Annotated in this window: 65 protein-coding genes and 2 pseudogenes (1 of these 67 only partly in view); 14 read left to right on the top strand and 53 right to left on the bottom strand. The window is 46.1% G+C overall.

Translation table 11 applies throughout. From position 1 onward, the window contains the following. From cpdB to HLM86_RS14525, 4 genes are all read left to right on the top strand, one after another. Positions 1-1,544, top strand: partial view of a 2',3'-cyclic-nucleotide 2'-phosphodiesterase gene (gene cpdB / locus HLM86_RS14540; protein ID WP_170883545.1) — the 3' portion only. 418 nt of this gene lie to the left of the window's left edge; only the last 1,544 of its 1,962 coding nucleotides appear in the window; the start codon falls outside the window, past its left edge; its stop codon occupies positions 1,542-1,544. Between the two features lie 107 nt (positions 1,545-1,651). Next, positions 1,652-2,221, top strand: coding sequence for a Crp/Fnr family transcriptional regulator (locus HLM86_RS14535; protein WP_076589800.1), 570 nt, complete (start codon positions 1,652-1,654; stop codon positions 2,219-2,221). Positions 2,222-2,292: 71 nt separating this feature from the next. Continuing rightward, positions 2,293-2,745, top strand: a complete 453-nt coding sequence (locus tag HLM86_RS14530) for a GNAT family N-acetyltransferase (protein WP_170883546.1) — start codon at positions 2,293-2,295, stop codon at positions 2,743-2,745. A gap of 4 nt (positions 2,746-2,749) precedes the next feature. Then, positions 2,750-3,598: a DMT family transporter gene (locus HLM86_RS14525; RefSeq protein ID WP_170883547.1), complete on the top strand. Its 849-nt coding sequence runs from the start codon at positions 2,750-2,752 to the stop codon at positions 3,596-3,598. Positions 3,599-3,600: 2 nt separating this feature from the next. Here the strand turns inward: HLM86_RS14525 and HLM86_RS14520 are convergent, their stop codons facing one another. Continuing rightward, positions 3,601-4,170 (bottom strand): LysM-like peptidoglycan-binding domain-containing protein, encoded by a 570-nt coding sequence (locus HLM86_RS14520; protein WP_170883548.1) that lies wholly within the window; start codon positions 4,168-4,170, stop codon positions 3,601-3,603. Between the two features lie 234 nt (positions 4,171-4,404). Here HLM86_RS14520 and bamJ point away from each other — a divergent pair, with 234 nt between their 5' ends. Beyond that, positions 4,405-5,025 (top strand): BamJ family beta-barrel-assembly machinery protein, encoded by a 621-nt coding sequence (gene bamJ / locus HLM86_RS14515; protein ID WP_076589804.1) that lies wholly within the window; start codon positions 4,405-4,407, stop codon positions 5,023-5,025. A gap of 114 nt (positions 5,026-5,139) precedes the next feature. On the opposite strand, the gene rplQ is transcribed toward bamJ, so the two are convergent. The 37 genes from rplQ to kefG form a co-directional block, all read right to left on the bottom strand. Beyond that, positions 5,140-5,520: a 50S ribosomal protein L17 gene (gene rplQ, locus HLM86_RS14510; protein WP_076589805.1), complete on the bottom strand. Its 381-nt coding sequence runs from the start codon at positions 5,518-5,520 to the stop codon at positions 5,140-5,142. 26 nt (positions 5,521-5,546) lie between these two features. Then, positions 5,547-6,539, bottom strand: coding sequence for a DNA-directed RNA polymerase subunit alpha (locus HLM86_RS14505; protein ID WP_076589806.1), 993 nt, complete (start codon positions 6,537-6,539; stop codon positions 5,547-5,549). A gap of 24 nt (positions 6,540-6,563) precedes the next feature. Beyond that, the gene (gene rpsD / locus HLM86_RS14500) at positions 6,564-7,184 is read right to left on the bottom strand and encodes a 30S ribosomal protein S4 (RefSeq protein ID WP_076589807.1); all 621 of its coding nucleotides are present in this window, start codon (positions 7,182-7,184) and stop codon (positions 6,564-6,566) included. A 27-nt stretch (positions 7,185-7,211) separates the two neighbouring features. After that, a complete protein-coding gene (gene rpsK / locus HLM86_RS14495) occupies positions 7,212-7,601 on the bottom strand; it encodes a 30S ribosomal protein S11 (protein ID WP_001118870.1) in 390 nt (129 codons plus the stop codon). An 18-nt stretch (positions 7,602-7,619) separates the two neighbouring features. After that, the gene (gene rpsM / locus HLM86_RS14490) at positions 7,620-7,976 is read right to left on the bottom strand and encodes a 30S ribosomal protein S13 (protein ID WP_076589808.1); all 357 of its coding nucleotides are present in this window, start codon (positions 7,974-7,976) and stop codon (positions 7,620-7,622) included. A gap of 147 nt (positions 7,977-8,123) precedes the next feature. Continuing rightward, complete coding sequence (rpmJ, locus tag HLM86_RS14485) at positions 8,124-8,237, bottom strand: 50S ribosomal protein L36 (RefSeq protein WP_000868186.1); 114 nt, start codon at positions 8,235-8,237, stop codon at positions 8,124-8,126. A gap of 27 nt (positions 8,238-8,264) precedes the next feature. Next, the gene (secY, locus tag HLM86_RS14480) at positions 8,265-9,599 is read right to left on the bottom strand and encodes a preprotein translocase subunit SecY (protein ID WP_076589809.1); all 1,335 of its coding nucleotides are present in this window, start codon (positions 9,597-9,599) and stop codon (positions 8,265-8,267) included. A 20-nt stretch (positions 9,600-9,619) separates the two neighbouring features. Beyond that, positions 9,620-10,054, bottom strand: coding sequence for a 50S ribosomal protein L15 (gene rplO, locus HLM86_RS14475; RefSeq protein WP_076589810.1), 435 nt, complete (start codon positions 10,052-10,054; stop codon positions 9,620-9,622). 5 nt (positions 10,055-10,059) lie between these two features. Then, positions 10,060-10,236 carry a 50S ribosomal protein L30 gene (gene rpmD, locus HLM86_RS14470; protein WP_076589811.1) on the bottom strand — a complete coding sequence of 59 codons (177 nt, stop codon included), beginning with the start codon at positions 10,234-10,236 and terminating at the stop codon, positions 10,060-10,062. 7 nt (positions 10,237-10,243) lie between these two features. Next, on the bottom strand, positions 10,244-10,747 hold the full coding sequence (gene rpsE / locus HLM86_RS14465; RefSeq protein ID WP_076589812.1) for a 30S ribosomal protein S5: 504 nt from the start codon (positions 10,745-10,747) through the stop codon (positions 10,244-10,246). Positions 10,748-10,761: 14 nt separating this feature from the next. Then, positions 10,762-11,115, bottom strand: a complete 354-nt coding sequence (gene rplR / locus HLM86_RS14460; RefSeq protein ID WP_076589813.1) for a 50S ribosomal protein L18 — start codon at positions 11,113-11,115, stop codon at positions 10,762-10,764. Positions 11,116-11,124: 9 nt separating this feature from the next. Continuing rightward, a complete protein-coding gene (gene rplF / locus HLM86_RS14455) occupies positions 11,125-11,658 on the bottom strand; it encodes a 50S ribosomal protein L6 (protein WP_076589814.1) in 534 nt (177 codons plus the stop codon). A gap of 13 nt (positions 11,659-11,671) precedes the next feature. Beyond that, complete coding sequence (gene rpsH / locus HLM86_RS14450) at positions 11,672-12,064, bottom strand: 30S ribosomal protein S8 (RefSeq protein ID WP_076589815.1); 393 nt, start codon at positions 12,062-12,064, stop codon at positions 11,672-11,674. 29 nt (positions 12,065-12,093) lie between these two features. Next, positions 12,094-12,399: a 30S ribosomal protein S14 gene (gene rpsN, locus HLM86_RS14445; protein WP_076589816.1), complete on the bottom strand. Its 306-nt coding sequence runs from the start codon at positions 12,397-12,399 to the stop codon at positions 12,094-12,096. A 17-nt stretch (positions 12,400-12,416) separates the two neighbouring features. After that, positions 12,417-12,956: a 50S ribosomal protein L5 gene (gene rplE, locus HLM86_RS14440; protein ID WP_076589817.1), complete on the bottom strand. Its 540-nt coding sequence runs from the start codon at positions 12,954-12,956 to the stop codon at positions 12,417-12,419. Between the two features lie 24 nt (positions 12,957-12,980). Then, entirely contained in the window at positions 12,981-13,298 is a 318-nt protein-coding gene (gene rplX / locus HLM86_RS14435; protein WP_076589818.1) for a 50S ribosomal protein L24, read from the bottom strand. 13 nt (positions 13,299-13,311) lie between these two features. Beyond that, positions 13,312-13,683, bottom strand: coding sequence for a 50S ribosomal protein L14 (gene rplN / locus HLM86_RS14430; protein ID WP_076589819.1), 372 nt, complete (start codon positions 13,681-13,683; stop codon positions 13,312-13,314). Between the two features lie 162 nt (positions 13,684-13,845). Then, the gene (rpsQ, locus tag HLM86_RS14425; protein ID WP_076589820.1) at positions 13,846-14,100 is read right to left on the bottom strand and encodes a 30S ribosomal protein S17; all 255 of its coding nucleotides are present in this window, start codon (positions 14,098-14,100) and stop codon (positions 13,846-13,848) included. Then, positions 14,100-14,291, bottom strand: coding sequence for a 50S ribosomal protein L29 (rpmC, locus tag HLM86_RS14420; protein ID WP_076589821.1), 192 nt, complete (start codon positions 14,289-14,291; stop codon positions 14,100-14,102). Before rpmC ends, rpsQ begins: the two co-directional genes overlap by 1 nt. Next, positions 14,291-14,701: a 50S ribosomal protein L16 gene (gene rplP / locus HLM86_RS14415; protein ID WP_004410459.1), complete on the bottom strand. Its 411-nt coding sequence runs from the start codon at positions 14,699-14,701 to the stop codon at positions 14,291-14,293. The genes rpmC and rplP overlap by 1 nt, the downstream gene beginning before the upstream one ends. An 11-nt stretch (positions 14,702-14,712) precedes the next feature. Then, positions 14,713-15,411, bottom strand: a complete 699-nt coding sequence (gene rpsC, locus HLM86_RS14410) for a 30S ribosomal protein S3 (protein ID WP_004410461.1) — start codon at positions 15,409-15,411, stop codon at positions 14,713-14,715. Positions 15,412-15,428: 17 nt separating this feature from the next. Then, positions 15,429-15,761, bottom strand: a complete 333-nt coding sequence (rplV, locus tag HLM86_RS14405; RefSeq protein WP_076589822.1) for a 50S ribosomal protein L22 — start codon at positions 15,759-15,761, stop codon at positions 15,429-15,431. Positions 15,762-15,771: 10 nt separating this feature from the next. After that, positions 15,772-16,050, bottom strand: a complete 279-nt coding sequence (gene rpsS / locus HLM86_RS14400) for a 30S ribosomal protein S19 (protein ID WP_004745876.1) — start codon at positions 16,048-16,050, stop codon at positions 15,772-15,774. A gap of 21 nt (positions 16,051-16,071) precedes the next feature. After that, on the bottom strand, positions 16,072-16,896 hold the full coding sequence (gene rplB / locus HLM86_RS14395) for a 50S ribosomal protein L2 (RefSeq protein ID WP_076589823.1): 825 nt from the start codon (positions 16,894-16,896) through the stop codon (positions 16,072-16,074). 15 nt (positions 16,897-16,911) lie between these two features. After that, complete coding sequence (rplW, locus tag HLM86_RS14390; RefSeq protein ID WP_053397128.1) at positions 16,912-17,214, bottom strand: 50S ribosomal protein L23; 303 nt, start codon at positions 17,212-17,214, stop codon at positions 16,912-16,914. Next, positions 17,211-17,813: a 50S ribosomal protein L4 gene (gene rplD, locus HLM86_RS14385; protein WP_076589824.1), complete on the bottom strand. Its 603-nt coding sequence runs from the start codon at positions 17,811-17,813 to the stop codon at positions 17,211-17,213. The genes rplW and rplD overlap by 4 nt, the downstream gene beginning before the upstream one ends. 17 nt (positions 17,814-17,830) lie before the next feature. Beyond that, positions 17,831-18,460: a 50S ribosomal protein L3 gene (gene rplC / locus HLM86_RS14380; protein WP_076589825.1), complete on the bottom strand. Its 630-nt coding sequence runs from the start codon at positions 18,458-18,460 to the stop codon at positions 17,831-17,833. A gap of 13 nt (positions 18,461-18,473) precedes the next feature. Beyond that, positions 18,474-18,785: a 30S ribosomal protein S10 gene (gene rpsJ / locus HLM86_RS14375; protein ID WP_001181007.1), complete on the bottom strand. Its 312-nt coding sequence runs from the start codon at positions 18,783-18,785 to the stop codon at positions 18,474-18,476. 491 nt (positions 18,786-19,276) lie between these two features. After that, positions 19,277-20,020: a 23S rRNA (guanosine(2251)-2'-O)-methyltransferase RlmB gene (gene rlmB / locus HLM86_RS14370; RefSeq protein WP_170883549.1), complete on the bottom strand. Its 744-nt coding sequence runs from the start codon at positions 20,018-20,020 to the stop codon at positions 19,277-19,279. 15 nt (positions 20,021-20,035) lie between these two features. Beyond that, complete coding sequence (rnr, locus tag HLM86_RS14365) at positions 20,036-22,498, bottom strand: ribonuclease R (RefSeq protein WP_170883550.1); 2,463 nt, start codon at positions 22,496-22,498, stop codon at positions 20,036-20,038. A 229-nt stretch (positions 22,499-22,727) separates the two neighbouring features. Beyond that, positions 22,728-23,366 carry a flagellar protein MotX gene (gene motX, locus HLM86_RS14360; RefSeq protein WP_076589828.1) on the bottom strand — a complete coding sequence of 213 codons (639 nt, stop codon included), beginning with the start codon at positions 23,364-23,366 and terminating at the stop codon, positions 22,728-22,730. Positions 23,367-23,633: 267 nt separating this feature from the next. Next, entirely contained in the window at positions 23,634-24,950 is a 1,317-nt protein-coding gene (locus HLM86_RS14355; RefSeq protein WP_170883551.1) for an adenylosuccinate synthase, read from the bottom strand. A gap of 131 nt (positions 24,951-25,081) precedes the next feature. Further along, positions 25,082-26,023 carry an isoaspartyl peptidase/L-asparaginase family protein gene (locus tag HLM86_RS14350; protein WP_170883552.1) on the bottom strand — a complete coding sequence of 314 codons (942 nt, stop codon included), beginning with the start codon at positions 26,021-26,023 and terminating at the stop codon, positions 25,082-25,084. A 106-nt stretch (positions 26,024-26,129) separates the two neighbouring features. Beyond that, positions 26,130-26,672: a peptidylprolyl isomerase gene (gene slyD, locus HLM86_RS14345; RefSeq protein WP_076589830.1), complete on the bottom strand. Its 543-nt coding sequence runs from the start codon at positions 26,670-26,672 to the stop codon at positions 26,130-26,132. 97 nt (positions 26,673-26,769) lie between these two features. Continuing rightward, positions 26,770-26,964, bottom strand: a complete 195-nt coding sequence (locus HLM86_RS14340) for a YheV family putative zinc ribbon protein (protein WP_076589831.1) — start codon at positions 26,962-26,964, stop codon at positions 26,770-26,772. 81 nt (positions 26,965-27,045) lie between these two features. After that, on the bottom strand, positions 27,046-28,842 hold the full coding sequence (gene kefB / locus HLM86_RS14335) for a glutathione-regulated potassium-efflux system protein KefB (protein WP_076589832.1): 1,797 nt from the start codon (positions 28,840-28,842) through the stop codon (positions 27,046-27,048). Beyond that, positions 28,826-29,425: a glutathione-regulated potassium-efflux system ancillary protein KefG gene (gene kefG / locus HLM86_RS14330; RefSeq protein WP_076589924.1), complete on the bottom strand. Its 600-nt coding sequence runs from the start codon at positions 29,423-29,425 to the stop codon at positions 28,826-28,828. The genes kefB and kefG overlap by 17 nt, the downstream gene beginning before the upstream one ends. A gap of 167 nt (positions 29,426-29,592) precedes the next feature. On the opposite strand from kefG, the gene HLM86_RS14325 reads away from it, so the two are divergent. Beyond that, positions 29,593-31,509, top strand: a complete 1,917-nt coding sequence (locus HLM86_RS14325) for an ABC transporter ATP-binding protein (protein WP_170883553.1) — start codon at positions 29,593-29,595, stop codon at positions 31,507-31,509. Positions 31,510-31,543: 34 nt separating this feature from the next. Here HLM86_RS14325 and HLM86_RS14320 read toward each other — a convergent pair whose 3' ends face one another. Next, positions 31,544-32,500, bottom strand: a complete 957-nt coding sequence (locus tag HLM86_RS14320) for a hypothetical protein (RefSeq protein WP_254868813.1) — start codon at positions 32,498-32,500, stop codon at positions 31,544-31,546. A gap of 334 nt (positions 32,501-32,834) precedes the next feature. Here HLM86_RS14320 and HLM86_RS14315 point away from each other — a divergent pair, with 334 nt between their 5' ends. From HLM86_RS14315 to HLM86_RS14290, 6 genes are all read left to right on the top strand, one after another. Then, on the top strand, positions 32,835-33,314 hold the full coding sequence (locus HLM86_RS14315; RefSeq protein ID WP_170883555.1) for a TIGR02444 family protein: 480 nt from the start codon (positions 32,835-32,837) through the stop codon (positions 33,312-33,314). 10 nt (positions 33,315-33,324) lie between these two features. Then, complete coding sequence (locus HLM86_RS14310) at positions 33,325-34,302, top strand: hydrolase (protein WP_170883556.1); 978 nt, start codon at positions 33,325-33,327, stop codon at positions 34,300-34,302. Positions 34,303-34,342: 40 nt separating this feature from the next. Continuing rightward, on the top strand, positions 34,343-34,555 hold the full coding sequence (locus tag HLM86_RS14305; protein ID WP_076589837.1) for a YheU family protein: 213 nt from the start codon (positions 34,343-34,345) through the stop codon (positions 34,553-34,555). Between the two features lie 91 nt (positions 34,556-34,646). Continuing rightward, a complete protein-coding gene (locus HLM86_RS14300; RefSeq protein WP_076589838.1) occupies positions 34,647-35,516 on the top strand; it encodes a phosphoribulokinase in 870 nt (289 codons plus the stop codon). Between the two features lie 243 nt (positions 35,517-35,759). Next, on the top strand, positions 35,760-36,392 hold the full coding sequence (crp, locus tag HLM86_RS14295) for a cAMP-activated global transcriptional regulator CRP (protein WP_009602948.1): 633 nt from the start codon (positions 35,760-35,762) through the stop codon (positions 36,390-36,392). Positions 36,393-36,519: 127 nt separating this feature from the next. Further along, complete coding sequence (locus HLM86_RS14290) at positions 36,520-37,383, top strand: type 2 periplasmic-binding domain-containing protein (RefSeq protein ID WP_170883557.1); 864 nt, start codon at positions 36,520-36,522, stop codon at positions 37,381-37,383. Between the two features lie 46 nt (positions 37,384-37,429). Here the strand turns inward: HLM86_RS14290 and HLM86_RS14285 are convergent, their stop codons facing one another. The 5 genes from HLM86_RS14285 to HLM86_RS14265 form a co-directional block, all read right to left on the bottom strand. Next, the gene (locus HLM86_RS14285) at positions 37,430-38,221 is read right to left on the bottom strand and encodes a DUF1338 domain-containing protein (RefSeq protein ID WP_076589840.1); all 792 of its coding nucleotides are present in this window, start codon (positions 38,219-38,221) and stop codon (positions 37,430-37,432) included. A 109-nt stretch (positions 38,222-38,330) separates the two neighbouring features. Continuing rightward, positions 38,331-39,788: a succinylglutamate-semialdehyde dehydrogenase gene (gene astD, locus HLM86_RS14280; protein WP_170883558.1), complete on the bottom strand. Its 1,458-nt coding sequence runs from the start codon at positions 39,786-39,788 to the stop codon at positions 38,331-38,333. Positions 39,789-39,805: 17 nt separating this feature from the next. Further along, complete coding sequence (astA, locus tag HLM86_RS14275; RefSeq protein ID WP_076589842.1) at positions 39,806-40,825, bottom strand: arginine N-succinyltransferase; 1,020 nt, start codon at positions 40,823-40,825, stop codon at positions 39,806-39,808. 222 nt (positions 40,826-41,047) lie between these two features. After that, complete coding sequence (locus tag HLM86_RS14270; protein ID WP_076589843.1) at positions 41,048-42,262, bottom strand: aspartate aminotransferase family protein; 1,215 nt, start codon at positions 42,260-42,262, stop codon at positions 41,048-41,050. A 401-nt stretch (positions 42,263-42,663) separates the two neighbouring features. After that, on the bottom strand, positions 42,664-43,242 hold the full coding sequence (locus HLM86_RS14265) for an aminodeoxychorismate/anthranilate synthase component II (protein WP_076589844.1): 579 nt from the start codon (positions 43,240-43,242) through the stop codon (positions 42,664-42,666). Positions 43,243-43,535: 293 nt separating this feature from the next. Here HLM86_RS14265 and HLM86_RS14255 point away from each other — a divergent pair, with 293 nt between their 5' ends. After that, on the top strand, positions 43,536-43,712 hold the full coding sequence (locus tag HLM86_RS14255) for a hypothetical protein (protein ID WP_170883560.1): 177 nt from the start codon (positions 43,536-43,538) through the stop codon (positions 43,710-43,712). An 87-nt stretch (positions 43,713-43,799) separates the two neighbouring features. Here the strand turns inward: HLM86_RS14255 and HLM86_RS14250 are convergent, their stop codons facing one another. The 6 genes and pseudogenes from HLM86_RS14250 to HLM86_RS20510 form a co-directional block, all read right to left on the bottom strand. Further along, a complete protein-coding gene (locus tag HLM86_RS14250; RefSeq protein WP_170883561.1) occupies positions 43,800-44,432 on the bottom strand; it encodes a hypothetical protein in 633 nt (210 codons plus the stop codon). Positions 44,433-45,331: 899 nt separating this feature from the next. Further along, positions 45,332-45,730, bottom strand: coding sequence for a hypothetical protein (locus HLM86_RS14240; RefSeq protein ID WP_217702199.1), 399 nt, complete (start codon positions 45,728-45,730; stop codon positions 45,332-45,334). 992 nt (positions 45,731-46,722) lie between these two features. After that, positions 46,723-47,241, bottom strand: coding sequence for a hypothetical protein (locus HLM86_RS14235; protein ID WP_170883562.1), 519 nt, complete (start codon positions 47,239-47,241; stop codon positions 46,723-46,725). Continuing rightward, positions 47,234-47,401: a hypothetical protein gene (locus HLM86_RS14230; RefSeq protein ID WP_170883563.1), complete on the bottom strand. Its 168-nt coding sequence runs from the start codon at positions 47,399-47,401 to the stop codon at positions 47,234-47,236. Before HLM86_RS14230 ends, HLM86_RS14235 begins: the two co-directional genes overlap by 8 nt. A 242-nt stretch (positions 47,402-47,643) precedes the next feature. Beyond that, positions 47,644-47,970, bottom strand: coding sequence for a hypothetical protein (locus HLM86_RS14225; protein ID WP_170883564.1), 327 nt, complete (start codon positions 47,968-47,970; stop codon positions 47,644-47,646). Between the two features lie 317 nt (positions 47,971-48,287). Next, positions 48,288-48,626: pseudogene (locus HLM86_RS20510) on the bottom strand (RHS repeat-associated core domain-containing protein); the annotation flags it as partial. Between HLM86_RS20510 and HLM86_RS14215 the strand changes: the two are divergent. Continuing rightward, positions 48,620-48,811 (top strand): annotated as a pseudogene (locus HLM86_RS14215) (IS3 family transposase); the annotation flags it as partial. The pseudogenes HLM86_RS20510 and HLM86_RS14215 sit on opposite strands and share 7 nt — an antisense overlap. A gap of 188 nt (positions 48,812-48,999) precedes the next feature. On the opposite strand, the gene HLM86_RS14210 reads toward HLM86_RS14215, so the two are convergent. Genes HLM86_RS14210 through HLM86_RS14200 form a run of 3 tightly spaced genes read right to left on the bottom strand, consistent with a single transcriptional unit; the run spans position 49,000 to position 55,373 of the window. Further along, a complete protein-coding gene (locus tag HLM86_RS14210; protein WP_170883565.1) occupies positions 49,000-49,986 on the bottom strand; it encodes an Imm49 family immunity protein in 987 nt (328 codons plus the stop codon). A 9-nt stretch (positions 49,987-49,995) separates the two neighbouring features. Continuing rightward, positions 49,996-53,937: a DUF637 domain-containing protein gene (locus tag HLM86_RS14205; RefSeq protein WP_170883566.1), complete on the bottom strand. Its 3,942-nt coding sequence runs from the start codon at positions 53,935-53,937 to the stop codon at positions 49,996-49,998. A gap of 17 nt (positions 53,938-53,954) precedes the next feature. Then, positions 53,955-55,373 carry a hypothetical protein gene (locus HLM86_RS14200; protein ID WP_170883567.1) on the bottom strand — a complete coding sequence of 473 codons (1,419 nt, stop codon included), beginning with the start codon at positions 55,371-55,373 and terminating at the stop codon, positions 53,955-53,957. Between the last annotated feature and the right edge of the window lie 157 nt (positions 55,374-55,530).

Here is a 55,530-nt window from a genome sequence, read left to right as displayed (position 1 = left end):
ACTTCCCTTACGTTAGTGCGAACGTGTTTGCTAAAAAAACAGGTCAACACTACTTCAAGCCATACCTCATCAAAACGCACACCTTTAAAGATGTTGATGGTGCAGAGCATGAAATCAAAGTGGGCTATATCGGCTTTGTTCCACCACAAATCATGGTGTGGGACAAGAAAAACCTAGAAGGTAAAGTGTTTGCGAAGGATATCAAAGAGACCGCAGAAGAGCTTGTTCCTGAGATGAAAAAAGAAGGCGCTGATGTCATCGTTGCCATTCCACACTCTGGCATAGCATCAGCCCCTTACAAAGCAGGCGCAGAAAACTCAACTTACTACTTATCAGAAGTCGAAGGCATTGACGCGATTGCATTTGGTCACTCACACGCGGTCTTCCCTGGTAAAGGTTTTGACAACATCCAAGGAGTCGATAACCAAAACGGCACCATTAATGGCGTCGCTTCCGTTATGCCTGGACGTTGGGGTAGCCATGTCGGTGTTATCGACTTAGAGCTAAAAGAACAAGGTGGTCAATGGAAGGTGGTGAAGGGCCAGTCAGAAGCTCGTCCTATATTCGACAAAAACAAGCAAACGCCTTTAGCTAGCGCAGATCCAAAAATGGTCGCTGCGCTCAAAGCTGACCATAAGGGCACACGTGACTTCGTTAACCAGCCAATCGGTCGAGCAAACGATGTAATGTACAGTTTCCTCGCACTCATCCAAGATGACCCAACGGTGCAGATCGTTAACTTGGCGCAAAAAGACTACGTTGAACGATTTATTCAGGGTGATCCTGATTTAGCGAATCTCCCCGTTCTTTCTGCAGCGGCTCCGTTTAAAGCAGGCGGCCGTAAAAACGATCCTGCCAACTTTACCGAGGTAGAATCCGGTCAGCTGACGTTCCGCAATGCCGCCGATCTTTACTTATACCCAAATACGCTCGTCGCGATGAAGGCCAAAGGCACAGACGTCAAAGAATGGTTAGAGTGTACTGCCGGTCAGTTTAAACAGATTGACGTCAAGAACACCGCCCCTCAACAATTGATCGATTGGGACGGTTTCCGTACTTACAACTTCGATGTAATTGATGGTGTTAACTACCAGATCGATGTCACCCAACCAGCCAAATACGATGGCGAATGTCGTGTGGTGAACCCAGATTCTGAACGCATTTTAGAGCTAACGTATCAGGGTAAACCTCTCGATATGAATCAGGATTTTCTGATCGCCACCAACAACTACCGAGCATACAGTGGCAAGTTCCCAGGTACAGGAAGTGAGTTTATCGCTTTTGATTCGCCCGATGAAAACCGGTCAGTCGTAGCCGCGTACATTAGCCGCGTTAGTCAAGAAAAAGGGCAAGTGACCCCAAGTGCTGATAACAACTGGACATTCGCACCGATTCAATCTAACAACACGCTCGATATTCGCTTTGAAACGTCTCCAAGTGACAAAGCCGCTGAGTTTATTGATAAGAAAGGTCAATATCCGATGACGCGTGTCGCGACAGATGATGTCGGTTTTGCCGTCTACAACATTGATTTGAAGAAGTAATCACGTCCTCTCTAGGCCGCGACGTCGCTCGCGGCCTTTATCTGCCTTTAGCTCCCGACGACAATCGGTTAAACTTTATCGAATGTTTCCTTAATCCACATACACCTATGCAAACCTCTGACCGTTTCAAGGAACAGCTCGTTGAAAAAGGGTTCGATCACCAAGAAATAAAACAACTTATCGATTCTGCCCAACTAATAGAGCTGCCAACCCGACACATTTTGTTGCATCAAGGCCAAGTGGCCGAAGACATTTTCTTCGTGTTAGAGGGTATGTGTCACTCTGCGTATCTGACAGACAAGGGGAAAGAATTTAGCAAAGAGTTTTACTGGGAAAATGATTGGATCATTGGCTTCGAGGGGCTAATAACACAACAACCCTCTCCCTATTTAATCGAATCGTTAACGGCCTGCCTTATTTTTTCACTCCCCATGGACACACTCAAACAATGGCGAGACAACAAACATAGCGTTTATTTGAAACTACTCGAAACACAGCTAATGTATAAAGAGAGCAAAGAGCGCTTTATGCTGCTCTACTCCCCAGAAGAACGCTACCAACTGTTTTGCTTAAATTTTCCGTATTTACTCACGCGCCTTAATGACTACCAAATTGCCGCATACTTGGGGATCACCCCGATTAGCCTCAGCCGAATTAAAAAGCGAGCACCAGATTAACAATTGTTAATGCTAGAGGAAAAAAAGCCTGCTAATTTAGCCTCAATCAAACGACATGGAGCAAGGCCATCATGCTTTCTTGGCAGCTATTACCTTTTAAGGATCTCTCACCAACTCAGCTTTATCAATTGCTTAAGTTGCGTGTGGATGTCTTTGTCGTCGAGCAATCTTGCCCCTATCCTGAATTGGATGACAAAGATCCACTTCCAGAGGTTTATCACTTACTCGGCTATAAAGACAATGAACTGATCGCCTGCGCGCGTTTATTGCCACCGGGTGTGAGCTATCCCAGTGCCAGCATTGGTCGTGTGGCCACCAAGCAAGAGCATCGGGGCGATGGCTTAGGCCACCAATTACTCACTCAAGCTTTAACCAGGTGTGAACAACTTTGGCCAGATATCGACATTGAAATTGGTGCCCAGCAACATTTAGCAGCTTTCTATCAACACCATGGATTCCAACCAACCTCTGCTATGTATTTGGAAGACAACATCCCTCATATTGATATGATACTGAAGCGTTAGACGGATGAAACCTCCCTCACAGGCGATCGCACTATGGCTTCTGGTGGCTGGCAACCTTGCTGCCTCCTTATCTGATGTTATGGTCAAGTTGCTCGACGGCAGTGTTAGCCCTTTTCAATACATCTTTATCCGCCAACTTATTTCGTTAGTGATCATCTTCCCTTTCTGGTTGAGACAAGGCGCGTCGAGTCGTCAACTCTCCTCACCAATCATTAACCTAGGTCGGGCTCACCTGATTATTATTGGCAGTGGCTGCATGGTGGTTGCAATCACTCACATGACACTGGCCAGCGCCAATGCGGTGTTTTACGCAGCGCCACTATTAATGCTGCCTATCTCTGCTGTCTTGATGAAAGAGATCACTACTCGAACAAAAGTGCTCGCCACTCTGATTGGTTTCGTCGGCGTATTGATTGTACTGAGGCCGTCGCAATTTCACTGGGCGGCTTTCTTTGCACTAGGCACCGCTGCCACATTGGCCCTGTTTAATGTATCCGCTCGTAAGCTCCCAACATCACAATCAATGGTCAGCACTCTGTTCTGGACATCCTTGTTATCACTCCCGATCTCCACTCTACTTGCATCGTTATCCTGGTCACCAATCTCTCTCAGAGAAGTGACGCTGATCGCTGCAGGAGCACTATTGATATTGGTCTACAACGCACTCGCCGTATTGGCATACAGACGAGCTCCGGCTGGAGAAATTGCGCTTGGAGAATATTCTGGTCTGGTGTTTGTGACTTTATTTGGAATGTGGTGGTTTGATGAAATACCCGATTGGCTGACCGCAATCGGTATTGGCCTTATCATCGCCCCTTTGTTGCCGATAAGGCGCCCAACTCGCCTCGAATAAGTTTACTTACTTCGGCCAAATGCCCCGTCGGATAGGCGAAAGAACATCACTGACTGGGTCGATTTTTCCAGCTGAAGTATATCGAGGCTGCCATCCTCAGCTAACTTGAACCGAACAAGTTGACCCGCTTTAATGTAGCTCAGAGGCTTATCGCTCCCTTCAACGCGAACAAGGGCGTTAAGATCTGACATTGCTAAATCATTGTTACGGAACACTTGAGCTAAGGTATCGCCTTTTTTAACTCGATATTCCTCCCAAACATCGGAAGCGAGGCTTTCTTGCAGTTGTGATGGTTGCTCGCTCAAACCCTGAGTATCAATATCCACTTGGACACGTGGCAGAGTCTCTGACTGCGCTTCTGGCTGCGCTGGATCTGACGATGGCGTTGGCAAAAAAACCAAAAACAATACGACAGGGACCAACACCATCAACACCTGTTGATGACGCTTGGGTAGCTGTAACCAAACCTGTTTCACTCTGGCAGGGATTTGTCTCCAATTCACTTGCGACAATGTTTTCATCATCAGCTCAGAATAGTCGACCTGCTGTACTTTTTTCTTTCTGCGATTCATTACGCGGCATCTCCAAAAATCCACGATAGCTAGTATAAAAACGAAGCGAAGCCGAGTATAGGTGTTTTCAGGAAGTTAGGTAATGAACCGGTTAATTTTTACCTTTATAACCAGAAAGTAAGACATAAATCTCATATTGAAACTGTTGTCGTTGCTTGATAGTCCGAGCATTTCATCCGACGTCTAATACTGGTATCCTGTGCGCTCTGAAAACATTTAAAGTAGAGAGACATCATGTCTGAAGTAAAATTTGAAACAGTTGAGCAGAAAGCAAGCTACGGTATTGGTCTACAAATGGGTCAACAACTTGCAGGTTCTGGCCTAGAAGGCCTAAGTGTTGACGCTATCGCAGCCGGTATTGCAACGGCTTTAGTCGGTGACATGCCAGCAATCGAAATCGACGAGATCAACTCAGCACTTCAAGATCTTCACCAACGCGCAGAATCTGCACGTCAAGAGTCAGCTAAAGTTGCTGCCGCTGACGGCGAAGCCTTCCTAAAAGACAACGCATTGCGTCCAGAAGTGACCGTTCTTGAATCTGGTCTACAGTATGAAGTTATCACTGAAGGTACTGGCGAGATCCCAACTTCAGACGCTCAAGTCCGTGTTCATTATCACGGTGAGTTAACTGACGGCACTGTATTTGACAGCTCTGTTTCTCGTGGCGAACCTGCTGAGTTCCCTGTGACAGGCGTGATCAAAGGCTGGGTTGAAGCTCTTCAACTGATGCCTGTTGGCTCAAAATGGAAACTTTGCATCCCACAAGACCTGGCCTACGGTGAACGTGGCGCCGGTGCTGCGATCCCTCCATTTGCAGCGCTTGTTTTCGAAGTTGAGCTTCTTGCTATTCTGTAAGTTGCTACCATCAAGATAATAAAACGGCGACCTTATGGTCGCCGTTTTATTATCTTGTCTTCACAAACAAAAAAGGCCGAGCTTTCGCTCGGCCTTTTTATTCTTACGAACTGATTACTCAGCAGCTTCTTCAGCAGCTGGGCGATCAACAAGCTCAATGAAAGCCATTGGAGCTTTATCACCAGCACGGAAGCCAGCTTTTAGGATACGAGTGTAACCGCCCTGACGAGCAGAAAAACGTGGACCTAGTTCGTTGAATAGTTTTGCAACTACTTCTTTATCACGAGTACGTGCAAATGCAAGACGACGGTTAGCAACACTGTCAGTCTTAGCTAGTGTAATCAAAGGCTCAATTACGCGACGTAGTTCTTTTGCTTTTGGCACGGTAGTTTTAATAACTTCGTGACGAACAAGAGAGCTAGCCATGTTGCTGAACATCGCTTTACGATGCGAGCTATTGCGGTTGAGTTGACGACCACTCTTACGATGGCGCATGACCTAATCCTTCTAACTATTATCGATTAATCTTCAGCAATAGACGCTGGTGGCCAGTTTTCTAGACGCATGCCTAGAGACAAACCACGTGATGCAAGCACGTCTTTAATCTCTGTAAGAGATTTCTTACCAAGGTTTGGCGTTTTAAGTAGCTCAACCTCAGTACGCTGCACAAGATCACCGATGTAGTGAATCGCTTCTGCTTTCAAACAGTTAGCAGAGCGAACTGTTAGTTCAAGATCGTCTACAGGACGCAGTAGGATAGGATCGAATTCTGGCTTCTCTTCTTTCTCCTCAGGAACACGTACATCACGAAGATCTACGAATGCATCCAACTGTTCAGCTAAAATAGTCGCTGCACGGCGGATGGCTTCCTCAGGGTCAAGAGTACCGTTCGTTTCCATATCGATGACAAGCTTGTCTAAATCTGTACGCTGCTCTACACGAGCGGCTTCAACAGAATAAGCAATCTTATCTACTGGGCTGTACGTAGCGTCAACCAGTAGGCGACCAATAGGACGCTCATCTTCTTCAGTATGGATACGAGCGGAAGCTGGAACATAACCGCGACCACGTTCAACTTTGATGCGCATAGCGATCTCAGCGTTGCCATCCGTTAGGTGACAAATAACGTGTTCTGGGTTAGTGATCTCTACATCACCATCATGGGTGATGTCACCTGCAACCACAGGGCCCGAGCCTGATTTGTTAAGCGTAATAAACACTTCATCTTTGCCTTCAGCAACGCGCACAGCCAAACCTTTAAGGTTTAGAAGAATTTCAAGAATATCTTCCTGAACGCCTTCCTTTGTACTGTACTCGTGCAGAACGCCTTCAATCTCTACTTCTGTGACAGCACAACCTGGCATAGAAGATAGAAGAATGCGGCGAAGTGCATTACCTAGAGTGTGACCAAAGCCACGCTCTAATGGCTCAAGAGTTACTTTTGCGTGTGTCGTGCTGACTTGTTCGATGTCAACGAGACGTGGCTTAAGAAATTCTGTTACAGAACCCTGCATTGTGTCCTCTCTTTAGTTTAAACCTTACTTAGAGTAAAGTTCGACGATCAGTTGTTCGTTGATGTCAGCAGACAGATCTGAACGCTCAGGCATACGCTTGAACGTGGCTTCCATCTTACCAGCATCTACTTCAATCCAAGTTGGTTTTTCGCGTTGTTCAGCAACTTCTAGAGCCGCTTTAATACGAGATTGCTGTTTAGCTTTCTCGCGGATAGAAACAACATCGTTAGCCGCTACTTTGAAAGAAGGAACGTTTACAACTTTACCGTTAACTAGGATAGCTTTATGGCTAACTAGCTGACGTGCTTCTGCGCGAGTTGCGCCAAAGCCCATGCGGTAAACTACGTTATCAAGACGACCTTCAAGAAGTTGAAGTAGGTTTTCACCTGTGTTGCCTTTAAGACGTGCAGCATCTTTATAGTAGTTACGGAATTGTTTTTCTAGAACGCCGTACATACGACGTACTTTTTGCTTCTCACGAAGCTGAACGCCATATTCAGATAGACGACCGCGACGAGCGCCGTGTACACCTGGTGCGTTATCAATTTTACACTTGGTATCGATCGCACGAACACCAGACTTAAGGAATAAGTCAGTGCCTTCACGACGGCTAAGCTTCAGCTTAGGACCCAAATATCTTGCCATGATCTTTCTCCAATTATCCTAGAAACGTTATACGCGACGTTTCTTAGGTGGACGACAACCGTTATGAGGGATTGGTGTAGCATCGACAATATTTGTGATGCGGAAACCAGCAGCGTTCAGTGCACGAACAGTAGATTCGCGACCTGGACCTGGACCCTTAACCATAACTTCCAAGTTCTTTAGACCGTACTCTTTAGCCATTTCAGCACAACGTTCAGCAGCAACCTGTGCAGCGAACGGAGTAGACTTACGAGAACCACGGAAACCTGAACCACCTGCAGTAGCCCATGCAAGAGCATTACCTTGACGGTCAGTAATAGTTACGATTGTGTTGTTGAAAGACGCATGGATGTGCGCAACGCCATCTGCAACTTGCTTGCGTACGCGCTTACGAGCGCGTGTTGGTTGTTTAGCCATTGTACTCTACCTTCCCGATTATTTCTTGATCGGCTTACGCGGACCCTTACGGGTGCGAGCGTTGGTTTTAGTACGCTGTCCACGTAGTGGTAGACTGCGACGATGACGAAGACCGCGGTAACAGCCAAGGTCCATAAGACGCTTGATGTTCATTGAGACTTCACGACGTAGATCACCTTCCACAGTGTATTTAGCTACACCATCACGCAGTTGATCGATCTGATCTTCAGTTAGTTCACTGATCTTAACATCTTCAGCAATACCCACGTCAGCCAAGATTGACTGAGAACGAGTCTTGCCGATGCCGTAGATCGCAGTAAGTGCGATTACAGCATGTTTTTGATCAGGAATGTTAATGCCTGCAATACGGGCCATTATTCACTCCTAGTGTTTCATAAAAGAATTAGCCACAGCAAAGCCCGTTTAGGATACGCTGTGGATTACTACTTCTTTTGCACGCAAAAGGTAGGCCGAGGAGAATACTCGACGCTACCTTATATTTCAAGTAAAAATTTCTGCTATTTAGCCTTGGCGCTGTTTGTGCTTTGGCTCACTGCAAATCACGCGAACGACACCGTTACGCTTGATAACTTTACAGTTACGGCAGATTTTTTTAACGGAAGCACGAACTTTCATTGCTAAACTCCGTAAATGAAACCTAAATTAACGGCTACTAGCCTTCAGGTTTGCCTTTTTCAACACAGAATCATACTGTTGGGACATCATATGAGTCTGTACCTGTGCCATAAAGTCCATGATAACAACCACTACAATAAGCAGTGATGTGCCGCCGAAGTAGAACCTTACGTTCCAAGCGACCATCATGAACTCAGGAATCAGACAGATAAAGGTAATATACAACGCACCCGCTAGGGTTAATCGCGTCATTACTTTATCAATGTATTTCGCTGTCTGCTCACCTGGGCGGATGCCGGGTACGAATGCACCGGACTTCTTCAGGTTATCTGCTGTCTCTCTCGGGTTGAATACCAACGCCGTATAGAAGAAACAGAAGAAAATAATCGCTGCTGCATAAAGCATTACATACAATGGCTGACCTGGGCTAAGAGCCAAAGACACGTCAGTTAACCAACCGAACGCGCTGCTCTCACCATTTTGGCCAAACCACTGAGCCAATGTTCCTGGGAACAAGATAATGCTCGAAGCAAAGATTGCTGGTATTACACCTGCCATATTAATCTTAAGCGGCAAATGCGTACTTTGCGCAGCAAAAACTTTACGACCTTGTTGACGCTTTGCATAGTTAACGACGATTCGACGTTGACCACGCTCCATGAAAACTACGAAGTAAATAACTGCAAACGAAAGCACAGCAATCAACAACAGAAGAAGTACATGCAATTCACCTTGACGCGCTTGCTCGATTGTTTGACCGATTGCAGAAGGCAATCCCGCAACAATACCTGCAAAAATCAGTAACGAAATTCCGTTACCAATTCCACGCTCTGTAATTTGTTCACCTAACCACATTAGGAACATGGTACCGGTTACTAAACTTACGGTAGCAATTAGCGTAAACATGGTTTGGTCGATAACAACCAAATTATTGACCATGTTTGGTAAGCCAGTTGCAATACCTATAGCCTGAAATGTTGCAAGTACAAGCGTGCCATAGCGTGTATATTGGCTTATCTTACGACGGCCTGCTTCACCCTCTTTTTTGAGTTCAGCTAACGCTGGATGAACTACAGTTAGCAGTTGGACAACAATCGATGCCGAAATATACGGCATGATGCCCAACGCTAATATAGATGCACGCTCAAGAGCACCACCGGAGAACATGTTAAACATTTCTACGATGGTACCTTTTTGCTGGTCGAACAACTCGGCAAGTACAGCAGCGTCAATACCAGGAATCGGCACAAAAGAGCCGGCTCGGAATACTAAAAGTGCACCAATTACGAATAACAAGCGCGACTTCAGTTCACTTAAGCCGCTCTGAGCACTACGAAAATCTTGTCCTGGTTTCTTAGCCATCTGTACCTCGTTCCTCGAGATTATTCCTCGATTTTACCGCCTGCAGCTTCGATTGCAGCTTTAGCGCCTTTAGTCACGCGTAGACCTTTCACAGTCATCGCTTTGTTAACTTCACCAGAAAGAACAACTTTAACAAATTCGATGTTCTTAGTGATAACGTTAGCCGCTTTAAGACTGTTTAGATCAACGACGTCACCTGTAACTTTCGCTAGCTCAGCTAGACGAACTTCAGCAGACACTAGACTCTTACGAGATGTGAAGCCGAACTTAGGTAGACGCTGTTTCAAAGGCATTTGACCGCCTTCAAAACCTGGACGGACACTGCCGCCAGAACGTGATTTTTGACCTTTGTGGCCACGACCACCGGTTTTACCAAGGCCAGAACCGATACCACGACCTACGCGCTTCGCAGAAGGCTTAGAACCCGCAGCCGGTGATAGAGTATTCAAACGCATTCTGATTACTCCTCAACTTTAACCATGTAGAAAACTTTGTTGATCATGCCGCGAATACACGGTGTATCTTCAAGTTCTACAGTGTGGTTTATTTTACGAAGGCCCAAACCTTTCAAGCACGCTTTGTGCTTAGGTAGGCGACCGATTGAGCTTTTAGTTTGAGTAACTTTAATAGTTGCCATCGTGTTCTTACTCCGAAATAGATTCAACAGTTAGACCACGTTTAGCAGCAACCATTTCTGGCGACTTCATGCTACCTAGCGCATCGATCGTAGCACGAACGATGTTGATAGGGTTCGTAGAACCGTATGCTTTAGATAGTACGTTATGTACACCTGCTACTTCTAGTACTGCACGCATCGCACCACCTGCGATAACGCCCGTACCTTCTGCAGCCTGCTGCATGTAAACTTTAGAGCCCGAGTGGCGACCTTTTACCGGGTGGAAAAGAGTGCCTTCGTTTAAAGCGATCGTCGTCATATTGCGACGCGCTTTTTCCATTGCTTTTTGAATCGCTGCAGGTACTTCACGAGCTTTGCCGTAACCGAAACCTACGCGACCGTTACCGTCACCAACTACTGTTAGTGCAGTAAAGCTCATGATTCGACCACCTTTAACCGTTTTAGAAACACGGTTAACGGCGATTAGCTTTTCTTGCAAATCATTCGCTTGAACTTGTTGTTCTTTAGCCATCGATCAACCCTACCTTAGAATTTCAGACCAGCTTCGCGAGCAGATTCTGCTAGCGCCGCTACTCGACCGTGGTATTGGAAACCAGAACGATCAAATGCAACTGAAGCTACGCCTTTTTCAAGAGCGCGTTCTGCAATAGCTTTACCTATTGCTTTTGCTGCATCGATGTTACCAGTGTTCTTAATTTGCTCACGGATCGCTTTTTCTACAGTAGAAGCTGCTGCGATAACCTCAGAGCCATTTGATGCGATAACCTGAGCGTACACGTGACGAGGAGTACGGTGTACTACTAGGCGAGTTGCACCCAGTTCTGCAATCTTACGACGTGCGCGTGTAGCACGACGGATGCGAGATGCTTTCTTATCCATAGTGTTACCTTACTTCTTCTTAGCTTCTTTAGTACGCACATTTTCATCTGCGTAACGAACACCTTTGCCTTTATAAGGCTCAGGCTCACGATAAGAACGAATGTCAGCCGCAACCTGACCAACAAGTTGTTTATCACAACCGGTGATCACAATTTCAGTTTGGCTTGGACATTCGGCTTTAATACCCGCTGGCAACTCGTGCTCAACTGGGTGTGAGAAGCCTAGTGTTAGGCCTACAGCGTTGCCTTTCATAGCAGCACGGTAACCAACACCTTTAAGAGTCAGCTTCTTAGTAAAGCCTTCAGTAACACCAACAACCATGTTGTTAACTAGAGCGCGAGCAGTACCTGCTTGAGCCCAACCGTTAGCAACACCATCGCGTGGACCGAAAGTAAGATTATTTTCTTCCTGAGCTACAACTACCGCAGCGTTAAGAACGCGTGATAGTTCGCCTTTCGCACCTTTTACAGTAACTTCTTGGCCGTTTAGTTTCACCTCTACGCCAGCTGGAATAGCGACAGGTGCTTTAGCAACACGAGACATAGTCTACTCCTTATTAAGCTACGTAGCAGATGATTTCACCGCCAAGACCTGCTTTACGGGCAGCGCGGTCTGACATCAGACCCTTGGAAGTTGAAACGATAGCAATACCAAGACTACCCATTACAGAAGGAAGGTTGTCTTTCTTCTTGTAAACACGTAGACCTGGTCGAGAAACACGTTTAAGTTGCTCGATTACTGGTTTTGCTTGGAAGTACTTAAGAGTAACTTCTAGCTCAGGTTTGACGTCGCCTTCAACAGCGAAATCAACGATGTAACCTTCAGCTTTTAGTAGTGCAGCAATTGCAACTTTAAGCTTTGAAGAAGGCATTTTAACAGCAACTTTATTTGCTGCCTGACCGTTACGAATACGGGTCAGCATATCCGAAATCGGATCTTGCATGCTCATATGATTTACTCCAAATGATTAAGTGGCAATTACCAGCTAGCCTTACGAAGACCCGGAATCTCGCCTTTCATGCAAGCTTCACGAACCTTAATACGGCTTAGACCGAACTTACGTAGGTAACCGTGTGGGCGACCAGTTTGGTTGCAACGGTTGCGCTGACGTGATGCACTTGAATCACGTGGAAGAGATTGCAGTTTTAGAACCGCATTCCAACGATCTTCTTCTGATGCGTTTACATCGCTAATGATTGCTTTTAGCGCAGAACGCTTCTCAGCGAACTTAGCAACAAGCTTCGCACGTTTTACTTCACGTGCTTTCATTGAATTTTTAGCCATAACAGTAACCCTTCACCTTACTTGCGGAATGGGAAGTTAAAGGCAGCCAGCAGAGCACGGCCTTCCTCATCAGTACCAGCAGACGTCGTAATAGTGATGTCTAGACCGCGTACTCTATCAACTTTATCAAAGTCAATTTCCGGGAAGATGATTTGCTCGCGAACGCCCATGCTGTAGTTACCGCGTCCGTCAAAAGACTTAGCGCTAACACCACGGAAATCACGTACACGTGGAAGAGCGATATTAATAAGACGCTCAAGAAAATCCCACATACGTTCGCCACGCAAGGTTACTTTACAACCGATAGGGTAGCCTTCGCGGATTTTGAAACCTGCAACAGATTTGCGCGCTTTTGTGATAAGTGGCTTCTGACCAGAGATCGTTGCCATATCAGACGCTGCATTTTCTAGCAGTTTCTTATCGTTGATTGCTTCACCAACACCCATGTTAAGGGTGATTTTCTCGATTCTAGGGACTTGCATGACGCTTGTGTAGCTGAACTCTTTGGTAAGCTCAGCGACTACAGACGACTTGTAGTAATCATGCAGTTTCGCCATAGTAGAACTCCAAATTACTTCTAATTAGTTAGAAACGATTTCGTTATTAGACTTAAAGAAACGAACTTTCTTACCATCTTCAAAACGGAAACCGATACGGTCAGCTTTACCAGTAGCTGCGTTGAAAATCGCCAAGTTTGAAGCATCAATTGCCGCTTCCTGCTCTACGATACCACCTTGGGTGCCGAGGGCTGGAACAGGTTTTTGGTGTTTCTTAACAAGGTTGATACCTTCAACGATAACTTTACCAGTTGCTAGGACCTTAGTTACTTTACCTTTCTTGCCTTTATCTTTACCAGCAAGAACGATCACTTCGTCATTACGACGGATTTTAGCTGCCATCTTTACGTGCTCCTTACAGAACTTCTGGAGCCAGTGAAACGATCTTCATGAACTTATCGCCACGAAGTTCACGTGTCACAGGACCAAAGATACGTGTACCGATTGGTTGCTCAGAGTTGTCGTTTAACAATACACAAGCATTACGGTCGAAGCGAATGACAGAACCGTCTGGACGACGTACGCCTTTACGGGTGCGAACTACCACCGCCTTCAGTACATCACCTTTTTTAACTTTACCGCGTGGAATTGCTTCCTTAACAGTAACTTTAATGATGTCACCGATGTGTGCATAACGACGGTGAGAGCCACCCAGAACCTTAATACACATTACGCTGCGAGCGCCTGAGTTATCAGCTGCGTCCAGCATACTTTGCATTTGGATCATGTTAGTGCTCCGCTAAATATAAAAAAAACTAGACCCTCACGGGTCGGGCTGCCTCTTTAAAAGGGACGCGAATTGTACCACCCTTTTTGTTGCTTGGGTAGTCAAAAAATAAGCGGCCCCAAAATATTTTCTGGAGCCGCTTTCGCTGTAGACCTAACGAGATTAAATTTTCGCTTTTTCTACAACTTTCACCAATGCCCAAGACTTAGTCTTAGACAGAGGACGACACTCTGCGATTTCAACTTTGTCGCCTAGGCCACATTCGTTGTTTTCGTCATGTGCGTGTACTTTAGTCGTGCGCTTTACGAACTTGCCGTAAATAGGGTGTTTAACCATGCGCTCGATAGCAACAGTGATAGACTTGTCCATCTTGTCGCTAACTACACGACCTTGTTGAGTACGTTTTACTTCGCTCATTATGCGTCTGCCTTCTCAGTCAAAACAGTTTTCACGCGTGCGATATCACGGCGTACAGCTTTCAGAGTATGAGTTTGCTGTAGCTGACCAGTCGCCGCTTGCATACGCAAGTTGAACTGTTCGCGCAACAAATTCAATAGCTCAGTGTTAAGCTCTTCAACGCTTTTTTGGCGTAGATCTTGTGCGTTCATCACATCACCTGCTTAGTTACAAATGTAGTTTTGAAAGGCAGTTTACGAGCCGCTAGGCGGAACGCTTCACGTGCCAATTCTTCAGGTACACCACCCATTTCGTACATTACCTTTCCAGGTTGGATTTGGGCTACCCAGTACTCAACGTTACCTTTACCCTTACCCTGACGAACTTCAAGTGGTTTTTCTGTGATAGGCTTATCTGGGAACACACGGATCCAGATTTTACCTTGACGCTTAACGTGACGTGTCATTGCACGACGTGCCGCTTCGATTTGACGAGCAGTTAGACGACCACGGCCAGTAGCTTTAAGACCGAATTCGCCGAAGCTTACATCAGTACCTTTAGCTAGACCACGGTTACGACCTGTCTGAACCTTACGGAACTTAGTACGTTTAGGTTGTAGCATCTGTCAACTCCTTACTTACGGCCTTTACGCTGCTTCTTAGGCTTATCGCCTTTAGGCTCTACAGCGTTAGCTGCTGGCATACCGCCTAGAATTTCACCTTTGAAAATCCAAGTTTTGATGCCGATCACACCGTATTGGGTGTGAGCCGAAGAAGTTGCGTAATCAATGTCAGCACGTAGAGTGTGTAGAGGCACACGGCCTTCACGATACCACTCAGAACGTGCAATTTCAGCGCCGCCAAGACGACCGCTTACTTCTACTTTGATACCTTTAGCGCCTAGACGCATAGCATTCTGTACCGCGCGCTTCATAGCACGACGGAACATAACACGACGCTCTAGCTGAGATGCGATGCTATCACCAACAAGCTGTGCATCAAGTTCAGGCTTACGTACTTCAGCGATATTGATTTGCGCTGGTACACCTGCAATCTTTGCGACAGCTGTGCGTAGTTTCTCTACATCTTCACCTTTCTTACCGATAACAACACCTGGACGAGCAGTGTGAATAGTCACACGGATGCTCTTAGCAGGACGCTCGATAACGATGCGTGAAAGAGATGCTTTTTTCAGTTCGCTTGTAAGGAACTGACGTACCTTGAAGTCGCCGTCTAGGTTGTCAGCGAAATCTTTGGTGTTAGCAAACCATGTAGCATTCCAAGGCTTAACGATGCCTAGACGAATACCATTAGGATGTACTTTTTGACCCATTGCTTACTCTCCTAGTCTCAAGCGTCTGCTACAACAACAGTGATGTGGCTTGAACGCTTCAAGATACGATCCGCACGACCTTTAGCACGAGGCATAATACGCTTCATGATCGGGCCTTCATCTACGAAGATTTTTGCGACACTTAGATCGTCAATATCTGCGCCTTCATTGTGCTCCGCGTTAGCGATAGCTGACTCAAGAACTTTCTTCACTAATTCAGCCGCTTTTTTGTTGCTGAACGTTAGAATTTCTAGAGCCTGGTCTACAGATTTACCACGAATTTGATCCGCAACTAAGCGTGCTTTCTGAGGCGAAATGCGAGCAAAGTTATGTTTAGCTAGTGCTTCCATCATCTACTCCTTAACGCTTCTTCGCTTTCTTATCCACGACATGGCCGCGGTAAGTGCGTGTTGGTGCGAATTCACCCAGTTTGTGACCGATCATTTCTTCAGTTACAAATACTGGTACGTGCTGACGACCATTATGGACAGCGATGGTCAAACCGATCATCGTAGGGATGATCATTGAACGACGGGACCAAGTCTTAATAGGCTTTTTGTCTCCGCTTTCCACCGCTTTCTCTACCTTCTTCAGCAAGTGTAGGTCGATAAATGGACCTTTCTTGAGAGAACGTGGCATGGCGATTCCTCTTTAAATAGATTACTTGTTACGACGACGTACGATGTACTTGTCAGTGCGTTTGTTCTTACGAGTCTTGAAGCCTTTAGTTGGCTGACCCCATGGTGATACTGGGTGACGGCCACCAGATGTACGGCCTTCACCACCACCGTGTGGGTGGTCAACTGGGTTCATTACCACACCGCGAACGGTAGGACGAACACCACGCCAGCGGCTAGCACCAGCTTTACCAAGTTCACGTAGCATATGCTCAGAGTTACCCACTTCACCGATTGTTGCACGGCCTTCAGAGAGAACTTTACGCATTTCGCCAGAACGTAGACGGATAGTGACGTATGCACCGTCGCGAGCGACGATTTGAGCATAAGCACCCGCAGAACGAGCTAGCTGACCACCTTTACCAGGCTTAAGTTCAACGTTATGTACTGTTGAACCTACTGGGATGTTACGCATTGGTAGAGTGTTACCGGCCTTGATTGGCGCATCAGCACCAGACTGGATAGCATCACCAGCAGCAACACCTTTAGGTGCTAGGATGTAACGACGCTCACCGTCTGCGTACAGAACTAGAGCGATGTTAGCGCTACGGTTTGGATCGTATTCAAGACGCTCAACTTTCGCTGGGATACCGTCTTTAGTACGTTTGAAATCAATAACACGGTAGTGGTGCTTATGACCACCGCCGATGTGACGTACTGTAATACGACCGTTGTTGTTACGACCACCATTTTTAGAGTTTTTCTCTAAAAGAGGTGCGTATGGCTTGCCCTTGTGTAGGTCAGCGTTAACAACTTTAACGACGTGACGACGACCAGGGGAAGTCGGCTTACATTTAACAATAGCCATTCTTAACTACTCCTGTTATTCCGCGCCGCCAACGAAGTCAAGATCTTGACCTTCTTTCAAGGTAACGTACGCTTTTTTAACGTCGCTGCGGCGACCTTGGCGTAGACCTTGACGTTTGGTCTTACCCTTATTAATAAGAGTATTTACAGACTTAACTTCAACTTCAAATAGCTTCTCTACAGCTGCTTTGATCTCTTTTTTAGTCGCATCTATCGATACTTTGAAAACGATAGTATTCGCTTTCTCAGCAGCCATAGTTGCTTTTTCAGAGATGTGCGGAGCACGTAGAACTTTTAGGATACGCTCTTCAGTGATCATGCTAGCATCTCCTCAACTTGCTTAACTGCATCAGCAGTCATTACAACTTTGTCGAACGCGATTAGTGAAACTGGATCAACTCCAGCAACATCACGAGCGTCAACTTTGTATAGGTTACGAGCTGCTAGGAATAGATTTTCATCTACTTCGCTAGTCACGATAAGCGCGTCTGTTAGCTCAAGCTCTTTCAGCTTAGCTACAAGCTCTTTCGTTTTTGGTGCTTCTACTGAGAAGTTATCAACAACGATTAAACGCTCTTGACGAACAAGCTCAGAAAGAATGCTCTTCATAGCACCACGGTACATTTTTTTGTTTACTTTTTGGCTGTGATCTTGTGGTTTCGCAGCAAAAGTAACACCACCTGTACGCCAGATTGGGCTACGGATTGTACCAGCACGCGCACGGCCAGTACCTTTTTGACGCCATGGCTTAGCGCCACCGCCAGAAACTTCTGAACGTGTTTTCTGAGCACGAGTACCTTGACGAGCACCTGCTGCAAACGCAACAACTACTTGGTGTACAAGAGCTTCGTTAAACTCACGTCCGAAAGTAGTTTCGGAAACAGTTAGTGCATCGGCACCTTTAACCATTAGTTCCATTACTTACTCCTGAGACGTTATGCTTTAACAGCTGGTTTAACGATCACGTTGCCACCTGTTGAGCCTGGTACTGCACCTTTAATAAGAAGCAGATTGCGCTCAGCGTCAACACGTACGATCTCTAGGTTTTGAGTCGTTACACGCTCAGCACCCATGTGACCTGCCATTTTCTTGCCTTTAAATACGCGACCTGGAGTTTGACATTGGCCAATTGAACCCGGTGCACGGTGAGACAATGAGTTACCGTGAGTCATATCTTGAGTAGAGAAGTTCCAACGCTTAACAGCGCCTTGGAAGCCTTTACCTTTAGATGTACCAGTAACGTCTACTTTCTTAGTTTCGTTGAACAGTTCAACTGTTAGCTCAGCGCCAACTGCAAACTCTTCATCGTTTTCCAAACGGAATTCCCAAAGACCGCGACCAGCTTCAACACCTGCTTTAGCAAAGTGACCTGCTTCTGGTTTAGTTACACGGTTAGCTTTCTTAGTACCAGCCGTTACCTGGATTGCTGCATAGCCGTCAGTCTCAAGAGTTTTAACTTGAGAAATACGGTTAGCTTCAACCTCAACAACAGTGACTGGGATAGAAACGCCTTCTTCAGTAAATACGCGGGTCATACCCACTTTACGACCGATTAGACCAATCATTCTCTAATCTCCCTTAACCTAGGCTAATTTGAACGTCAACGCCCGCTGCAAGATCTAGACGCATCAGAGCATCAACAGTTTTGTCTGTTGGCTCAACGATGTCGATTAGACGTTTGTGAGTACGGATTTCGTACTGATCACGAGCATCTTTGTTAACGTGTGGAGAGATAAGAACTGTGAAACGCTCTTTACGAGTAGGCAGTGGGATTGGACCACGAACCTGTGCGCCAGTGCGCTTAGCTGTTTCAACGATTTCCGCGGTAGAAGCATCGATTAGTTTGTAATCGAAAGCTTTTAGGCGGATACGGATACGTTGGTTCTGCATGAGACAGAGCTCCAATAATAAAAATTACACAAACAATATCGCCACTCATACTCGCTAAAGCGAGAGAATGCCGATTGATTTATGTGAAACCGTAGCATCCAAGATTAGGACGCATTGTCAGTTAATTTTCGATTAAACTACCCCCACTAACAGAGTCACCTCTGAGAACAGTTATTCCAAAGAATAGATAGCTAATTGTATTAACTGCGAACATAAGCTGAGTTTACATTACCAGAAAAATCAATAAGATAAATCTGCTCCTCGATGCTCATTGGTTCACAACTGGCTTAACCAGTGCGAGGCATTATACAGATCACAATTTGACATGCAAGTGCTGTTTGAAAAATAAGCGGAAGAAGTGATTGAAAGCAGGAGAGATTCACGATGTTGGCTGTCGAGTCACGGGCAAAGACTGAGAGTCCGAGACCTTAACTGGAGCGAAATAAAAACGCAGACCGATCGTCTGCGTTTGATTGCAAGCTTGAATTGTCTTACGAAGTCGTCAGCCGTTGCCGCACGGCTTCGAACAAGCATACCCCTGATGCAACAGAGACATTGAGGCTGGAAACAGTCCCTGCCATCGGGATCTTAATCAAGTCATCACACGTTTCACGTGTCAGGCGGCGCATACCGTCACCTTCTGCGCCCATGACAATCCCGAGTGAGCCCGTCAGTTTTGCTTGATAAATGTCTTGTGTGGCCTCGCCGGCAGTACCAACAAACCAAACGCCTTGCTCTTGCAGCGTACGCATTGTTCGAGCCAAGTTGGTCACACGAACTAACGCTACCGTTTCAGCGGCGCCACAAGCGACCTTGCTCACCGTTGCCGTCATTGATGCTGACTTGTCTTTCGGCACAATCACCGCTGCAACTCCAGCCGCATCGGCGTTACGCAAACACGCGCCCAAGTTATGAGGATCGGTCACGCCATCCAATACCAATATTAAGGGCGCTTCATGCTTAGCAAGTATATCGTCCAAATCATTCTCATTGAGCTGCTTGGCCGGCTTCACACGAGCCATTACACCCTGATGATTGGCTCCACGGGCTTTATCATCAAGTGTCTTGCGGGTCATCTGCTGAATCGACACACCGCAGACTTGCAGTTCATTTAAGATCGGCATTAAGCGGTCATCTTGACGACCTTTAAGCACAAAAGCTTCAATCAAACGTTCTGGCTCTTTATCGAGAACCGCTTTTACCGCATGTATGCCGTAAATATATTCATTACTCATTCATTATTCCGCTTACTATTTGCTGCTACGTGCTTTTTTCGCTTTATGACGTGGCTTTTTCTTTCCCGGTTTATCAGAAGGTTTTTTAGTGACTTTTTTGCCGTTGCCTTCCTCTTTGCTGCCATCAGGACGTTTGGTCGGCTCTACCAGAGGTTTTGCCTTATCGACCGAACGACGTCCATTAGCTGCGGCGTTCTTTTTCGCTTTCGCTTTCTGCTGAGCTTCCACCGCGCGTTTCTTCGCCGTTTTGCCTGTGCCGCGTAGCTTACGACTTGTGTCGGTTAATTCAAAGTCAATTTGACGATCATTGAGATTGACCGACAACACCTTAACTTTAACCGCGTCGCCGAGACGATAAATCGCGCCAAAGCTTTCACCGATAAGCCTTTGACCTATTGGGTCAAATTGGTAGTAATCGTTAGCCAGCGCCGAAATATGGACCAAGCCATCAATATGCAGATCGGTTAAACGGACAAAGAAACCAAAACCGGTCACATTGGCAATAACCCCTTCCAACTCTTCACCGACATGGTCCTGCATATATTCACATTTGAGCCAATCGGACACTTCACGGGTCGCATCATCGGCACGGCGTTCCGTCATCGAGCACTGCTCACCGTAGAAATCCATATCATCAAATGAATAGTGGTAACCACCCGTCGGTGTCCAACGATCTTGATTCCGACCCTGCTCTTTTTCAATCAGGTACTTAATCGCACGATGAAGCAGAAGGTCAGGATAACGGCGAATCGGTGACGTAAAATGAGCATAACGCTTGAGAGCAAGGCCAAAGTGACCGCAGTTGTCAGCATTATAAACCGCTTGCTTCATTGAGCGCAGTAACATGGTCTGAATCAGTTCTTTGTCTTGACGTTGAGCGATGAGTTTGACTAAATCGGCGTAGTCCGTCGGAGAAGGTTCTAATCCACCATTGAGGTGTAACCCCAATTCACCCAAGAAATCACGGAAGCCTTGTAGCTTAAGTTCTCCTGGAGATTCATGAATCCGGTACAACGCCGCTTCTTTGGCTTTCTCAACCAACGCCGCCGAGGCAATATTAGCCAGAATCATACATTCTTCGATGAGTTTATGCGCATCGTTTCGAATGACAGGTTCAATGCTGTCAATTTTACGCTCTGCATTGAAGATAAACTTGGTTTCAACCGTTTCAAATTCAATCGCCCCGCGATTGTCTCGCGCCCGTTTCAGCACCTTGTACATCTTGTGCAATTCTTGTAAGTGGGGAACCAATGGCTCATAGCGGTTGCTGAGTTCTTCGTTGCCCTCAAGAATATCGTGGACCTTGTTGTAAGTGAGGCGAGCATGGGAATTCATCACGGCTTCATAGTGTTTATAACCGGACAACTTTCCTGACTCAGAGATGGTCATCTCACACACCATACACAGACGGTCAACTTGTGGGTTCAAGGAACACAGGCCGTTGGACAATACCTCTGGCAACATAGGCACGACTTGAGAGGGGAAGTACACCGAGTTACCCCGGTTGATTGCTTCTTTGTCTAAGGCAGAATCAGGTCTAACGTAATAGCTCACATCGGCAATCGCGACCCACAGGCGCCATCCACCGCTCTTTTTGGCTTCACAATAGACCGCATCATCGAAATCACGTGCATCCTCACCATCGATGGTCACCAACGGTAAGTCACGTAAATCCACCCGATCCACTTTGGCGTCTTCGGGCACTTCCTCACCGAGGTTTTCTATCTGCTTCTCAACCGCTTCAGGCCAATCGTTAGGGATTTGGTGGGTCCGGATGGCAATTTGCGTTTCCATACCCGGCGCCATATTTTCACCAAGCACCTCAATGACCTTACCCATCATGCCACGCGAGCGCGTGCCACGGTCGGTGATTTCAATCACGACAACATTGCCCATACGTGCGCCGGCACGCAAGTCATTCGGGATCAAGATATCCTGACTCATACGCGAATCATCAGGCACGACGTACGAGTAGCCGTACTCCATGAAAAAACGACCGACTATTTGTGTTTGGCGTTCCTCTAATACGCGAACTAGGCGCCCTTCCTTGCGTCCACGTTTTGAGTTGTCAGTCGGCTGAACTAACACAAAATCACCATGGATAATATTTTTCATCTGGTGATGCGGCAAAACAATGTCATTGTCTTTGCCAACACTGCCTTCAGGACGAACCCAACCATGACCATCTTTATGCCCAATCACGTAACCTTTGACCATTTCGAGCTTCTCTGGCAAGGCGTAACATTGGCGGCGGGTAAACACCAGCTGGCCATCTCGCTCCATTGCCCGAAGTCTACGACGCAGACCTTCGTATTGCTCCTCACCTTCGAGCTTGAGGGCATCAAAGAGATCGTTCCGATTCATTGGTGCGCTGGCTTGCTTCAAAAATTCGAGGATAAACTCCCGGCTTGGGATTGGGTTTTCATAATTTTCCGATTCACGATCTGCAAACGGGTCATTATGGGTATTGTCTGACATAGGCACGCCTAATTAAGAGGAAGGGATTGACAACAGTATATCCGAGTCAGGCACGAACCTACAGGTAAGTCACCGCAAAATCGTCACTTTTGGCGCCTTTTTGGTAGCAAACGTTCGCCTTAGCTAGCATGATAGTGGGAAATCAATAATGCCCGGCATCAAACCGGGCATTGAAGAAAATGGCTGTCGCTGATGTCCAAGTGCAGTTGGACAAAGCGGTGCACCTCAACTACCAAAAAGTGTCTCGCCGTTTTGCCTTGGCGATGATATTTTCCGGCATTCTCCTTTCTAATCCCTGACGAAGAATAGAAATACGCTTATGCATGCGTTGATCCGCCGTCGCTGAGCTGTAAAGCCACCGATAGGCATCCTCGTAATCAAGAGGACTGCCGTAGTCTCGCAGCAGCAATTCCGCCAAATGGATCCGAGCATTTAAATTACCCATGGCTGCCGCTTCTCGTAAATAAGGGATCGCCCGTTCCTTGTCTTGTTGAACCAAAGTCCCACGCGAATAGTACCGCCCAAGCTGCTCTAGGGCAGCGGGCAACCCCTGATGCGCCGCACTTTCCATATAGTACAAGCCCAGCTCAACATCCTGATCGACACACACCCCCCAAGCCAGCATGTCACCATACAAAAATTCATACGATGGCAAACTAATTCGCGTTGCCCGTGCGACAATGTCTTCAACCAACTGACAATTGTCTGCTTTTATACGCTCTAAATGTTGACGCTCATCGATCAGTTTTATTAATTCAGCTTCGGTATATATGGGAATGGGTTCACCGATATCAGCCAACTCATTGGCGTTCACCATCGAAGACCCAAACAACAATACCATCGAAGCAGCTAACTTTCTTAGCTTCATTTTCTGCACTCTATCACTTCGATAATGTCTCTGCCCGCCTCGTTAATCAGACAGGTCCTACATGCTGATACAGCCTGTATTTTCATAAACGGCAAAGATAATGGCCATCTTGATACCTGTATCGGCATAAGGTGCAAACTCTTTAACCCAAAATTGCCGAAGACTGGCAAAAACTTGCCACCCTAATTATAGATAACACAGAAAAATGAGGCATAAAAAAACCAGTGCCGAAGCACTGGTTTTTTTAAAAAATAAGTCACAGACACATTAAGACTCGAAAGGATGTACCTTAATGATGGTCTCATTGCGATCAGGTCCAGTAGACACAATGTCAACCGGAACACCAGTTAGTGCTTCGATACGTTTGATGTAATCCAGTGCGGCTTGCGGAAGCGCATCTAGGGATTTCGCTCCAAAAGTCGTTTCGCTCCAACCAGGCATGGTTTCATAGATAGGCGTCGCTTCTTCAAAGGCTTCTGCAGCCATTGGAGAAACTTCCAGCACCGAACCATCCTTCATCTTGTAGCCCGTACAGATCTTTAACTCTTCTAGGCCATCCAACACATCGAGTTTCGTCAGACAGAAACCAGAGATTGAGTTGATCTGAACGGCACGACGCATAGCGACAGCATCAAACCACCCCGTACGACGTAAACGACCCGTCGTGGCACCGAACTCTTGACCGACATCACCAAGGTGTTTACCAACAGGATCTTGCTTATCAACACCATCATAAAGCTCTGTCGGGAATGGGCCTGAGCCAACACGAGTACAGTAAGCCTTAGTAATACCTAGAATGTAACCGATATGACGGGGACCAAAACCAGAACCTGCCGCCACACCACCAGCGGTCGTGTTAGAAGAGGTCACATAAGGATAAGTACCGTGGTCGATATCAAGCAGCGTGCCTTGAGCACCCTCAAACATGATTTTATCGCCGCGCTTGCGTGCCGCGTCCAATTCATCGGTAACATCGATGACCATAGAGATCAGCAGATCGGCGTAACTCATCGCTTGCTCAAGCACTTCTTCGTAGCTCACTGGTTCGGCTTTGTAGAAATTCACGAGCTGGAAGTTATGGTACTCCATGACTTCTTTAAGTTTTTCCGCAAACGCTTGTTTGTCGAACAGATCGCCAACACGTAGACCGCGACGGGCTACCTTGTCTTCATAAGCGGGGCCAATACCGCGACCTGTGGTACCAATTGCTTTATTACCACGGGCGATTTCACGCGCCTGATCCATTGCAATATGGTAAGGAAGAATAAGAGGACATGCTTCAGAAATGAAAAGACGTTCGCGTACCGGAATACCGCGCTCTTCAAGAGGCTTCATTTCTTTAAGTAAAGCGTCAGGTGAAAGAACCACACCATTACCGATAACACATTTTACTTTATCGCGAAGTATGCCTGATGGAATCAAATGAAGAACGGTTTTTTCACCGTCAATGACTAGAGTGTGGCCTGCATTGTGACCGCCTTGATAGCGAACCACATATTTGGCATCTTCAGTTAAAAGGTCTACGATTTTACCTTTACCTTCGTCACCCCATTGGGTGCCTAGAACGACTACGTTATTACCCATCTTTCCAAGTCTGATTACTAGTTAAAAATGGATTCTAGCACCGAATCAAATCTGTTGCAGTCATTTTTTAATCATAGAAGTATAATGAAACTATAAGCTGTTGGTGAAGCGAAAAAAACATCCGTACAGCGTCATTCATCCGCATAAATCTTAACCTCCAACTGGCCATCCACATTGATCGCAGCACGATACATTCCGTGACTGTTCATGGCAAAATGGAGCTGTCCATCGGCATCCACCGCGATCAGTCCTCCTTCCCCACCCATCGATTTAAGATCACCCTGAATAACAGACTCACACGCCGTGGGTAAGTCTTCTTTCAAGTAACGCATTCGTGCAGCCACATCACCAGCAACGGTTTTACGGATAAAACACTCACCCATTCCCGTCGCAGACACCGCCACGCTGCCATTTTCGGCAAAGGTTCCCGCACCGATAATGGCAGAATCCCCGACTCGGCCATACTTCTTATTCGTTACACCACCAGTACTGGTTGCGGCAGCGAGGTTGCCTTGTTTGTCGAGTGCCACCGCCCCGACTGTTCCGTATTTACTGTCGTCCGGAAAGTCACTTTCAGAGAGCGCAAACAGCCCTTTCTCTTTCATAATTTGCAGTTGTTGGTAACGACGTTCAATCAGAAAATAATCTTGCTCTGTGTACGCATGACCTTGCTCAAAAGCAAACGCTTCAGCCCCTTCGCCAATCAGCAACACATGCTGGCTATGACGCATCACATCACGTGCCAGCTCGACTGGGTTGCGAATATGGCGAACCCCAGCCACTGCCCCAGCACTGGCCTGTTTGCCATGCATCACAGACGCATCCATTTCAACCATTTCTTGATGGGTCAGCACTGAGCCTTTTCCCGCATTAAAGCACGGTGAGTCTTCCAGTACTTTCACCGCAGCCACCACCGCATCAAGGGCATCGCCGCACTCAGATAAAACGGCATGACCAGCCCGAACCGCCAGCTCCAAATCCTGCACAATAGACCGTTTTAACTGGTCACTCATTTTCGATGGCAGTATGGTCCCTGCGCCACCATGAATGGCGATTGAAAAGGGGTGATGCATGAAGGCTCTCCGCATATTGCTTTCATTGACGTAAAAAAGGCGCTTCCTTATCACAGAAACGCCTGTTCTCTTGTTCGCCTGAGATCTAACGATCTGGCACTAGCGATTAGTTCGCACAGCTACCACTGCTACAGCAGTCTTCACCGTCATCGTGCTGGTGATCGTCACCGCCACAGCTACCGTCAGCCTTGTGAACATGACCATGCTCCATTTCCTCAGCCGTCGCTTCACGCACAGACATGACTTCCACATCGAACGTCAACGTCTGGCCTGCCAGCATATGGTTACCATCCACCACCACTTCATCACCATCGACCTCAGTCACTTCGACTGGAATCGGGCCTTGATCCGTGTCTGCAAGAAAACGCATGCCCACTTCTATCTGCTCAACACCTTGGAAAACATCAGCAGGGACACGCTGAACCATAGCATCACTGTGTTCACCGTATGCTTCTTCAGGGGTCACAGTAACAGAAAAACTCGCGCCCGCCTCTTTACCATCCAGAGCGGCTTCAAGCCCAGTAATCAGGTTGTTGTGACCGTGTAAATAGTCCAAAGGTGCTTCTGTTGTCGATTCATCAACAACGACACCATCTTCTAACTTCACCTGATAAGCCAAGCTGACAACGACATTCTTTTCAATTTTCATAACCACTCCAAGGAGATAAACAAACGGAGCCTCTCGATGGCTCCGCATTAACTGGATTCTATACAGTGTATTATGGGGTCCAAAACCAGAAACTCAATCAATCCGGCTTAAAAATACCGATCATATCCTGCGTGGCGTGTCCGGTTTTTTCGACAGACTGAGGTTTGCGTTGCTCCTCAAACTGGCACTCCACACATTCGACTAACTCAATATTGTTTTCTATCCACCAGCGTAACGTATCCTGTGAAGAACACTTTGGGCAACGAGCGCCCGCGATAAATCTTTTTTTCATTTTGTAATCCACAATTTAAACACCACGAACAAGGGGTTCTCTCATTAGATACGTGGCGATGACATAAATCAGAGTAAGAGATTAATCCCAGAAGCTCTTTGATTGTTTATCTTTTTCCATTTCACGTCCAAAGATCTCTTCCAGTTCTTTGCGCGCTTCCTTAGCCCGCAATGTCAGTTGCTTATCCTCATGATGTTCAGGGAGCAATTCTTCCAACATGGCATTATCTAGTTTTCTAAAGTGCGCTTCCGCCCTTTTGGCTTGGTAAGGATGAACCCCAAGCTCGACCAATGCCTGACGTCCCAAATCCAAGGCGCCAAGGAAAGTTTCTCGCGAATAATTAGCCACACCATGACTGAGCAATTGGTAAGCTTCAACGCGACTGCGTGCCCGAGCGAGGAGTTTTAAATGAGGAAAATGGTGCTGACATAGCTCAACAATTTTCATGATTTCATCCGGTGAATCGGTACAAATCACCATAGCTTCGGCCTTGTTCGCCCCAGCGGCGCGCAACAAATCCAGCTGAGTAGCATCACCATAAAACACTTTATAGCCGTATTTACGCAACAGATGAATTTGGCTGGCATCACTTTCTAATACAGTCACGCGCATTTTATTGGCGTACATCAGTCGGCCAACAACTTGACCAAAGCGACCAAAACCCGCAATGATGACCCTTGGTTGACGGTTAACCACATCAGACGGTTGCGCATTATTGTCCTCAAGATTAAGACCTCGGGCGTACCATTTGCTTTGCGCCATCAGCATTAAGGGGGTTGTCACCATAGACAAGCTCACGACCACCAGTAGAAAGGCCATCTGCTCTTTGGCTAACAACCCCTCGGCGCTCGCCGCTGTGAAAATAACAAAAGCAAATTCCCCCCCTTGGCTAAGAATCGCCGCCATTTTACTGCGCGATTTAGGCTTGCTTCCCGCCAAACGGGCAAGAAAATACAAAATACTCGCTTTGATCGCGACCAGACCAAACACCGCCAGTAGAATATTCCACGGGTCAAGCGCTAATAGCCCGAGGTTGACGGCCATCCCTACCGCGATAAAAAACAACCCCAGTAACAGGCCTTTAAAAGGTTCAATTGCGATTTCTAGCTCGTGGCGGTACTCACTTTCCGCCAATAGCACTCCGGCAAGAAACGTCCCCAACGCCATCGACAAACCCAATTGTTTCATCAACAACGCAATACCAATCACCAGCAGCAACGCCGCGATCGTGAACAATTCTCGCACACCACTGAGCACCACATAACGGAACAAGGGCCGCAGAAGGAAATGGCCACCGATCAACAAACCGACGACCCCGCCAAGCATCCACAGCACATCGAGCCAATTGCCCGCGGTGTTGCCCGCCAACACCGGAAGAATCGCCAGCATCGGAATCACCGCGATATCTTGGAATAACAAGACAGCAAAACCGGACTGACCCGCTTCACTTCCCCCTAGACCACGCTCTTCAATCACTTTAAGCGCAATCGCCGTAGATGAAAGCGCCAAGCCCATTCCAATCACAAGGCTGGTCTGCCAACTGATACCGGCAAGATTGGCAAGACTCGACAGCACCGCAGTGGTGATCACCACTTGAGCCCCCCCCAAACCGAGGATCGGCCCTTTCATTTGAAGCAATTTCTTGGGATTGAGTTCCAAACCAATCAAAAACAGCAGCAGCACTACCCCAAATTCGGCAAAGTGTAAAATCGCTTCAACATCACTAATTAAGCCAAGGCCCCACGGACCAATCGCTACACCCGCCAGTAAATAGCCCAATACCGACCCCAACCCCATACGCTGGGCGAGGGGTACAGCTACCACGGCAGCGGTAAGAAAAATCACACTACTTTGAAGAAAATCACTTTCCAACGCCATGCGCTCCCTCCTGAGTCAGAGGTTCCGTCGGATCCTGCAACCATTGATGATAGAGTTCTGCGTGCTGTGAGCGCTCGTTATCAGAGACATTTCTTGACCAATACAACACAAGCGGCTCAATCCAGTGCATTCGACACAAGGCCGCCGATAACTCAAACGGCTGAAGTATTTCAGACAAGGGATACTTGTTGTAGCCATCATGCCCGAACGCATCTTTGTTGCCTCCGGTGGTGATGACACTGCGCCACACTTTGCCTTTAAGTGCTTCACCTTTTCCAAAAGCAAAATCTTTGCCTAGCACGCGGTCCATCCATTCTTTGAGCAGAGCAGGACAAGAATACATAAATAGGGGGTGCTGAAAGACAATCACATGATGCTCAAGTAACAGGCGTTGCTCAGCGTTGACATCAATAAAGAAATCCGGGTAATGTGCGTACAAATCATGCACAGTGACATGCTCAAGTGATGAAATTCTTTTTAGCATCATTTGATTAGCAACCGAGCTTCGAGATTCAGGGTGAGCATAAATAACCAACACTTTCACTGTGTCAGATAACTCAGTACTTCGTTGATTTACAGCCATTGAGTGAGCAGCCATCCTTCTGTTTTCAATACCTAAGTATCGCTTAGGCATCATGTTATCATGATCACTTTGTTATACGTTGTTGTTAAGCATAACGCAATGATCGACTTTTTATCCTATTCGCCCTACTATTCGGCGCGATACGAGCAAGAATAAAGCACAATACTATGATTACCTTTTCTGATATCCAACTGCTTCGCGGTGGCAAGGCCCTACTGGATCAAACCTCAGCAACCATTCATCCTGGTGACAAGGTCGGCCTAGTCGGTAAAAATGGCTGCGGCAAGTCGACGCTGTTTGCCCTAATAAAAGATGAACTGTCTATCGATAGCGGCCACTTTAGCAAGCCTTCTCATTGGGAAATGGCATGGGTCGCCCAAGAAACCCCAGCACTAGAGCGACAAGCTTTGGATTACGTCATCGACGGTGATCGTGAATACCGCGGACTGGAAGCTAAGCTTGCCAAAGCGGAGCAAGACGATAACGGCACACTTGTGGCCGAGCTGCATGGAAAAATTGAAACCATCGGCGGCTACAGTATCCGCGCTCGGGCCGCTGAGCTGCTCGACGGCCTTGGTTTTTCACAACCACAAATGGACTGGAGCCTGACTCAATTCTCAGGTGGGTGGCGTATGCGTCTCAACCTAGCTCAGGCCTTATTGTGTCGATCAGATCTACTGCTGCTTGATGAGCCAACCAACCACTTGGACTTGGATGCGGTGATGTGGCTGGAGCGCTGGCTGCAAAATTACCCCGGCACCTTAGTGCTGATTTCCCATGACCGAGACTTTTTAGACCCGGTCGTTAACCGTATTATTCATGTTGAGAATCAGCACCTCAATGAATACACAGGTAACTATTCGTCCTTTGAAACCCAACGCGCGCAGAAGTTGGTCCTCCAGCAAGCCATATACCAGAAGCAACAAAAGCAAATGGCGCACATGCAAAGTTACATTGACCGTTTCCGCTACAAAGCCTCGAAAGCGCGTCAAGCCCAAAGCCGGATTAAAGCCCTAGAGAAAATGGAGCAGGTCCTGCCAGCGCAGTTCGATAACCCTTTCAACTTTGAGTTTCGTCAACCCGACGCGCTACCTAATCCGATCATCATGATGGATGAGGTCTCCGCAGGCTATGATGACAACCTGATCCTAGACAAAATTCGTCTCAACCTTGTGCCTGGCAGTCGCATCGGCTTACTGGGCCGAAATGGCGCGGGTAAATCGACACTGATCAAGCTATTATCGGGCGAGCTCTCCCCCCAAAGTGGCGATCTCACCTACTCACAAGGGGTGAAAATTGGCTATTTTGCCCAGCACCAATTAGAAACTCTCCACCCGCAAGAGACGCCTCTGCAACACATGATGCAGATCGCACCGGACAAAAATGAACTGGAACTGCGCAATTATCTGGGCAGCTTTGGGTTTCAGGGTGACAAAGCCCTAGAGCCGGTCGCACCATTTTCTGGAGGAGAAAAAGCCCGCTTGGTTCTGGCACTGGTTGTATGGCAAAAACCCAACTTACTGCTGCTTGATGAGCCCACCAACCATTTAGACCTCGATATGCGTCAAGCATTAACCTTTGCCCTTCAGACCTTTGAAGGGGCGATGGTCATTGTGTCTCACGACCGTTACTTATTGCGCGCGACCACCGATGATCTTTATCTGGTGCATGACCGACAAGTTGCACCATTTGACGGAGATCTTAGCGATTACTACAAGTGGCTGACTGACCAACAGAAAGCCGAACGTCGCCAAGCACAGGCCCAATTGCCGGAAAAAAACACCGCTAACAGTGCGGCCGCAAAAAAAGAACAGAAGCGCCGTGAAGCAGAGTTTCGCAAGCAGACCGCTCCTATTCGCAAACAGATTTCCCTTCTCGAAGCCAAAATGGATACCTTGTCGGCTGCCTTATCGGAAACAGAAACACAGCTGGCCGATGCCTCTTTGTATGACGTTGACAACAAAGCACGCTTGAGTGAAATACTGTCCCTTCAGGCAAGCAGTAAGTCCACGCTAGAAGACGTCGAAGTCGAATGGATGACGCTGCAAGAAGATCTTGAACAAATGGAAGCACAGCTGAATTAATCACGCAGAGCCGCTCAAGCGGCCCTGCTGAGGTTTAAGGTTGATTGGCCATCCGATACTCAATATCGACGCTTGCCCCGCTGGGCTGAGTTAATGTCAGTGTCAGGCTATCTGGCAATCGGTCACTCTCGTCATTAACATAACGATATTGATATTGGGTGACTTGATTCGCGACCGTCTTTTTTATCGATTGAATCGGATGAAAGGCCAAACCGAAGAAGTCCATATCGACTTTCCATTCCTTGACCGGATCCACATAATAGATACCATACACCTGATCTGGGTCTGCGACATACTCCAACTCAAAGACTTGAGTTCCTTTGCCAAAGAGCGTTTGGGTCGCGGTGCGAATTTCACCATTATCGTGATACTGAAGCAATAGCACGCTTTTTTCACGTTGTGGGCGTTTTTTGATTTCGATAATTTTACGTAAGCGTCCATCATCATGATAACGATAATGAAACTCTAAATTAGCCATATCATCTCCACTCAATGGGATCTGAGTGCGTTTCACCAATCTATTTTGCTCATCATAACGATATTTGATTTTGTAGGCAGCTCTTGGCGTTTGATCCAAACTGATGGCAAAATCGTCGAAAATCCGCTTCATTTCTTTCACGACCTTACCGTCAGTATCATAGTGATACTCTGACACAAAATTCTCTTTGGTATGGCGTACGTAACTGTTGATATCACCATGCTTCATCAAAGCCCGTGCAGAGGCTAAGCGCCCATCAGCATCGTAATGGTAGTCGAAGGTGCTGTCCGCATAATCGCGCTGCGTCACGCGCCCTTGCTCATCATAACGATAGGCTCCGCCAACGGTGGGGGTATCTCCGACCTGTTTGGCGACCTCAACTAACCGCGGAGTATGGGCCAAAACTTCATCTTGATTAATGGCATCCGAAAACACCGAGTATCCCTCATACCCATAAGCATGAGTGGTCAGAGCTAAAGTGACGGCAGCGAAAGCCAATTTTACATTCATCATCTGTTCCTATATTCAACGAGCAATAGTGAGCGCTCACGCGCTGTTCTTATAGAGAAATCCCTCAAATCCTCTCCATCTTATATAAAACTCAATTTATATGGTAATGATAATTAATCTCACCATGGGCTCTAGCCAACGTCCACACGACACAGTCACCACCCATCACCCGGACAAGACTCCGTGATGGAACCTGCCCTTTCCAATGTCTATTTTTGAGGTAATACGCTGTAATATAGGCATATTAACGCTAAACTTGGCATTATTGCCCTGTTGCGAAGACGCCAAGCGAACGCATATTGGCACGGCTACAATAGGTTTGGGGAGTTCAGTTCACATGAGCACAGCGCGCGTCACCCTGTCTTTAACACTGGAACGTTTATGGCAGTTCAGCCTGCAATACTACAGTGTGCGTGAAGTGAAAGAGGCTTGCCTGACACTGCAAAATCGTTACAAAGGCAACGTTAACCTGTTGTTATTGCTCAAGTGGCTCGACGAACAACAAGCCGCCTTTCTCGATGAAGACTGGTATAAGATAGAAGCCTGCCTTGGCCGTTCAGAAACGTTGCTGCACAGCTACCGAGATCTTCGTCGCAAGTTAAAACCCCACTTAGCCGACACCTTGTATCGGGAATCACTGCAGTTCGAATTACAGCTGGAAAAACAACAACAATCTGATCTGGTTGACTGTCTTAACAGTATTGAACTTCACATCAATACAGGAGAAGCGCTGACTTTGCGTTACTGCCGCCAGCTTGGTGGGCAACATTTGCATGAAGTATTCGCCACGTCTCTCCCTAGCATCAGCCACAAATGAGCCCGAAACCATGACACAATTTATTGCTGCGACAGGGTTGAGCAATCCTCACTTACAAACGTTAGCGCCCCGCTTTATCCGCAAGAAAGCCCTGTTTGAACCGCATTGGCAGCGGTTGAATACCCCCGATGGCGATTTTCTTGATTTAGCTTGGAGTGAAGATTGGCGCAGTGAGTCCGCACAGAAAAAACCTGTGTTTGTCCTCTTTCATGGCCTAGAAGGTTGCTTCTATAGCCCCTATGCCAATGGATTGATGCATGCTTTTGCCAAACAAGGCTGGGTATCCGTGATGATGCATTTTCGCGGTTGCAGTGGTCAACCCAATACCCAGGCCCGAGCCTATCATTCTGGAGAGATTGAAGATGTTCGGCTGTTTCTCAAACATTTACACCAGCACATGCCTACGCAAAATAAGGTAGCGGTCGGTATTTCACTGGGTGGCAACGTGCTGGCTAATTACCTCGCGGAGTACAAAGACGATCCTTTGATCCATGCCGCCACACTGGTTTCCGCACCTCTAGATCTATCGGCGTGCGCACAGCGAATCGAACAAGGTTTCTCTAAAATCTACAAAAGCTATCTGCTGTCCTCACTAAAAAAGAACGCTCTGCGTAAACACCCTCTGATCAAAGAGCAATTGGATGTTTCCTATCAAAGCATCAAACGTGTGACCAAACTGTATGAATTCGACGATTTGATCACCGCGCCATTGCATGGTTTTAAAGATGCGGACGACTACTATCAGCGCTGCTCTGGCATCAACCGATTACAAGAAATCCGCACCCCAACGCAGATCATCCATGCCAAAGATGACCCATTTATGACCCATGCGGTGATCCCTAAATATGTGTTGCCGGAAAACATCGACTATCGCCTGTTTAAGCGCGGGGGTCATGTCGGTTTTCTTAGCGGCCACGCACTAAAGCCACGTTTTTGGCTTGAAGAGGCTCTACCTGCCTACTACCAAAGTTTGGCTTTTTCTAAATAATGACCACGACACCCACTTAACGAACCCACAAGAGGCGGCTATGATTGTCCCATGGCAAGACATTGAATCTGACACATTGGAAAACCTAATTCGCGAATTTGTATTGCGCGAAGGGTCAGATTACGGAGAAATCGAAGTCTCTTTGCAAGACAAAATCGACCAGATTCAGGCCCAGCTACAATCTGGCGAAGCCGTGGTCGTTTTTTCTGAACTACACGAAACCGTTGATATTCAGCTCAAGAGAAAGTTCTGATTTTAAAATACGCCATACAGCTTAATCGGGCCAAAGCATGTTATAGTCACAGGCAATAACACAGGACAGTTAACAACAGACAAGGTTTGTCATGTCAGCAAAACATCCGATCATTGCCGTCACAGGTTCATCTGGGGCAGGCACAACAACAACATCTGAAGCCTTTCGTAAGATGTTTAATATGATGCGCATTAAAGCGGCTTGGGTTGAAGGGGACAGTTTCCACCGTTTTACCCGTCCAGAAATGGATATTGAGATCCGCAAGGCGCGCGAACAAGGCCGACACATCAGCTACTTCGGCCCTCAGGCCAATGACTTTTCCGAACTGTCTGAGTTCTTTCGTAAATACGGTAACGACGGGGTCGGCAAAGTACGACGTTACCTGCACACCTTCGATGAAGCCGTTCCCTACAATCAAATGCCCGGCACCTTCACACCTTGGCAAGAACTGCCTGAACACTCCGATGTGATGTTTTATGAGGGCCTTCATGGTGGGGTGGTGGACGGTGACGTCAACGTCGCCCAACACGTTGATTTTTTGATTGGTATGGTGCCCATCGTCAACCTAGAGTGGATTCAGAAATTTGTCCGTGACACACGAGATCGCGGCCATTCACGAGAAGCGGTAATGGACTCGATTGTTCGCTCAATGGACGATTACCTCAACTACATTACGCCTCAGTTTTCACGCACTCACATTAATTTCCAGCGGGTTCCGACGGTTGATACGTCCAACCCGCTCAATGCCAAAGGCATACCCAGCCTTGACGAAAGTTTTGTCGTGATTCGTCTCAGAGGGATCAAGAAAGTCGATTTTCCGTATTTATTGGCGATGATCGATGGTTCCTTCATGTCACGTCACAACACACTGGTTGTACCAGGTGGTAAAATGAGCTTTGCAATGGAGCTGATCGTTCGCCCCATTTTACAACAATTGATCGAAACCGGGAAAATTGGTTAAGTCGTAGTTCTGGTTCACGATTACTTTTCATACCGTGATCATGTGCACATTTTTGCTTGGAAAAATGGCCCCTGACGTAGATTAAAATCAAGAAATAGATTCCGAAACAGGATACTATTTTAAACCGAAACAAAGATGGCTTGCAGCATTTGAAAAGTGCTCTTATCCTAGTAAGTCTTGATTCAAGGCTTAGCTAACAATATGGAAAGCAGCAAGCATACCCTGCAGAGGAAGTGAGATATTATGGTTCTAGGTAAACCTCAAACCGATCCAACATTAGAGTGGTTCCTTTCACACTGTCATATTCATAAGTACCCGTCGAAAAGCACGCTGATCCACGCGGGCGAAAAAGCAGAAACACTTTACTACATCGTAAAGGGCTCTGTGGCCGTACTTATCAAAGACGAAGAAGGTAAGGAAATGATTCTTTCCTACCTAAACCAAGGTGACTTTATCGGCGAACTTGGTTTATTCGAAGAAGACCAAGAGCGTACCGCTTGGGTTCGTGCGAAATCTCCTTGTGAAGTGGCTGAAATTTCATTCAAAAAATTCCGTCAGTTGATTCAGGTTAACCCTGACATTCTGATGCGTTTGTCTTCACAGATGGCCAGTCGCCTTCAGGTCACTAGCCAAAAAGTGGGAGATCTTGCGTTCTTAGACGTGACAGGACGTATCGCTCAGACGCTACTGAATCTGGCCAAACAGCCCGATGCGATGACCCACCCGGATGGTATGCAGATCAAAATCACTCGTCAGGAAATCGGCCAAATTGTCGGCTGTTCTCGCGAGACGGTTGGGCGTATCTTAAAGATGCTAGAAGAGCAGAACCTGATTTCTGCCCACGGTAAAACGATCGTCGTCTACGGCACCCGTTAAGCTCGAATTTTGACGATCAAAGCCGGGCGTAATGCCCGGTTTTCGTCTATCTAGTTTGGCAATGCCAAAACCCTGTCCTACTCTTTAGTTTGGCTTTTATTTGTACTACTTCAAATAGGACAAACTAATGAAAAAACGACTCTTTTCCTACCTGATATTCCTGTGTAGTTTACTGTCTCCACTCGCGATGGCCCAAACCACCATTGTCCATCCGATCCCAAGAGAAGGCTCAGAGCTTGACCTTTACACCATTGCACTTATCAAGTTTCTTGTCGAAAAATCGGGACAGGATATCAAGTTGCAGCCCTACAAAGCGCCGGTTGATTCTCAGTCTCGCAAGGTCAATCTACTCAAAGAAGGTAAGCTCACCATCGACTGGTTGGGGGCAGACAAAACCCTAGAAAAAGAATTGCTCCCGATTCGCTACCCAGTTTTTCGTGGTTTGCTCGGCCATCGTATTTTTATCACGAATAAAACCATTGCCGCGAAGCTAGGTTCAATTGACAACATAGAGCAGTTACAACAACTTGGCATCATTCAAGGCGAAGGCTGGGCCGATGTGAACGTTCTCAAGTCTGGCGGCTTTAAAGTCCGCGAAGTACCCAACTTCGATAATATCTTTCGGATCGTCGACAGCGGGCGCACCGATCTGTTTCCTCGTGCCGTCATTGAACCATACAGCGAAGTCGCTCAGCGCAGTCAGTTAACCAATTTAGTCGTCGATGACAAAGTCATGCTCATCTATCGCTTTCCTATGTTTTTGTTCGTCAGCCCGACGAACCCTGACATCGCAAAGCTGATGCAAGAAACCTTTGAAAAATCTTATCAAGATGGGTCATTTGAAGCCTTTTTTGAACAGGCACCGTTAGTGGTCAAAACCTTTGAACAAGCGGGGATCCGCAATCGGAAAGCGTTCAAAATTGATAACCCTCATCTGAGTGACGAAACCCGCTCAATTCCAGAACAGTATTGGCTCAACGTCACCGAATAATCTATAAAAAAAGCGCCACTTAGGCGCTTTTTCCAATCCAATCGACTTAACCGTTGGTACTTTCGAAAATCTTATCTGCCGAAGCAGCAACAAATCCCGGATACAACTCGCCGTTGCTCATTGGATAACGTTTCGCAAACTCATAGAAACCACCGGGTATCATTTCTGTGCCCTGCTTGAACGAAACTGGTACTTTATCCGCCATAGTCGACGACTGCTCAAGCAACACCTCTGGAGAGCCTTTTACTTCGCCTCCAGCTTCATTGATGGTAAAGCCTGACTCACGCAGATAGTCATTAACCCCTTGGACTTCGTCAAAGGCTTTGAGCTGGTTCACATTGACCGTAAAGTGGTTAGCGCCATACCCATGGGCCGCCAACCAAGAGGCATACTCGCTCTCTTTCGCCAACACCTGATAATCACTCAAACTCAGGTCCCATAGACGGCCTGCAAATAAAAACGCCTCACTATCGAGTACGCTGCGATCCACTTGAGAGACCAATTTAGCCACAATCTGCTGCAGCTCAGGTGAACATTCATCAACTTTCAGCTCGCTGATGAACACTTTTGGCTGCTTGGGATCAGGGTGCTCATAATGCTTCGCCACGAGCTTTTTGCTTTCAAAAACATAATCCCCGCCAGCTTGGTAACCCCTGTCAATAAAGGGCTTCGCCAGCGTCTCAATACCCAGCGGTGCCAAATTAAACGTACGTAACGCAATATGGTCGTTGATAAGAGGTTCATTTTCTTGGAGCAAACGATGGACGTTATCCGCAGAGGGACATAAGCGTTGAATATAGTCATTCCATAACGACTGAAATAAAACATCTGGCGTCATAGCGCCTCCTTGTTTGAGTAATCGGAATGGCGAGAGTCAAAGCGTATCCGCCTTACCCTCCATCCGTTTAGGCCATCGTCAACGAAGCGCAACGATGGCCGTTAGTGGCTTACAGTTCGAGGCCTGGGCTCAACGTCGCAGGGAGGACGGTTTCCCCTCCTTCCATTGATGCCATAGGGTAAGCACAGTAATCCGCAGCATAGTAGGCGCTTGGTCGCAGGTTGCCTGAAGCACCAGGCCCACCAAACGGAGCATCACCACTTGCCCCGGTCAGTTGGCGATTGCGGTTAACAATACCAGCACGAATATGATCAACGAAATAATCCCACTCACCGTCGTCTGTCGACACCAGACCCGCCGACAAACCAAATCGGGTATCGTTGGCCAGTTCTACTGCGTTTTCTAACCCTTGGTAGCGTACCACTTGCAACAAAGGCCCAAAATATTCTTCGTCCGGTAGATCGGCTATGGCGGTCACATCGATGATGCCCGGTGTCACAAACGCCGCTTCACCCGCCTTGGCTTCGAGTAAACTCTCACCACCCAGTTTTTGCAAATTGGCCTGTGCATTGAGAATAAAATCGGCCGCCGCTTTAGAAATCTGCGGCCCCATAAACGGCGCTGGTTCAGCAAAAGGCTGATCAACACGAATATTTTGGGTCGCCTCAACCAACTTATTTACCAAGGCATCCCCTTTGGCTCCAACTGGGACATACAAACGACGCGCACAAGTACAGCGTTGTCCTGCACTGATAAAGGCCGACTGGATCACGGTATACACGGTGGCGTCTAAGTCACCATAATGCTGGGAAATCACCATCGGGTTATTTCCACCCATTTCCAGCGCCAGCATAGTGCCGGGTTGGCCAGCAAACTGACGATGAAGAAGGTGACCAGTATTCGCGCTGCCAGTGAACAACACGCCATCTAACCCTTTGGAACTGGCCAGCGCAACGCCCGTCTCCTTCGCCCCTTGGACCAAATTGATCACGCCAGCAGGCAAACCCGCTTGCTGCCAAAGTTTCATCACAAATTCACCCGTCAGCGGCGTCTGCTCAGACGGCTTGAACACCGCAGTGTTACCGGCTAACAATGCGGGGACGATATGCCCATTGGGCAGATGTCCCGGGAAATTATAGGGGCCAAATACCGCCATCACACCAAGTGGTCGATGACGTAGCACGATCTGGTTGCCCGCCGCTTCGCGAGTCGCTTCGCCAGTCCGTTCATGATAAGCACGAATAGAGATAGCTATCTTACCCGCCATTGCGCCAGCTTCAGTCCGAGTTTCCCAGATCGGTTTGCCGGTTTCTTTGGCTATAATTTCCGCGATTTGCTCACTGTTGGCTTTAACTTGTTCAGCAAAGGCCAGCACAATGGCCTCACGCTCCGCATATGTGCGCTTTTTCCAGCTCACGAAAGCGTGCCTAGCTGCACTGACAGCCGCTTCAACCTGAGCTGGTGATGCACTGTCACCATGCCAGATCACTTCATTATTATAAGGGCTGACCGAGTTCATCGATTCGCCCTGACCCGCAAGCCACTCGCCTGCAATCCAATGTGTCATGTGTGTCTTCCTTTCGATTACTGAGCCAGCATGCGAACGTAGTCGCCTTGGTGAACGTTTAATGCCTCAGCGACTTGCGGCGACAGGATCACCGATTCTGACGCCTGATCGTAGGCCGCCTTGGCCGCCGTAGCACGGAAATGTTCAAATGAGGTATTCGAGACAAGGTAGTCTTGCGAGCTAGAATGCTCTGAAACCGTCACTTTAGCGCGGAATGAATGTCGGACGGAGTCGATGTTGCGTAAATCACACTCCACCGATGGACCACCGTCAAAAATATCGACATAATTGCGACAGGTGAATCCTTCTTTTTCTAACAGCCGCAACGCTGGTTTGGTGTTCTCGTGTACCTGACCAATCACAGCCTGAGCCTCTTCACTGAGTAAGTTGATATAGATTGGTAATTTAGGCATGAGATCCGCGATAAAACCTTTCTTTCCTATGCCTGTGAGATAGTCAGCCATGGTGAAATCAATCGAGAAAAAGTGCTCTTGGAGCCATTGCCAAAACGGCGAGTTGCCTTCGTCATCCGAGACACCACGCATTTCTGCAAAGACGGTTTTTGAGAAGCGATGCGGATGCTCTGCCATCATCAAAAAACGGCACTTCGACATCAATCGACCATTCAGGCCACGTCGAAAGTCCGGACGCAAAAACAGTGTACAGATTTCGCTATAACCCGTGTAGTTATTACCAAACGTGAGCAACTTGACCACGTTATTCACCCCCAGCTTGGGAGAAGAGTGCACAATGGTACTGATGTGATAGGAGTAAAACGGAACATCCCAACCAATCGAGGCTTCAATACCAGTACACCCTGCGACCTCGTCAGTGTCACTATCGACGCTGACCATCAGGTAGCCCTCGTCGCCGGGCTCGGTGACGTCAGGCTTGGCAAAACTGTACTCAGAATGTGTGATACGATTGGTTAACAATTCCTCGTTAACCGGAAGAGATGTGAATCCATGACCCGATTCCACTGCACAGTTATGCAGTGCGTCGTAGTCTGACATTGTTATAGGGCGAACAACCAGCATCGATACTCCCTCCTGATGCTCAACTCAATTCCATCAATGAACGCTCGATAAGGGCTGATCACATCACTGATAACGTCCTGTCCGAATCCAACATCTGACTCGTCAGTTTGCGGCCATTGACGTCTTACCTCAGCAAGGCCCCAGCACTATCCTTAAACGATACCACCGTGGAATTGATAAAGGGACCCAGCCTGATCGCCGGATCCCGTAAGATGGTTTGAATTATTTGGTGAGCGTAGCCAGAGCTTGGTCGAGCCTAGCGAGTCCTTGCTCAATTTCTTGTTGGCTGATCACAAGCGACGGAGTAAAGCGCACCACATTGGTCCCCGCGACCAAAATCATCAGCCCTTGTTTGCCTGCCGCAACCAGCACATCACGCGCTCTGCCTTGCCACTCTTCATTGAGCGCAGCGCCAAGCAACAAACCTTTACCACGGATCTCAGCGAACATGTGGTATTTTTCGTTAAGCTTGGTAAGCCCCTCACGAAATAGCGCTTCACGCTCAGCCACACCGGCCAAAGTCTCTGGCTGGCTGACAATATCCACAACGGCTTCCGCAACGGCACACGCCAATGGGTTCCCCCCATAAGTCGAGCCGTGAGTGCCCACTTTCATGTGCTTTGATAGCTCAGTGGTCGTCAGCATCGCGCCAATCGGGAAACCCCCGCCCAACGATTTGGCCGTGCTCAGAATATCTGGCGTGACACCCAAACCTTGGTACGCATAAAAATGACCCGTACGGCCATTGCCCGTTTGAACTTCATCAAACACCAACAGGGCATTATGTTTATCACACAGCTCACGGACCGTCTGAACAAATTCATCGGAAGGAGAAATGATGCCGCCTTCACCTTGAAGCGGTTCCATCATGATCGCACAAGTGCGATCAGAGATATGTTCACGCAACGCATCCACGTCATTATAAGGCAAGTGGGTCACATCACCCGGCTTAGGACCAAACCCATCCGAGTAAGTCGCTTGGCCGCCCACGGTCACCGTAAAGAAAGTACGTCCATGGAAGCCTTGTTTAAACGCAATAATTTCTGATTTTTCAGGCCCAAACTTATCAGCCGCGTAACGACGAGCCAGTTTGAGAGCCGCTTCATTGGCCTCAGCACCCGAGTTAGCGAAGAAGACTTTTTCTGCAAAGCTCACTTCCGTCAGCTTTTTTGCCAAACGCAGCGCCGGCTCGTTGGTCATGACATTACTCAGATGCCAAAGCTTTTGGCCTTGCTCTGTCAGCGCCTTAACCATGGCAGGATGACAATGCCCCAAACAACTTACGGCAATTCCGCCAGCAAAGTCTATGTATTCTTTGCCTGACTGATCCCAGACACGGGCACCTTCGCCCTTAACTGGAACCACTTCCATCGGGTTATAACAAGGCACCATTACCTCATCAAACAAACCGCGTTCTACGTTATTTTCAACTGTCATTGCTCTTCCCTCTCGATACCGCATGCTAGGTACTTTTTGCATCCTTGCTTTCCGCAATAGAAAGCACATATTGTTTTGCATGTAAGCTATAGCGGCATTGTATTTACATTTAATTAACCATTTCAATAGTGATTTGTTCTTTTTAAACACCCACTAAACACATGATTATCATTGGGTTTGAGTATTTATGCACTATGCTACTGCTTTTATGAAGCAATATATTCTTATAGTTAAGATAAGCTGAGGTTAAGCATAGGGATAACAAGGCGGCAGAGTTAGCCATAGCAACGGCTACGAATAGTTTTTCACAAATTATTCGTACGCAAAAATATGAAATAAATGTTAAAAAAAGTGATCCGCGTCAGGATTTTTTCGGGGGGATATCGCCACTGGCGCTAAGATCAGCGACGTAAAAAGTTAGCCAGTAGCTCGTGACCTTGTTCCGTTTTGATCGATTCAGGATGAAACTGGACCGCTTCGATCGGTAACGATTTATGCTGAAATCCCATCAGTTCATCGATGCTTCCATCCTCAAACACCGTCCAAGCCGTCGGTTCAAAACAGGCAGGTAAACTCTCGTTTTTAACCACAAGTGAATGATATCGCGTCACGGTGAGTGGATTATTGAGCCCCTCAAATACGCTATTTTCAGTATGTTGTATCGGTGACGTTTTCCCGTGCATTACCTGACGGGCTCGCACAACCTCACCACCAAACACCTGAGCAATGGCTTGATGACCCAGACATACACCCAGAATGGGTAATTGACCAGCAAAGTGTGCAATCGCCTTTAGGGTGATCCCGGCATCATCTGGGGTACATGGGCCGGGCGACAGTACCAAATGACTCGGCTGCATCTGTTCGATATCAGCGAGGCTGATTTCATCGTTGCGCACCACTTTCACCTCAGCGCCCAGTTCACAAAAGTACTGGTAGAGGTTGTAGGTAAATGAATCGTAATTATCGATAATTAGCAACATGAGGCAGAGGAGAGTAGTCAGTGTGGTGGTCAGAGGCGTTATTGTGCAATACCCAAGCAGAAAGGCAAGCAATAAACCATGAAAGTAGAAAAATAACGCCAGCTTGACTGACGTGAATCGGGCTGCCTTTTCTCTTATACACAGCGGTTCGAAGACCCGCCTAATTCAATGTAAGGCAACCCTGCCGAATGAATCAGTGATGATTGCTTAGATTGCGCATAACACTCATCAGTGAAGACAACCGAAACTTTCTTGTCACTAGGTAGGCCGCCAGAGCCGTAGAGTAGATTTCTTTGGCAAAAGCATCAGACGAAGGCCATCAATACGCACCGTTGATGCTCGAACAATGGGCTAACGTATTAGCCGCCGTGTCGGTGACTTCGTTATCCAACCTTTGCATTTACACAGTGGGGGCTGGCGTTGTCCAATCTTCGGTAGATACCGTTTTAGCCATCGCCATAGGGGCCTGACCCATTAAGCTGACGAGCGCCAAAGTGAAAAAGGACACCTCTCGAATCATGAGTGTGTCCTTATTTCTCGGCGAACGCTTAGCTCGGCTAGAATTTGAAGTTGAATGTCTTGGCATACGGCATATCCGTCTGCTCAGTAATATCGCCTCGAGATAAAATCCGTTTTAGGGATTTGTTTTTGTATCCCTCAGCAATATCATTCATTAAAGAAGCAATCAGATTAAGTTCGTGTGCGTAACCCGAACGCATATCCCCTACCTCGACCATTTTTCTCGTCTTATTGGTGATTTTCTTGGTGTAAGACACCGTCTGGACACTGAGCGCATAATACTTGTCAAACTGTCCGGGCTTGTGAATATACCCTTCTCTCACTCGACTTAATTTATCATTCACACTCATCAAACCATCGACAAATTTAATCAAATCCGCTCGAGAGGCATCATCGTATTGTCCAGAGTAAAGATAGTCACGATTGATATCGCCTCTCATCATCGACAATCTGTCTCGAAGTTTATTGATGGTCATATAAAGTGCAGTAATATCCCCCGTATAACCCTCAGGCATATTATCTTGGTCGTATACAACCCTGTTGTCTTTGTATATCTCCAGGATTTCTTCATGGGTGAGAGATAATGTGTCCTGACCAAGTAACTCACTGTCTGCGAAAGCCACACAAGAGCTAAAGCACGTGCTGATTAAAACCGCGACGATTGTTTTCATATTAAAATGGCTCAAAAATAAAAAGAAAGCGCATGCTAATCTAATTCATCTTTCGATGTGGTCTTACCTTGCTGACTTTTTATACCTTGCCCGGGCCAATTACTTAGATAGCCTTAGCGGCACTCAAACGAGTAGGACCTACACAGAAAAAGGAATACGCGGTCCTGTTGGTGCCAAATATAATACGGATAGCTTCTGGGAGCGAACCCACTGACGTATGCCCACGCGCTCTGAGAGGTATCTCCTGTATCATAAAAAGCCTACGGTTGGCCATGACGTGTTGGGATTCCCACATCCAAAAATGGGACCAAGCCCGGTCCCATTTCTATTCTAGCGGATGTTATTTAAAGAGGATTAATCCTCATTCATACAAAAACAACCAACGGTCGCACTGCAACGTAATACTTTCCCTTCAGGGCATGGGTAATTAGACTGGGATGCACTTACCATTGCCGACATAAAAACCGTTAAAATTAATAGTATTTTTTTCATTTTTATCTTCTTTTTTATAAAAATGTAACTATATGTTTTTTATTCGTAATTTCTATTTTTTTAACGATATAAAGCCTAATTTTGAGACAATCAACTCATTCTTTGCGCGTATTTAGAGCGCAGTAGTCACTATGGTATAAATAACACCTTGACTAAAAATGAGTACGTTAAAAATGAAAGTGTATGACCGTTGTGCGTTAGTTCGAGAATTCTATACCCAAATCGACAGGGGCGATCAAGCCTACGCAGTGGTTTAGATAGATGGATTAATCCGTGCACATGGCATTAAGATGTGTTTTCATAATTATTTGAACAGAAAGGCACCCTGATTCGGTGTCTGTCCTTTATCTAGTAGTACTATGACGGCTTTATCTTATTTTTATCGAACGTAAATCATGGCTAAACCGCTACCGGTAGGTAATGGCATACAGCTTACAGAAATGAGCGGTTTCACTCCCCGACCACTTTTCACTTTCTGCTATCAAACCGTAAACCACAACCGGATTTTTAGCTTGATAGGCAGCAAGGATCATACTCAAGTTGGCATTATATCCGCGATCATCTTTAGTTATCCAATATCCTGCACACTCTCTCGAAGGTGTCGCAAGCCTAAACATCACATCTGCATTGCCAAACTTATTGTAGGATTCTACACTGCTTACAAAAGACTGCCCGGATGCGACATTATCATTAGCTAAAGCTTCCTCACTGGCGAGCCTATTTTCACTGGGGGACTCCACCTCTGTAGAATTTGCGTAGCCAGCATTTAACGCCAACATCAAAAGACACGCTATTTTTTTCTTCATTTTTCTCTTTCCATTAGGTTATTAATAGTAATTTTTCTGAGTAGAATTATAAAATATTAAGCTAAGAAATTAAATGGGATAATAGCTACTTGTTTTTTATTTTAACGCCCTAATGTATGTGCCCTTGAAAGTAAAGGATATTCTTTGATTTTTCAACGTATACAACACTAACCACAACACAGAGACTTGCCGTTAACAAACTTGTCGCCTCGGCATTAATTCGGCCTTGTTAAATAAGATATTTTGAGACTATACAGGTTTTATTTCCGTATATATTCCATTCAATTCCTTTATTGAAAATGACACTTAAATCAACGCCTAACATCGCCTTAATTAAAAAGTAGCTACATAATTTAATGTTAAGGCTGTAGATACATTACCACTGAGTCAGGTTAATCAGTATGCGTGGCATTAAGATTTGCCCTCATGACTCTAGTACCTCGACAAATATTTGGAAGTCTTGTTCATCCACGAACTATCAGTGTCAGGTCTTCGTTTTGACACAATACCGCTGAACCGTGAATCACGCGATGTCACATGATATAGAGCACCAGCAAATTCAACCCTTAATGGTCGGCTCATTTTCTCTCCCTGAAAACACCACACTAAACCACCCCACCTAACAAACCCAATAAGGTAGGGCGAACGCATGAACGTTATTCGCTCAATTAGAGTGCAAATATTGAGTAATGGGTGAGTGGTATTTGAACCCCGTAATCTCTTTTTTCGAACCGTTGAAAAGAAAGCTAATCTATTAGCTCAAATATTAAGCACACGTGCGGTCACCGTGCGCTTAAACTGAAGCTAAGCATCAGAATAATAAAGGTAAAATATTTTTTCATTATGGTTCCATTTAGTGTTGGTCAAGGTAATTGGTTAACGATATAACGAGAAACGTGATTTTTTAATTCCGTCGGGTTAGTTTACTTCCCTGAATAAAAATAGAAGAAAGGCAAGCCCTGAATCCATTTTTAAGTGTTAGTTTCATTTACTCATTTATACCAATCATCTCCCCAATAATACTTAGCGTACGGATAGTCACCAAATTCATCTAGTTCTTTATAAAGATTGTACTTATTGCTTATTAATGTCACATTAAAAATATTAGATATGGTTTCTTCCTTTCCAGCGACAATTAGTACGTCTTCGTCTACCACTTGCATAATCAACTCTAAGTTTTTTGAGAAAATAAGATGATTTTTAAAAAAAAGCCCATCCAGATTAACAAGTGATTCATAATAATCAAGATTGTTACTAAATTTAAAATCAATAATAAACCTTCTATCAACTCTTTCTTTAAGACTAGGCTCTTTACATAGATAAATCTCATTAAAAAAAGAGTTTAAATTACTAAATATAGGCTCAAATAATACCTCTGTACCACCAAGAAAAATAAATACCTGGTAATTATTCTTATTTATCCAATCTACTCTTAAAGCCCTTGAATCATAAAATTCAAAGTCACTATTATATAGCTCTTTTTCTATGGTAATTACTTCTTTATCAATCATTATCTCGAGTTAACCCACCGTTAGAAAATTTATCTTGAGTCGTATCGTTCTCATAGCGTATAGCCTCTTTCTTACCTTCTGTATGGCGTGATATTTTTGGCGCTCCAGTATTCCCTTTAATTTGACGATCACCTTTACTTTCAGGACGATAAGTAATCATTTCACCTGTCTTTTTGTCTCTAGAGAACTATCAGGGTCAGGTCTTGCGTTTTGACGCAATACGACTGACCCGTGAATCACACGATATTACATGATATAGCGAAACAGAAAATTCAACACTTAATGGTCGGCTCATTTTCTCTCCCTGAAAACACCACACTAAATATCCAAGTAAATTCATCCATAAAAACAAGATTTCAGGCCTGATCTTATTTAAATAAATCATAAAAGTGCTTATGATTTTTATAATATCAATGTATTAATCTTTCCTGTTTTAAATTCATATTCTTGTATAAATGAAGTATGTGGTGAGAAGTCATGCCACTCAATGAGCATATAGTAACCATCATCATTCAGCTCTAACACTAATACTTCCCCATCACTAAAAGGCATAAAGAATAGGTCTTCATGTACCACCCCATCCACTAAAAAAGTAGAAAAATTATCTATGACTATTTGAACCTTATCACTGAGGCTATCAGTAGTTACCCCCTCCAGAAGTAGTAACGCTGTATTTCTTTCGACATAAAATTGGACTACTGTTGATTCATGAAAACTGATTATTTTCACATTTATTCCTTAGGTTCTATGTGGGGTTCATCACTTCCTCGAGAGGTAGGCTCCCCGTCTTTATCTAAATATTGATCTTTTTTCCCCGTAGATTTGGGGTTGTGTCTGTGATAATGATCCCTACCATCTTCATCTTTTACGTCTAATGCATTTTCATCTTGGTTTTGCGCAGAATTCTGTGACTGGACTCTGGAACCTACCTTGGTATTAGCAAAAGTGTCGGTTTGATCATCAATATCTGGATCTAATTCTTGCTCAGTTTCATCTTCCTGTGTGTTGCCATTATGCATAATGGCAATGCCAATCGCACCTGTAGCAAAACCAGCAGGGTCATTATACTTAACTGGGTTATTCCATACATAGGCGTAGCGGTTATAGCTATTAGTCACATAAGGTGCTTGTACTAGTGGATCTGCGCTTATAAAACGTGCGATCTCTTGGTCATAAACTCGACCATTCATATGCACTAGACCAACTTCTGTAATTTCCTCATGTCCGGTATAACCACGGTTGGTAATGGCGTTTTGTACCACATCCAACGGCCCGTTATCAGACCACGCGACTTTACGCTGCTTACCCAAGGTATCGTAACTGCGGCGCTCTACGACTAAGCCGTAGCCATCAGTGATCATATCGACTGAATTGAGGGGATAATGCCTGTGTTGAAAGCTTCTTCCATGCGATGAAAGTTGAAACGATCCAATGTGAGCCGATAATGACGAGAGACCAGATGCGCCAAACGATCTTTGAGTACATAGAGGTTGATTGTAACCGGACAAGAAGGCACAGTGCTCTTGGGTATCTAAGCCCAGCTAACTTTGAACAACAAAATGTCGCTTAATGTGGTGTCCAGTCTTGCTGGAGCAGATCAGTCCCAAGCAAACACGCTATGTAAACAAAATGCCGATAATAAAAATAGACAACTGATTGTTTTTTTTCATGATAAACCTAGTAAGTAAATATAAATTTGGATATAGAAAATGAGCCATACTTAATTAAAGCATGGCCCATTATTTTTAGTGGAAATACTTATTTTAAGCCAAACATTGACAAATCAAATTTCGGCATCGTTTGATTGAGTTCATCCAGCGTTGGGCCTTCGCCTTTAATTAGCCACAAAGGTAAGAATGGTGATTCAATACCCACGACTTCTCCTCTCTGTAGGTAAATAACACGTAAAAATGCCAGTATATGAATATGTAGCAATGCATAATGATCATTTAGGTCCAAACATTCAGGCCCGGTAACCTGGCCAGATTGAGGCGCTATTTCACTAAAGTAATCGTAGTTAGCTTGCATCGCGGCTTGAGCGATTTCCTCTAACGACTCCTGCTGCACACCCCATTGATAACCGACCAGCTGAAAAAGCGGTATCTTCATAAACCAAGCATAAGTTTCAGCCAATTCCGTATCGATTGATGTAATTACACCTGGTTGAGCTAGAGCATTGCAGCGGTTAAAAACGTCACTTTTTACTTCAGTATCCTGCTCTCGCCCAAAATATGCTTTAAACAGGTCAACAAAATGAACCGTTGTCTTAACGGGCGAAATGCTGCCCACATTAAGAAAATTCTCTGTTGGGTACGCCAATAAATCAACCAATGCTGGTTTATCATCGACGAGTTCAGCAAGACAGACAGCATTTAACCATAGAGCATCACGTGTATGGTGTGACTTTTCTTCGCTGGTAGCGCGTCGAGTCTGGCCAAACAGTTCAAAAGTGACTTCCGTACCTGAGAGACGCTCCATATTAAAGTGTGCACGGTAAGCATTAACCGCCTCTTTCAGTAGCCATTTGACTTGGTTGTGTGCGCAACCAAAAATCTCACACTGTACCGCATACCCAACCAAATCATATGCAATGCTACTTACAACAAAAGGGTATCGTTCATTGCCTAATGAATTAAACGTCTCTATACGGCGATGTACTTGAGCTATCAGATCCTGAGGACGTGTTTTCAGTGCGCCAGACTCTTTTAACCGTTCCGGAAAATAATGTTGAGAAAAGTCGTACATCAATTGCCTCTATTTAATATCGTAAGTTTTGACTAAGGTATTCCCCAGCTCCCCAGTGGCTGGAGAGATGGTTTGCACCACCATTTTATAGTTTAACTGACCAGATTCCCGTGCCAACTTTATTGCGTCGTAAGTTTGACGATATGGATGCGTTAGTGGAAGGCCACCTACTGCTTTGTCCATGTTCATCATCATACTATTAAAGTACTCTTGGGTGCCTTGCATATATTTATTCTGACCTATTGTATGACCGCTTAAGCTTGGCGACTCACTAATACTGCCTTTAGCCTCAAGAATGGTTACTCTGCCATCCTTAACGTAGACCTGATCAAAGACAAAGTTGGTTTGCTTACTGCCTGGTATCTTATTGGCGAGCTCTTCACCTAAGTCCTTATCAACCGCATACTTCCTCGCACGCATTTCACCCAAGGCTTCAGAGAAAACGTTAATTTCCGAAGGTGATGGTTTAGGCACATTGGGATCGCTTTCCGCTAGCCTGCTTTGCTCCAGCAGTTTTTGCCTATGCTCAGTTGCTTCTTTTACCGTAAGTGGTCCCTTAACTCCTTTAACCTCGATCTTATCATTTAGATTCAGAAAATCCTCATCATAGAGTTTTTCTACCGGCTTAGCGTTATGTGTTGTAATGTTTAAGTCCTTCTTAACCCAAGTTCCATTCCCTCTATCTGGTTCGTAATCATGAGTCTTGAGTTTCGCTACAACTTGCTCTGGTGTGAGTTTGGCATGAGGGGCCAATTGCCTATGAGTCAAATACTTTCCATAATCCTCGTCACTCATCCCCGCCGGTTTTTTATACCATGCCGAAGGCTTACTACCTGAAGCAACAGCTTTACCCTTTGCATCCGTACCAAAATGACTTCCCAAGTCACCAAATACTGTTGCATATTGATTCAGCCCCTTCCCTAATATCGTAGATTCAGCCAACTCCATCAATTCGTCAAATGGCAGCTTGTCTAGAGGGATCTTATTGATACCTTTCGTAACGACTCTAACGCCAAGTGAAATAAGAAGGTTTATCACTGCCTGCTCAGGTGTGATATTAATCTCCGCATCACCGTTCAGAATTCGGTATAGCTGATAAATGGTCTCGCCAATGTCATAAATTGTTGCAGCCACCATCGCTGCTTTAACAGCAAAAATCAGCGCAGGTATAACAAAGAAAGCATTATTCTGAGCGGCGTTACCGCCAGTAGAGATTGCGATATCTGTGTTACCGCCAAATGCAAAAACGGTAATCCCTGCCGCTAAGCGAGAGATATCGACACCCTTCTGCTGTAGCCTCAAAAGCTCCTGTTCATACCTGAGGCTTAATTCTTCATTGCTTAACGTCGGGTTTTCCGCCCTAAGGTCTTCAAAAACCTCAGTTACAAACTCTTCGGATTCTGACTTCAGAACATCAGTATGAGCCTTATACTGCTGAGCGACGTACTCACCAATCACTCCACCCGCGGCGCCTGAAGCACAGCCATTACGGTTTACACTACTATTACCACCGTTAATACTGGAGATAGCGGTCCCCAACCCACAGCCTAACGCTGCGTGAGCAATATATTGGGTTGCCGTATTTATATCCGGTTCTGTTTGCCCTTCTTGTACTCGAGAAGCTTTGCCTATTTTATTGGCTAGATCTTTTCCTATGTGCATTACTGCTGACATAGCAATACTCTGCACAAAGGCATCACCAAATTCTTCGATGCTATGTCCATTGGCTATCGCAGACACACCCGTACTCACAGATGTATGTACCAACTGCGTAATAGCCTGATTGACTAAGGTCTCATTAGTGACATTTCCAAGAATATCATTGAGGCTCTGACTTGCCCCTGCGTCACCTGAGAACAGCGGAATATCTAAACCACTTAAAACCCCAGCTGTGACCATCGTTGTTGCTAACGAGGTGAGGGATTCATCAGACGCCAATTGCTCAAGTGTCTCTTTGAAATCAAAGCCGTTTGCTAGCAGGCTCGCAACAGCCTGAGTTTCTAACGCTGTAATCCCTGCTCCAATAGCTGTGTTAAGAGCCGTACCAGCAGTCCCTGTAGCCGCTAGGCTAGTACCACCGGAAGCAATAGCCATTGCCACAGATAGAATCGCCATCGCGGCAGGGGTTAATCCTGATTGGTCATAATCCCATTCCTCCATCACTAATTCGATGGAGTCCCAGTCAACGTGGCTGTATTCTGGGTTATTGCGAATATCTTGCATCCATGCCAGTTCAGGGGTCTGAGATAAGTCAGCAATAATCTGATCAAGATTCTTTGAGCCTGAAGCAATTTGGATTCGCACCCCATGGGCACCATCTAGAAATAAGCCGCCATTGTTAATGAACTCCGAATAATAGGCGACTTCACGTTGATAACCATTTCCCTGATGACGGAAAGACAAAGACCCTTCAAAAGACTGTTCATGGCTATAAGTTTCTAGCAATTTCGCCAATTCGAAATCAATTGAGCCGTTTTCAGCAATAATTTTTGACATACCTTTGTTGTCAATCGTTACCGCCTCCAGTAGGACATTGCCCTTCTCAGTTGAGAGCAACATACTTTGGCCCGCTTTAAGCAGCGTTCTTACAATTTCAGATTCCGTCGCACTCTCTGATTCGCTTTCCTTGGTGCCAAATATGCCACCGCTTTCAGCTTCAAACTTTTTCTCATAAGATCGTAAGTCTGCGGCGCTTTTCAGAGTAATTCCGTAGCCTGCCAGAATCTGTAGTAACCCCTGACTTTCCAGCTTTGCACCTTGTATAAAGACCTGACCGCCTGCGATTAGTGAAAGTGTATCGACCGCCGATAAGCTGGTTTGTAGGTTAACGAGTGAGGACTCGCTATCAGACCAACGCTGACCAGACTCTGCTCGTTGATCTTTATCTTCCTGAGGGACAAGAATAATATTGCCACCGGCCTCTATCTCAAGAGAACCTTGAGAACTGAACTGGCCACCGTGACTGACAACGTCTCTCGCCGTGTAAATATTCAAGTTGCCTAATGTGGAAATGGTACCAATTTGGTTAAAAGTTTCTGAAAAGCCGTGGCCATAATCTAGTCGTGTGACCAAGGTGTCGTTAGTCAATTTATTGGCAATGAGAGTAACGTCATCGCCGGTAATCGTCCCAGATAGGTTTTGCATTTCACGACCAGTACGAATCGTAAATTTCTGACCACTGATATGCCCTTGTGTGTTGATGAAATCTTGTTCAACATCAATAAGCGCGCTGTGTTTAAACTCAACACGACTGCCGTCCACCACAAAGGTTTGAGTTTTAATATCGGCGCTACCTGCAGCAAACGTTGAGTCATCGAGTTTTTGATCTTCTATTGTTTCTGCCGTCAAATAAACAAACGGAACTAAATAAGGAGCGCCATTAATGGTACGTATTTCTGGCCAGACAATGTCTTGACCCAAACTGGCAATTTGCTGGGTGGTCAGAGCCTGACCGACTCTATAGCCATATTGGCTGGCAACCTGCGCTCCATTCTCGTATAGTTTTTTCGTTTGCTCGTTGTAGCTTGAATAACCCGGTTTACTTATCCAACTTTTATTCAGGATCTGGACCAATTGATGCCGTATCACCCCTCTTTCAACATAGGGAGAACCAAACAGGGCGGGCAGCGCATTTTCATCAGTGAACTGTTCACTGCTCACGTCGTAACCGGGAATCAATTCCGGGTTACTCGCCAACATTAGGCTCAAAAAATGGCTGAAGCCATCAAAGATACCGAGTTCCTCTAGCTCTAAAGCCCCTCGGTATAAATAGTCACCTACCGACTCCTCTAATTGATAACGAGCGGTTTCAGTCACCGCCGCCGTAATTTCGTCTAGAGTAAGCTTGGTTTTTACCGAAGCATAAACCGGGAACGATAATTGCGTCAGCAACGCGGTGAGCACCACATTGGAGGTCACCTTCTTCCAGAGTGACGTGTTTGTTTTTTTCATTTTAACCAACTGCTGATTTAAGCTTTAAAATTAGGATTTATAATAAACAAGGTAATACCGTCGTTAATAATCGGAATATATTTACTTGGTTTGCCTATCTTTGGTGGCATAACTTTAGGTAGATAAGACGTCGCATAAGGGCCATAGGTAATATCTTGATTTTTGATGCTCGCCGAACCGAAGCCTTTGTGAAGATGCCCACCGACGAAGAATACAAACGGGAATTGCTGAGTCTCCTCATTTTTGGTCAGATCCGCTCTTGACGTGGTCCAAAAATCGGTTCTTCTGCGTCTGCAACTTCTAAGAATGCGCTTTGTACAATAGCTTCTTTGATGATGCGTCACCGTGGTAGTCTCCCACACATCACGAAGGCTAAGTCCTTCCATCCACACATAGCTTACCGTGCCAACAACATCTTGCTTGGCTTCGATTACACTGTGTTCATTAAAGAGATCATGTGATTTTAGGATAAGGTGGTTGCCCGCATGCAAGCGTGACTGAGGCGACAATGTTTTAATATATTGGCTATGGGTTAATACGGTCTTATCAGTACGACACCCCGCAGGAGAAATAATTTTGTGAAAAATAAAGAAAGGATCATTACAATAGTCTGGTTTTGGTTTTGTGACCCTTTTAGAGTCAGTACTACCCCATAGAGAGTAACGTTCATTATCGATCACGGGGGCTTGGATAATAGTGTTGCCTGTCCATGATTCGGCAATCGCCGACATGTTCCAGAAGCGATACCCCAATTGTAGCTCCAACGTCGACTCCGCTGACACGATCACCTGACTGCTTTTTTGGTAGTCCAATATTAGTTCCGGTTGATCCTTCGAATGTCTTGACACGGCATAAGGATTTGCGTTGATAAACTCACGGGCCTCAACCCGTACATTCTGCCCCAGAATAAAAGCATCTAAGTTATCGACTTCTACCTTATTGAAGCCTTCCGATGGTGCTGGAACCGAGGTAATTCCACCAGTTATAAAATCCGGTTCTTTATTCACTGAACGGCTCAGTTTGCTGATCCCAGATGTGAAATTTTCCGCGCTAACTAAGCGATATGGGTAGAGTGAGCCATTAGTCACTTTCCGTTCTGATTTAAGGTCAATATTCTCCCCCAATATGACGCCGCCAAAACGGTTAACCACGTCGGACTTGCCATGGATATAAATATCTCGCGCCGTTTCAATATCACCTTCGTTGATGAATTTATCAGAGGAAAAGTACGCACTGCCCGTGACAAGCGCACCGGTATTTTCTATCAGACCCACCGCAGCAATATCGACCTCGTTCGCACGAATGTTCTCTAAACCAAACGTTTTAACCCCTCCTTCCGGTATGATCTGGACATCATTGGTCGACTCAATACTGACTTTGTTTGCCGCGATAATTTGGTCAAAAATAACAATGTTGCCATTTGACTTGATCTTCACCGATTCCAGTGGGATAACACTCTCATTGTTATAACGATGTGATTACCAAGGGAGACTGACGGTATAACTACCAACCGACTTTGTCGTAGTCACACTAGCAATGATATCCCAAGTTGGCAACTCAAGCCGACTTGGGGAGTAGCTCTAATTTTGCCAG

Source organism: Vibrio ostreicida, from assembly GCF_013074385.2.
Taxonomy (GTDB): domain Bacteria; phylum Pseudomonadota; class Gammaproteobacteria; order Enterobacterales; family Vibrionaceae; genus Vibrio; species Vibrio ostreicida.
This window is presented reverse-complemented; position numbering and strand designations above follow the sequence as displayed.

What these genes read in the sequence shown, in the direction of transcription:
- HLM86_RS14535 (WP_076589800.1), top strand. Translation starts at nt 1,652, where the DNA reads ATGCAAACCTCTGACCGTTTCAAGGAACAGCTCGTTGAAAAAGGGTTC.
- HLM86_RS14530 (WP_170883546.1), top strand. Translation starts at nt 2,293, where the DNA reads ATGCTTTCTTGGCAGCTATTACCTTTTAAGGATCTCTCACCAACTCAG.
- HLM86_RS14525 (WP_170883547.1), top strand. Translation starts at nt 2,750, where the DNA reads ATGAAACCTCCCTCACAGGCGATCGCACTATGGCTTCTGGTGGCTGGC.
- HLM86_RS14520 (WP_170883548.1), bottom strand. Translation starts at nt 4,170, where the DNA reads ATGAATCGCAGAAAGAAAAAAGTACAGCAGGTCGACTATTCTGAGCTG.
- bamJ (WP_076589804.1), top strand. Translation starts at nt 4,405, where the DNA reads ATGTCTGAAGTAAAATTTGAAACAGTTGAGCAGAAAGCAAGCTACGGT.
- rplQ (WP_076589805.1), bottom strand. Translation starts at nt 5,520, where the DNA reads ATGCGCCATCGTAAGAGTGGTCGTCAACTCAACCGCAATAGCTCGCAT.
- HLM86_RS14505 (WP_076589806.1), bottom strand. Translation starts at nt 6,539, where the DNA reads ATGCAGGGTTCTGTAACAGAATTTCTTAAGCCACGTCTCGTTGACATC.
- rpsD (WP_076589807.1), bottom strand. Translation starts at nt 7,184, where the DNA reads ATGGCAAGATATTTGGGTCCTAAGCTGAAGCTTAGCCGTCGTGAAGGC.
- rpsK (WP_001118870.1), bottom strand. Translation starts at nt 7,601, where the DNA reads ATGGCTAAACAACCAACACGCGCTCGTAAGCGCGTACGCAAGCAAGTT.
- rpsM (WP_076589808.1), bottom strand. Translation starts at nt 7,976, where the DNA reads ATGGCCCGTATTGCAGGCATTAACATTCCTGATCAAAAACATGCTGTA.
- rpmJ (WP_000868186.1), bottom strand. Translation starts at nt 8,237, where the DNA reads ATGAAAGTTCGTGCTTCCGTTAAAAAAATCTGCCGTAACTGTAAAGTT.
- secY (WP_076589809.1), bottom strand. Translation starts at nt 9,599, where the DNA reads ATGGCTAAGAAACCAGGACAAGATTTTCGTAGTGCTCAGAGCGGCTTA.
- rplO (WP_076589810.1), bottom strand. Translation starts at nt 10,054, where the DNA reads ATGCGTTTGAATACTCTATCACCGGCTGCGGGTTCTAAGCCTTCTGCG.
- rpmD (WP_076589811.1), bottom strand. Translation starts at nt 10,236, where the DNA reads ATGGCAACTATTAAAGTTACTCAAACTAAAAGCTCAATCGGTCGCCTA.
- rpsE (WP_076589812.1), bottom strand. Translation starts at nt 10,747, where the DNA reads ATGGCTAAAGAACAACAAGTTCAAGCGAATGATTTGCAAGAAAAGCTA.
- rplR (WP_076589813.1), bottom strand. Translation starts at nt 11,115, where the DNA reads ATGGATAAGAAAGCATCTCGCATCCGTCGTGCTACACGCGCACGTCGT.
- rplF (WP_076589814.1), bottom strand. Translation starts at nt 11,658, where the DNA reads ATGTCTCGTGTTGCTAAAGCACCTGTCGCTATTCCAGCTGGCGTAGAG.
- rpsH (WP_076589815.1), bottom strand. Translation starts at nt 12,064, where the DNA reads ATGAGCATGCAAGATCCGATTTCGGATATGCTGACCCGTATTCGTAAC.
- rpsN (WP_076589816.1), bottom strand. Translation starts at nt 12,399, where the DNA reads ATGGCTAAAAATTCAATGAAAGCACGTGAAGTAAAACGTGCGAAGCTT.
- rplE (WP_076589817.1), bottom strand. Translation starts at nt 12,956, where the DNA reads ATGGCGAAACTGCATGATTACTACAAGTCGTCTGTAGTCGCTGAGCTT.
- rplX (WP_076589818.1), bottom strand. Translation starts at nt 13,298, where the DNA reads ATGGCAGCTAAAATCCGTCGTAATGACGAAGTGATCGTTCTTGCTGGT.
- rplN (WP_076589819.1), bottom strand. Translation starts at nt 13,683, where the DNA reads ATGATCCAAATGCAAAGTATGCTGGACGCAGCTGATAACTCAGGCGCT.
- rpsQ (WP_076589820.1), bottom strand. Translation starts at nt 14,100, where the DNA reads ATGAGCGAAGTAAAACGTACTCAACAAGGTCGTGTAGTTAGCGACAAG.
- rpmC (WP_076589821.1), bottom strand. Translation starts at nt 14,291, where the DNA reads ATGAACGCACAAGATCTACGCCAAAAAAGCGTTGAAGAGCTTAACACT.
- rplP (WP_004410459.1), bottom strand. Translation starts at nt 14,701, where the DNA reads ATGCTACAACCTAAACGTACTAAGTTCCGTAAGGTTCAGACAGGTCGT.
- rpsC (WP_004410461.1), bottom strand. Translation starts at nt 15,411, where the DNA reads ATGGGTCAAAAAGTACATCCTAATGGTATTCGTCTAGGCATCGTTAAG.
- rplV (WP_076589822.1), bottom strand. Translation starts at nt 15,761, where the DNA reads ATGGAAGCACTAGCTAAACATAACTTTGCTCGCATTTCGCCTCAGAAA.
- rpsS (WP_004745876.1), bottom strand. Translation starts at nt 16,050, where the DNA reads ATGCCACGTTCTCTCAAGAAAGGTCCATTTATCGACCTACACTTGCTG.
- rplB (WP_076589823.1), bottom strand. Translation starts at nt 16,896, where the DNA reads ATGGCTATTGTTAAATGTAAGCCGACTTCCCCTGGTCGTCGTCACGTC.
- rplW (WP_053397128.1), bottom strand. Translation starts at nt 17,214, where the DNA reads ATGATCACTGAAGAGCGTATCCTAAAAGTTCTACGTGCTCCGCACATC.
- rplD (WP_076589824.1), bottom strand. Translation starts at nt 17,813, where the DNA reads ATGGAACTAATGGTTAAAGGTGCCGATGCACTAACTGTTTCCGAAACT.
- rplC (WP_076589825.1), bottom strand. Translation starts at nt 18,460, where the DNA reads ATGATTGGTCTAATCGGTCGTAAAGTGGGTATGACCCGCGTATTTACT.
- rpsJ (WP_001181007.1), bottom strand. Translation starts at nt 18,785, where the DNA reads ATGCAGAACCAACGTATCCGTATCCGCCTAAAAGCTTTCGATTACAAA.
- rlmB (WP_170883549.1), bottom strand. Translation starts at nt 20,020, where the DNA reads ATGAGTAATGAATATATTTACGGCATACATGCGGTAAAAGCGGTTCTC.
- rnr (WP_170883550.1), bottom strand. Translation starts at nt 22,498, where the DNA reads ATGTCAGACAATACCCATAATGACCCGTTTGCAGATCGTGAATCGGAA.
- motX (WP_076589828.1), bottom strand. Translation starts at nt 23,366, where the DNA reads ATGAAGCTAAGAAAGTTAGCTGCTTCGATGGTATTGTTGTTTGGGTCT.
- HLM86_RS14355 (WP_170883551.1), bottom strand. Translation starts at nt 24,950, where the DNA reads ATGGGTAATAACGTAGTCGTTCTAGGCACCCAATGGGGTGACGAAGGT.
- HLM86_RS14350 (WP_170883552.1), bottom strand. Translation starts at nt 26,023, where the DNA reads ATGCATCACCCCTTTTCAATCGCCATTCATGGTGGCGCAGGGACCATA.
- slyD (WP_076589830.1), bottom strand. Translation starts at nt 26,672, where the DNA reads ATGAAAATTGAAAAGAATGTCGTTGTCAGCTTGGCTTATCAGGTGAAG.
- HLM86_RS14340 (WP_076589831.1), bottom strand. Translation starts at nt 26,964, where the DNA reads ATGAAAAAAAGATTTATCGCGGGCGCTCGTTGCCCAAAGTGTTCTTCA.
- kefB (WP_076589832.1), bottom strand. Translation starts at nt 28,842, where the DNA reads ATGGCGTTGGAAAGTGATTTTCTTCAAAGTAGTGTGATTTTTCTTACC.
- kefG (WP_076589924.1), bottom strand. Translation starts at nt 29,425, where the DNA reads ATGGCTGTAAATCAACGAAGTACTGAGTTATCTGACACAGTGAAAGTG.
- HLM86_RS14325 (WP_170883553.1), top strand. Translation starts at nt 29,593, where the DNA reads ATGATTACCTTTTCTGATATCCAACTGCTTCGCGGTGGCAAGGCCCTA.
- HLM86_RS14320 (WP_254868813.1), bottom strand. Translation starts at nt 32,500, where the DNA reads ATGATGAATGTAAAATTGGCTTTCGCTGCCGTCACTTTAGCTCTGACC.
- HLM86_RS14315 (WP_170883555.1), top strand. Translation starts at nt 32,835, where the DNA reads ATGAGCACAGCGCGCGTCACCCTGTCTTTAACACTGGAACGTTTATGG.
- HLM86_RS14310 (WP_170883556.1), top strand. Translation starts at nt 33,325, where the DNA reads ATGACACAATTTATTGCTGCGACAGGGTTGAGCAATCCTCACTTACAA.
- HLM86_RS14305 (WP_076589837.1), top strand. Translation starts at nt 34,343, where the DNA reads ATGATTGTCCCATGGCAAGACATTGAATCTGACACATTGGAAAACCTA.
- HLM86_RS14300 (WP_076589838.1), top strand. Translation starts at nt 34,647, where the DNA reads ATGTCAGCAAAACATCCGATCATTGCCGTCACAGGTTCATCTGGGGCA.
- crp (WP_009602948.1), top strand. Translation starts at nt 35,760, where the DNA reads ATGGTTCTAGGTAAACCTCAAACCGATCCAACATTAGAGTGGTTCCTT.
- HLM86_RS14290 (WP_170883557.1), top strand. Translation starts at nt 36,520, where the DNA reads ATGAAAAAACGACTCTTTTCCTACCTGATATTCCTGTGTAGTTTACTG.
- HLM86_RS14285 (WP_076589840.1), bottom strand. Translation starts at nt 38,221, where the DNA reads ATGACGCCAGATGTTTTATTTCAGTCGTTATGGAATGACTATATTCAA.
- astD (WP_170883558.1), bottom strand. Translation starts at nt 39,788, where the DNA reads ATGACACATTGGATTGCAGGCGAGTGGCTTGCGGGTCAGGGCGAATCG.
- astA (WP_076589842.1), bottom strand. Translation starts at nt 40,825, where the DNA reads ATGCTGGTTGTTCGCCCTATAACAATGTCAGACTACGACGCACTGCAT.
- HLM86_RS14270 (WP_076589843.1), bottom strand. Translation starts at nt 42,262, where the DNA reads ATGACAGTTGAAAATAACGTAGAACGCGGTTTGTTTGATGAGGTAATG.
- HLM86_RS14265 (WP_076589844.1), bottom strand. Translation starts at nt 43,242, where the DNA reads ATGTTGCTAATTATCGATAATTACGATTCATTTACCTACAACCTCTAC.
- HLM86_RS14250 (WP_170883561.1), bottom strand. Translation starts at nt 44,432, where the DNA reads ATGAAAACAATCGTCGCGGTTTTAATCAGCACGTGCTTTAGCTCTTGT.
- HLM86_RS14240 (WP_217702199.1), bottom strand. Translation starts at nt 45,730, where the DNA reads ATGAAGAAAAAAATAGCGTGTCTTTTGATGTTGGCGTTAAATGCTGGC.
- HLM86_RS14235 (WP_170883562.1), bottom strand. Translation starts at nt 47,241, where the DNA reads ATGATTGATAAAGAAGTAATTACCATAGAAAAAGAGCTATATAATAGT.
- HLM86_RS14230 (WP_170883563.1), bottom strand. Translation starts at nt 47,401, where the DNA reads ATGATTACTTATCGTCCTGAAAGTAAAGGTGATCGTCAAATTAAAGGG.
- HLM86_RS14210 (WP_170883565.1), bottom strand. Translation starts at nt 49,986, where the DNA reads ATGTACGACTTTTCTCAACATTATTTTCCGGAACGGTTAAAAGAGTCT.
- HLM86_RS14205 (WP_170883566.1), bottom strand. Translation starts at nt 53,937, where the DNA reads ATGAAAAAAACAAACACGTCACTCTGGAAGAAGGTGACCTCCAATGTG.